This window comes from Bacillus sp. Nf3, from assembly GCF_003028545.1.
Classification (GTDB): Bacteria; Bacillota; Bacilli; order Bacillales; family Bacillaceae; genus Bacillus; species Bacillus safensis.
In genome coordinates, this window is the sequence record NZ_PYUA01000006.1 from 1 (window position 1) to 57093 (window position 57093).

Here is a 57093-nt window from a genome sequence, read left to right on the forward strand (position 1 = left end):
GGTGACACGTGGAGCTGACAGATACTAATAGATCGAGGACTTAACCTATATTCTAATGTGAAACATGAACATTGTTATCTAGTTTTGAGAGAACATTCTCTCCATCAGGTTTGGTGGCGATAGCGAAGAGGTCACACCCGTTCCCATACCGAACACGGAAGTTAAGCTCTTCAGCGCCGATGGTAGTTGGGGGTTTCCCCCTGTGAGAGTAGGACGCCGCCAAGCTTGTAATATTTATATCATCGCGGGGTGGAGCAGTTCGGTAGCTCGTCGGGCTCATAACCCGAAGGTCGCAGGTTCAAATCCTGCCCCCGCAACCAAAATGGTCCGGTAGTTCAGTTGGTTAGAATGCCTGCCTGTCACGCAGGAGGTCGCGGGTTCGAGTCCCGTCCGGACCGCCATTTTTATAACTTGTAAACGAAAACGTATAGTTTCGTTTTTTTTTATGTCTTTTTCTTTCTACAAGTACCCACGATGCAATGAAATGATTTGTGTTTGGCTACACTATATGAAAGAATAGATAGATTACTTCAACCCAGCCTGGTTTTTACACACCAGGCTTTCTTTATATCATTTTTAGTTGGAACTGAGACTTATATTCGCTACACTAATACTAACTGTGTTTGACATCATGTCTACTTAACCAATTGATTGCAAGAAGGGGCTGTCTTTTTATGGATGAATTTGATCTTATTCGCCGAATCACACCAAAAGATACATATCAGCGCTCTTTGATCATGGGCATCGGTGATGATGCAAGTGTTTATCAACCTCATTCACATTGTGAAGAGGTCGTTTGTGTTGATACAATGGTGGAACATGTTCATTTTCGTTTTGACTTTTCCACACCTTTTGAAGTTGGCTTTAAGGCACTGGCAGTCAATGTCAGTGATATCGCTGCAATGGGAGGCACCCCAAAGTATTATCTTGTTTCAATTGCAATCCCGCCTCATGGTGATGAAACAATCGTCACGGCTCTTTATGAGGGAATGAAAGCGTTGGCTGACACCTATCGTATGGATTTGATTGGTGGAGATACAGTAGCCACCCGCAGTGACTTTGTCATTACCGTGACGGTCATTGGTGAGGTGTCAAAGGGAGCAGCTTGTTATCGCCACAGTGCTCAAACTGGAGACGTCGTATTTGTCACAGGTGAACTCGGTTCGTCGGCCGCTGGGTTATCAATCTTAATGAACGAAGCAGTTCCTTCTAAGGCGGTCGACGCTGATTTCTTTCTTAAGCGTCATAAAATGCCTCAGCCTCATATTGCTGCTGGTCACATTTGTTCAAGTTTCCCGCGGGTCACCTTGAATGATGTGAGTGATGGATTAGCGAGTGAGTTGAATGAGATAGCCGAAGCGAGCGGTGTGAGGATCGAGATAGAAGCTGATAAGCTTCCAATTCATCCAGATTTACAGGTGCTGCGCAAAGACTGGCATGAATGGGTGTTATTTGGGGGAGAAGACTTTGTTTTAACTGGTACGATACCAGAATCTGATTGGGAAAGCTTTGAATCTCAATGTCAAAAAGAAGGCATTCAGATCACACGTATTGGACAAGTCAAGGATGATCAAGCAGCTAGTGTTATGTTAAAAGACAATGATCAACAAACAATGTTAATGAAAAAAGGATATAATCATTTTAAGAAATGAGGTGACATCAACGGTGAAATTAACATGGACAACAAAAGGTGCGGATGAGACGAAACGAATTGCCGCTGCTTTGGCCAAACTTGTGATGCCAGGCGATGTATTGACATTAGAAGGAGATTTAGGCGCAGGCAAAACCACTTTTTCAAAAGGTTTTGCGGAAGGCTTAGGAATTACCCGTATCGTCAACAGCCCCACCTTTACAATTATTAAAGAATATACCGATGGCAGACTGCCACTTTACCATATGGACGTGTACCGCATGGAAGATGCGGAAGAAGACATCGGACTCGAAGAATATTTTGAGGGTGAAGGTGTATGCTTGGTTGAATGGGCACATCTGATTGAACCTCAATTGCCTTCTTCCTATTTAAAAATTGAAATGCTGAGAACAGAACGTGAAGAAGAACGGCATCTCACGTTTGATGCAAAAGGGGAGCGTTATGAGTCCCTTTGTAAGGAGATGAAAGAATTTGACCATACTGGCCATTGATACATCAAACCATACACTAGGAATTGCTCTTGTAAGAGACCTCACTGTGATTGGCGAGAGCATTACGTATTTAAAAAAGAACCATTCCGTCCGAGCGATGCCCACTGTTGAAGCATTAATGAAAGAATGTGGTGTAGCACCAAGCGAACTAAGTAAAATCGTTGTGGCAAAAGGACCTGGTTCTTACACTGGCGTCAGAATAGGTGTTACCATAGCAAAAACACTTGCGTGGACGCTGTCTATCCCGATATCGGCTGTTTCGAGTTTAGAAGCGCTTGCGGCAAATGGCCAATATTTTGATGGGTATATCTCACCTCTATTTGATGCGAGAAGAGGACAAGTTTATACTGGGCTATATACGTTTGAAAAAGGTAAGATCAAAGAGGTCGAACCAGATCAAAATATCCTGCTGACGGATTGGCTTCATGAGCTAAAGCAGACAGGAAAACCTGTTCTATTTCTTGGACAAGATGTGCACCTTCATGAAGAGAGCATTCGCTCCATTTTAGGAGAAACGGCTGTACTGGCAGAGGGGACATTTCATAACCCAAGACCTTCAGTGCTTGCATTTTTAGGCGCAGATCGTCCTGCTGAAGATGTTCATCAGCTTGTTCCTAACTATATTCGTTTGGCAGAAGCGGAAGTGAAATGGCTTGAAGGACAAAAATAACCTTAACATAGCAGAAATACGGCAAATGACAGTAGCGGACATTCCAGAGGTGTATACGATTGAAGTGCATTCGTTTACAGCGCCTTGGAAAAAGGAATCGTTTGTCTATGAGATTCTTCATAACCAATACAGCCATTATTTCCTCATCGAAGAAGATCAGCAGCCTGTTGGATATTGCGGGGTCTGGATTGTCATGGACGATGCACAAATTACGAACATTGCGATTCTCCCTGAGCACAGAGGAAAAGGCTACGGGGAAGCATTGCTTCGATATGTCATGGAATTTTGCAAAGAAAAAAAGACAGATCATCTTTCTTTAGAGGTGCGAGTTTCAAATACACCAGCACAATCACTCTATGAAAAGCTCGGTTTCAGACCAGCTTCTATTCGAAAGAATTATTATACGGATAATGGAGAAGATGCATTAGTCATGTGGGTGAATATAAATGAGTGAACAAACAGATCGATTCATATTAGGAATAGAAACAAGCTGTGATGAAACAGCTGCGTCCATTGTGAAAAATGGAAAGGAAATCGTGGCAAATGTGGTCGCCTCGCAAATAGACAGTCATAAACGATTTGGCGGTGTTGTACCTGAAATTGCTTCGAGGCATCACGTGGAGCAAGTCACCATCGTATTAGAAGAAGTGATGACACAGGCGGGTATGAGCTTTAAGGATTTGGATGCGATTGCTGTTACGGAAGGACCCGGTCTCGTCGGTGCCCTGCTGATTGGCGTCAATGCAGCAAAGACACTGAGCTTTGCCCATCAAATTCCTCTTGTTGGTGTTCATCATATTGCAGGGCATATTTATGCCAACCAGCTTGTTGATGAATTGGAGTTTCCATGTTTAGCTCTTGTTGTCTCTGGCGGACATACTGAGCTTGTTTTAATGAAGGAGCACGGATCTTTTGAGGTCATCGGAGAAACATTAGATGATGCAGCTGGAGAAGCCTACGATAAAGTGGCCCGGACGATGGGTCTCCCGTACCCAGGCGGACCTCATATTGATCGGTTAGCACATGAAGGAGAGCCGACAATTAAGCTTCCTCGTGCATGGCTTGAAGAAGGGTCTTATCACTTTAGCTTCAGTGGTTTAAAATCAGCTGTGATCAACACCTTACACAATGCGTCACAAAAGGGAGAAACGATTGCCCCAGAGAATTTAGCCGCAAGTTTTCAAGCAAGTGTCATTGAGGTGCTTGTTGGGAAAACATTGAAAGCAGCAGAAGCCTATGGTGTGAAGCAGGTTGTTCTAGCTGGAGGAGTCGCTGCCAATAAAGGACTAAGAGAAGCTTTAACTTCAGCATTCACGAAACTGCCAGACGTGAAGGTTATTATTCCGCCATTATCACTTTGCACAGACAATGCAGCCATGATCGCTGCCGCCGGAACCGTTGCGTTTGAAAAAGGAAGCAGAGGCGATATGGCGATGAATGGCCAGCCAGGATTGCCGCTAGTCTCATATAAATAAAAACTCCTGTGGATTACAGGGGTTTTTATTTTTCTATGAAAGCGATTTATTCACATGTAAACGTTATATATCCACAATTATTAGAAAATTTTGTTTTAAAGTGAAGAGGATGTGTATAAATACGACATTTTTTGTGGATATGTGATTAAAACGCTGTGGATAAAGTGGATAAGTCTAAAGTGTTTAAGAATAATCAAGAAGTTATTGTGGGTATCGTTGTGGATAATAAATTTTCATTGAAAGAAAAAAGAGTACCCTTTAGGGCACTCTTTAAGAATCTGACAGCTCTTCCCACTCCGCAAAAAGTGATTCTAACTCTTGATTGAGCGTATCATTTTCTGTTTGAATGGCTTGAACCTTCTCGTGATCTTGAAAAATATCAGGATCACATAACAGCTCTTCATTTTCGCCGAGCTTGTCTTCAATGACAGCAATCCGTTTTTCAATTTCTTCAATCCTGCGCTGCTTTTGTCTTTCTTTCTTTTTCAGTTCTTTTTCTTCCGCATAAGAAAGCTTTGTTGTTTCTACTGGCTTTGCTGCTTGTTTTTTAAGCGGTTCATTTTCTTGAAGCGCCTCGAGCTCTAATTGTTCATTTTTCTTTTCAAGGTAGTAGTCATAATCACCGAGATATTCTTTTGTTTCTGCATGCGACAGTTCGAAAACTTTCGTTGCGAGACGGTTGATAAAATAACGATCATGCGAAACAAATAAGATGGTACCTGGATAATCGATCAGTGCATTCTCTAAAATTTCCTTACTATCTAAGTCCAGATGGTTTGTAGGTTCATCGAGAATAAGGAAATTGGCTTTTTGAAGCATCAGCTTTGCCAGCGCAAGGCGTGCTTTTTCCCCACCGCTTAATGCATGGACAGGCTTTAAAACGTCATCACCTGAAAAGAGGAAGTTTCCTAAACATGTCCGAATTTCTTTTTCATTCATATGAGGATAATCATCCCAAAGCTCATTTAGCACTTTTTTCGAGGATGTCAGTTTGGCTTGCTCTTGGTCATAGTAGCCGATCGTGACATGAGATCCAAAAGTGATGTCGCCTTTTACTGGTGTTAATGTGTTCGTTAACGTTTTTAAAAGGGTTGATTTCCCGATCCCGTTAGGACCAATGAGTGCCACACTATCCTCGCGTTTAATCTGAAAAGAAAGAGAGGATAGGAGCGGTGTTTTTTCATCATAACTAATATCGAGATCATGTACCTTCAGTACATCATTGCCGCTTTGTCTCGTAATATCAAAATGAAAGTTTGCAGATTTTTCATCACCTAAAGGCTTATCTAAACGATCCATCCGTTCGAGCTGTTTGCGTCTGCTTTGAGCGCGCTTTGTGGTGGAGGCTCTTGCCAGGTTACGGTCCACGAAATCCTGGAGCTTTGAGATCTCTTCTTGCTGCTTTTCGTATAGTTTCATATCCCGCTCGAGCTGCTCTGCTTTCAGATCCAGATACTTACTATAGTTCCCTGCAAACTTTTTCATCGAAGTTCTTGAGACTTCATAGACGTGGTTTACGACTTTGTCTAAGAAATAGCGGTCATGGGACACGATGAGAATGGCACCTGTATAATTTTGCAAATACTGCTCAAGCCATGATAAGGTATCAATATCTAAATGGTTGGTCGGCTCATCCAGAATTAAGAGTTCTGGTTTCATTAACAAGAGCTTTCCAAGTGCTAAACGGGTTTTCTGGCCGCCGCTTAAAGATTGGACGGTTGTCTCATCTTCAAAATGACTAAAGCCGAGTCCATGAAGAATGGAGCGGACATCTGCTTCATATTGATAGCCGCCTTGATCTTTAAATTCCTGCTGAAGCCTGTCATAGGTTTTCATAAGGGCTTCCAGCTCAGAACCTGTGGAAGAAGCCATTTTCTCCTCAATGGTTCTCATCTCTTGTTCCATCTCTTTTAAATGATCAAAAACCGATAATAATTCGTTTTTTAGCGTACGTGTAGACGTCACATCGGTATGCTGTGCTAAATAGCCGATCGATAGGTCTTTTGGTTTGATGATCTCACCTTGCTCGTAAGACATTTGACCGGCAATGATTTTCAAAAGCGTGGATTTGCCTGCGCCGTTACGACCTACAATGGCAATTCGATCCCTTGCTTTGACTTCCAATTTTATATTCGTTAAAACGGTATCAGCGCCAAACGATTTGGACAGCTGATTCACTTGTAGAATCATCATGTAACTTCACCTCTGCTATAATATGTTAAGTGTAGCTTATCAGCAGTAAACCGGCAAATGTTACATACAATCGCCATATTCAAATGAAAGACAGATAGGAAAAAATAGTGTATCATTTGAGTGAGGGAGCGTTGAAAGATGAGTCAATTTAGCCACTTTAACGAACAGGGAAGAGCAAAGATGGTCGACATTAGTGACAAATCGTCTACAGTGAGAACCGCCGTTGCTGTTTCAAGTGTTCGTATGATAAAAGAAGTGTTTCATAAAATACAACAGCGTGAAATTGGAAAAGGGGATGTGCTGTCTGTTGCACAGGTTGCTGGCATCATGGCAGCAAAGCAAACATCTACCATCATTCCAATGTGTCATCCGCTTGCACTAAAAGGCGTGGATATCTCCTTTGATTGGGAGGAAGATGGAAATGCGCACATCCTGAACATACAAGTACAGGTAAAAACAAAAGGAAGTACAGGTGTGGAGATGGAAGCGCTCACTTCTGCTTCAGTATGTGCACTGACCGTTTACGACATGTGCAAAGCGATTGATAAAGGTATGATCATCGGTCCTACCTATCTAATTGAAAAGACAGGCGGGAAAAATGGTGATTTCTACAGAGCATCTGATATTTAAGTTGGAGGACCTTATATGAATATAGATCAGTCAAAAATTCCACAAGCGACAGCCAAACGTTTGCCGCTTTACTACCGTTTTTTAAAAAATCTGCATGCATCAGGAAAACAAAGGGTGTCATCAGCTGAGCTTAGTGATGCAGTCAAAGTGGATTCTGCCACCATTCGCCGAGATTTTTCGTACTTTGGTGCACTTGGGAAGAAAGGATATGGCTATAATGTCGATTATCTCTTGACCTTCTTCAGAAAGACCCTTGACCAAGATGAAATGACCAATGTCATGCTCATCGGTGTCGGGAATTTAGGAACTGCTTTTTTACACTATAATTTCATAAAAAATAATAATACAAAAATTTCAATGGCTTTTGACGTCAATGAGAGTAAAATAGGAAGTGAGATAGGCGGCGTGCCTGTCTATGATTTGGATAAGCTTGAAGAGCATGTTCAAGAGGTAGGAGATATCCCTGTTGCAATTTTGACAGTACCTGCCGTAGCAGCTCAATCCATTACAGATCGTTTGATTGCCCTTGGCATCAAAGGAATCCTTAACTTTACGCCGGCTCGATTGAATGTGCCGGAACACATTCGAATTCATCATATAGATTTGGCGGTTGAACTTCAGTCTCTTGTGTATTTCTTAAAGCATTACTCTGTTACGCAGGAGGACTGACGAAAAGGGGTAAAGGGGGTGGAGCAAATGGGTCCGATCGGTCCTGGGAGTTTGATTCTGATTGCGATTGTAGCGCTCATTATTTTTGGGCCGAAAAAGCTTCCTGAATTAGGAAGAGCAGCAGGAGATACATTACGTGAATTCAAAAATGCCACAAAAGGCTTAGCTGATGATCAGGAAGAAAAAAAGAAAAAAGAAGATCAGTAGAATAGGATGAGCTTCATGAATGTCAAAGATATGCCGCTTATGGAGCATATTGTGGAACTGCGAAAACGCCTAGTGATCATTGCGATGTTTTTTGTTGCCTTTATGGTGGCTGGTTTTTTTCTCGCTAAGCCGGTCATTGTGTATTTACAAAATACCGATGAAGCGGCAACACTGACGCTGAATGCATTTAAGCTTACAGATCCACTGTACGTGTTTATGCAGTTCGCTTTTGTCATTGCTTTGGTTTTGACGTGTCCCGTTATTTTATATCAGCTGTGGGCGTTTGTGAGTCCAGGCTTATATGAAAAAGAAAGAAAGGTGACACTTGCTTACATTCCGATTGCACTGCTTTTATTTTTGAGCGGTGTGGCTTTCTCTTACTTTATTTTATTTCCGTTTGTCGTCGATTTTATGATGCGAATGTCGAATGATTTAAATGTAGAGCAAGTCATTGGGATTCATGAGTATTTTACATTTCTAATGCAGCTAACACTTCCATTTGGCTTTTTGTTTCAGATGCCCGTCGTGTTGATGTTTCTCACAAGACTTGGCATCATCACACCGATGTTTTTATCAAAAATACGGAAGTATGCCTATTTTGTCCTCCTTGTCATTGCCGCACTCATTACACCGCCAGAGCTTGTTTCTCACCTCATGGTCACCTTGCCAATGCTCGTTTTATACGAAGTGAGTATTATCATTTCAAGAGTGACCTACCGCAAAATGCAGCAAACAGAGGAGAAAGAAAAACATTATGTTTCATAAAAAAGCATCATGATCCAATGAGGATCACGATGCTTTTTCTATTGTGTAAGAAATTGATTGATCGTGTGAAAGAGGTGCTCATAATAGGCAGGCTCATGCGGGACAAAATTATGAATACCCACTTCGATGCTTTCCTCACGTCGTTCTCCGTTTGCATCAACTATAAAGCCCTCGATACGAATTCTTTCACATGATCCTGTTAAAAGCTGCTGTGCATCAACCAGTTTTGCTCTGTACAGACCAGCGACTTCTTCTTTCTGTAGATGAACTTCCATGTGCTTTTCTTCATTCATATAAAGATACACATGGCAGAACTCACGGTCGATGAAAGAAGGCAGGTGAATTTCATCTTTTATGATTCCTGTATAAGTAAGGTCCTCAAAAGGGATAGAAAGACCAAGTTCTTCTTCTACCTCTCTTAAGCCATCAGAAGGCTGTTCATCTTCGAGAAGGTGACCTGCTGCGGTGATATCAAACAGTGAAGGAAAATCCTTTTTTGCAGGACTCCTTAGCTGAAAATAGAGATACACGGTGCCATGCTCCTTTTTGAGAAGCCAGAAATGAAATGTTTCATGCCAAAGACCTTGGGCGTGGACATCTGAACGAGCGGCAGCTCCAATGGTTTCATGCTGATCATTGAAGAAACGAAGTTTTTCATGTTCCATGAAGTTACATCCTCCATAAAAAAACCATTTTCCAAACGCGGAAAATGGTTTTTGATTTATTTTTGCTGCTGTTTTTTGAGTTTGACAGAGAAGGCAAACATTTTAAGCGCGATATTGATATTATAGGCCGCAAACACCATCAGCAAAATGCTGTAAAATGACCACATGTCACCTGGATTTTGAATGGCCATATAGGTGAAAGCCACACCTACGGCAAAATAAATGATGCCCCATACGACTGGGTTTCTCATGAGAAAAAGCCTCCAATAATCATTTGCATGGTTTGAGATTGTTCTTCAATCATTTTTTTCACTGGCTCAATCTGCACAAGAACGACAAGTGAGTTCATCAGCATATGAGCGCCGATTGGGACAATGATTCGTTTTGTTTTCGCATATAAAAAGGCAAAGGTAAAGCCCATTGCGGTATAGAGCAAGATATGGGGAAAATCATAATGTACAGCAGCGAAAACCACTGAACTGGCAAGTGCTCCAATGAAGAAATTCGTTTTTTCATAAATCACACCAAAGATGATTTTACGGAAAATGATTTCCTCTAATATCGGTCCAATCAGGGCGATGACGATCACAAGCCAAGGAACGGCATCCATAATGGATAAAATGTTTTGGGTATTTTCAGATTCTCGTCCAATGCCAAATGCATATTGTTCAATCGCCCCCGCAATTGATTGTGCAAAGAGAGAAAGAAAGAAACCGCCAATGATCCATGCGATAGCAGAACCGATTGAAGCTGGTGCTTCATTTCGCAGTGAAGCTTTTGGGACGGTTCGAAGGATGAGCAGAATAATAATCAATCCGATACAGAAACTGATGATTGTCCACGTTCCTGATAATTTTGAAAGCTCTGTTTGAGTCATCGGTGATTGGATGAATCCCAGCCATTTCATCATGAGAAAATAAGGAAACGCAGATACCTGTACCAATATATACGTTAAGATGATGTACCAATATTGTTTTTTCAAGTAACGAAAACCCCTTTACTAAAAGAACTAAATTTATTGTAACACAAGTCTTCTTTTTCGATAAAAGGGAAAGAATCTGAGATTCAAAAAGATCGTGAAAGCGTAAAAATTTTTAAAGGTTTTCACTTGAAATTGCAGAAGAGATTCTTTATTATAATAAATGTGTTAGCACTCACTGGTGATGAGTGCTAAAAAAGACTACATATAAAAATTGAGGAGGTTGTTTCTTATGTTAAAGCCATTAGGCGATCGCGTAATCATTGAACTCGTTGAATCTGAGGAAAAAACCGCTAGCGGTATTGTTTTACCGGATTCTGCAAAAGAAAAACCGCAAGAAGGTAAAATTGTTGCAGCAGGTTCAGGGCGTGTACTTGAAAGTGGTGAGCGCGTTGCGTTAGAAGTAAGCACAGGCGACCGCATTATCTTCTCAAAATATGCAGGCACTGAAGTGAAATATGAAGGAAAAGAATACTTAATCCTTCGTGAGAGCGACATTTTAGCTGTTATTGGTTAATCATATAAAAAACATTGAGATAAATTTTTAAAAAGACTGAGGAGGTTTCGTTATTATGGCAAAAGATATTAAGTTCAGTGAAGAAGCACGTCGCGCAATGTTACGTGGTGTAGATGCACTTGCAGATGCTGTAAAAGTAACTTTAGGACCAAAAGGACGTAACGTGGTTCTTGAGAAAAAATTCGGTTCTCCACTTATCACAAATGATGGTGTAACGATTGCAAAAGAAATCGAATTAGAAGATGCATTTGAAAACATGGGTGCAAAACTTGTGGCTGAAGTTGCAAGCAAAACAAACGACGTAGCTGGTGACGGTACAACGACTGCAACAGTTCTAGCTCAAGCGATGATCCGTGAAGGTCTTAAAAACGTAACAGCTGGTGCAAACCCTGTTGGCGTTCGTAAAGGGATCGAAGAAGCAGTGAAAGTAGCACTTGAAGGCTTGCACGAGATTTCTAAACCAATCGAAGGTAAAGAATCAATTGCTCAAGTTGCGGCTATTTCTGCAGCAGATGAAGAAGTCGGCAGCCTAATCGCTGAAGCGATGGAGCGCGTTGGCAACGACGGAGTTATCACAATCGAAGAATCTAAAGGTTTCACAACTGAGCTAGAAGTGGTTGAAGGTATGCAGTTTGACCGCGGATATGCTTCACCATACATGGTGACTGATTCTGATAAGATGGAAGCAGTTCTTGAAAATCCTTACATCTTAATCACAGATAAAAAGATTACAAACATTCAAGAAATCCTTCCTGTACTTGAGCAAGTTGTACAACAAGGAAAACCATTATTGCTTATTGCTGAAGATGTAGAAGGCGAAGCACTTGCAACTCTTGTTGTGAACAAACTTCGTGGTACATTCAACGCAGTAGCAGTAAAAGCACCTGGATTCGGTGATCGTCGTAAAGCAATGCTTGAAGACATCTCTGTTCTAACTGGCGGAGAATTAATCACAGAAGATCTAGGACTTGACCTGAAATCAACTGAAATCGGTCAGCTTGGCCGCGCGTCTAAAGTCGTTGTGACAAAAGAAAACACAACAATCGTTGAAGGTTCAGGAGATTCTGCTCAAATCGCAGCACGTGTGAACCAAATCCGTGCACAAGTAGAAGAAACAACTTCTGAATTCGATAAAGAAAAATTACAAGAACGTCTTGCAAAACTAGCTGGCGGCGTCGCTGTCATCAAAGTTGGTGCTGCAACTGAAACAGAACTAAAAGAGCGTAAACTACGCATCGAGGATGCACTGAACTCAACTCGCGCAGCAGTTGAAGAAGGTATCGTATCCGGTGGTGGTACAGCACTTGTGAATGTATACAACAAAGTCGCTTCAATTGAAGCTGATGGTGACGTTCAAACAGGTGTAAACATCGTTCTACGTTCTCTTGAAGAGCCAATTCGTCAAATCGCTCACAACGCTGGTCTTGAAGGATCAGTCATCGTTGAGCGCTTGAAAAACGAAGAAATTGGTGTCGGCTTCAACGCAGCAACAAATGAATGGGTAAACATGATCGAAAAAGGAATCGTTGACCCAACAAAAGTAACTCGCTCTGCACTTCAAAACGCAGCTTCTGTAGCAGCAATGCTTCTAACAACTGAAGCAGTCGTAGCTGACAAACCAGAAGAAGGCGGCTCAGGCGGCGGAATGCCAGATATGGGCGGCATGGGTGGAATGGGCGGAATGATGTAACACCCCTCGAAAACCCCTTGAAATATAGGGGTTTTTGTTATGTCTATTTTTATTGATTACGAACGCAAATGAATTGAAACCTTCACCGTTTCTCAACCGTTTACATATGAGACAGTAATTTAATGAATTTTTATCTAAAATGAAGAAATGAGATGACTTTAAAAAGAAAAGCGGTGATCATATGGGCTTTACTACTTGGGTGGCAATTATTGTTGTACTAGCCGTCGTGTTTGGATTGTTTGGATCGAAGAAGCGTGATAAATAATGAAAGAGTTAACCCCCACTTTCAAATAGGAGTAGGGGTTTTTTATTGTTAAGTGGAAAGCATTTCAGAGTTTTAAAAGGCGATCGTGATTTTTGAAGGACCGTATGCATAAAGCATACCCTCTTCACAGAAGCTGCTCTAAAATAAAAAAAGCCCTCATCATTCAAGGGCATTAATGAAAGTTTATTTTACTTTTACTGTGAATGTCACGTCTTTTCTATTCATGTAATCGTCAGTTGTGACATTTCCAAATTTCAGCTTTAATTCTTTGATGTTTTTAATGTTGATCTCTTTGCCTTCAGGAGCTAAGAATTGAATAACACCATCTTGTTTAACGCCACCTTCAACTTCGCCACCAATATCACCATCAGTCATAAACATATTCGCATCTAGTTGCATGCTTCCTGCTACAGCTTTACCTTGATCTGGATAGAAGTTTAGAACTTTATCTGTCGTATTTTCAATATTCATTCCAACATTGATTCTATCCTTCATAATTTTAATTTCGCCAAGGTTTACTTTCATTCCTTGAGCAGTTGTTTTGTGTTTGCTCGCATTTATTTTCTTTGAACCATCATCTTTTTTGTTTTTTGATTGTGTTTTTGTGCTTGTAGACTCTTTTTCTTTAGACGCACCTGTAGACACATCTTCTGTTGAGCCGCAAGCAGCAAGTGTAAATGTTAGCCCTAAAGCTAAAAATAAAGCATAGAATTTCTTCAAAATGAAAATCCCCTTTTGTTTAATTTATATAAGCGTCTTTTGCTTATACATTGACTATGACTATTATAATAGGATAAAAGAACCTACAAATCAACAAAAAATGATAAAAATAGAAAATAATTGTTTTTAAGTGTTTTTTGATAAACCAGTTAGCTTAAAATTACTTAAAATCCACTTCTGATGACTTAAAACGAACTTGAATTTCCTTATAATAGAATTATTATAAGGGATTGGGAGTGATTGGAATGGATGGTTCGTCAATCAAGACGGTTAATAGAGAGGATCAACATGAATTCTTGTTTCTGAATATATCTTCAAATACAATTGGGGCTCTTTCAAAGGAATCAGCTGAGAGGATTCTAAAGGTAAGGAACATCGATGAAATTCACCAATTGATGTATGTTCCTATTGAAAATCATGAAGACCTCAAATGGCTGATCCACTCTTTGCATAAAGCCATCATGGATGAAAAAGATGTACGTGTCGCTCTTGAATTGGCTGATCTACTCTATTTCTTTGTTGTCCCTGCTTACAAAGAAGAATTGATGAGCCGGGAAGATTTGTCACAGATGATGAATGACATTCTATTTATGTTGGATCTTTGGACAGATGAAAACATAATAGAGTTAGTTGTTGCCATACAATATGAATTACAAAAAGTAGAGAGAAAAGGCTTGTAGAGCAATCTCTACAAGCTTTATTCTCTCTACTTATACAGTTGTGTTATTGACGACAGGCTCTTTTCTAAACACGCCCATGCAGCCTGCAATGATGATTAATACAGCTGGAAGGATGAAGAACATAGAAATAGAAATAATGCCACCAACAGCAGATACTAATAATAAAATTCCACCAAGCTTTGCTTTTTTCTTTACAATGACAGATGAGACAATGGCAAGAATAGAGAAAAGCATTGCTGCCCAGCCTAATCCTGTAATTTCACTGGTGCCTGAATCGCTAAATGCCGCATCGATTCCTCCGAAAGCAAGAGCGAACATTGCGCCGAAAAATCCAAAAATACCTCCAATTAAACCTAAAACAAATTCTGTCGTTCTTTTCATAATACTTTCCCCCGATATGTACATAAGAATTATTGGTACTTAAGAACCAACACAATCTTACTAATCGGCATTTCTTTCATAATGTTAATAGTTTTGTTAAAAAAAAGAAGAAAATCCATAAAGGATTTTCTTGTCCAGTTATTGGGCTCTTTCCCAAGTAATTTTTGTTTCATTTGTTTTTTTCGTTCCCTTTGCCAGCACCTTGCCGTTTTCTTGTTTCACGGTGATGTTTAGGTCATAAAAGGAATAGAGAGCGCCGAGGCTGTCGTTTTCTGGTTTATGAAGGTTGTTTTCTTTTTCGGTTGATGCTCCAATGGCGAGCGTCTTGGCAAAGTTTAAACCGATGACTTCAGCGTAATCACTATTGGTATCAGAGGAAGCTGTTACGTTTAAAGAAATGATTTTTTTCTTTTGATCCACGGTGATGTCAGTGTCTTTGATGAGTTTAGACTGCTCCATCACTTCTTTCGTTTCCTTTTGAATGCGTTCATTAATTGTTGGAAGTGCCTTCGTTTCTATTTTTTGTTCTTTCGTCGTATTTGAGCAAGCTGCTAGAATGCAGAGACTTGCAACTAGACTCATGAAAACAAGTAGACTTTTTTTCACGTTCGATCTCCTTTTTTCTTCGAAGTATGTATGCTTATGTTACCACGAATCCTTGTTTTGATTAAAAGAGAAGTGTTGATAAGCTGTGAACAATAAAAAGCACCCTCTACCGGGTGCTTTATTTCTTATTGTGCTGAAAGGCTTGTACTTAATGGGATAGAAGAAATGACGGTGAATTTAGGAGTGGCAGCACCGGATTCTAAATTTTTACGTAAAAGCGATGATTTGATTGACCCATCCCAATTTTTATAAACACTTCCTGATGTATTTGCACGAAGCTGTACATTTGAGAAGCTTGCTTGTGAATAGCTGTTTGTTCCATTATCCTGTACGCCGTGTACCATTTTGACAACATCAAGGTTTTTCAGACGGCTAGGGTTGTATACAGGCTGCTTATAGCGCAATTTCCCATTGACATATAGTGACACCGTACCATCACCATTGTTAATAAGCTTTAAGTTGACGCGTGCGCCATCTTTAATACTTGAATCGTATTCGCTGTTCCAGTATTTACTGCCGCCTTGTGAGCCGCTGCCCAGAAAGACCTTATAGCCAGAAGACGTTTTTGAAATACCGCTCTCTACAACGGCAGAGCCGAGACCGAGATACCAGTCCGCATAGCCGTTTTTAATGGTGGCTGTTTTCGGCAGGACAATATCGGCAGAGATACCTGACCATTTGGCTTCATCCGTTTGTGTCACAATGGCGCCGTGACGAGGACTAGCCGCTGAGGCAGGAAGGCTTGAAAACATCAAAACGAAGGCCAAACTTACAATTAAAACAGTGAACCACTTTTTCATGAAAATTCCCCCTTAAATTTAATTCACCTTCATTATATAAAATGAAAGAGGGGAGCTGCTTACAATGTTCTAGCTGATTTTGGCAGTATTTATGAACTTAATCGGTCATAAAGTGGTCAACTTGTATTTGAATTGTAATGTGTCTGTAAAATAACTGGGTTCATCTTCATGTATAATAAGTGCAGAAACCAAAAACGGAGGATTTCTTAATGAATAAAAAGCTTATCACGACAATCGTAACAGTAGCTAGTTTATTTTTAGCATTCAGTTTCTCACATGGAGCAAGTGCAAAAAAAGTAAGCGGCAATATTACTTGGTATAATGGTGTCGGCAAAAAAGGCGCAGATGGAAAAAAACTCGGTCATTGGGATGCAGCAACTAAAATGGGCTTTGACGTACCGAAAAAAGGTACAAAACTAAGAGTGACAACAAAAGCGAAACCACATAAAGTGATTACAGTATATAAATATGATGTAGGCAGAATGCCAAATGCTGTACTAGACGTAAGTCCAAAAGCATTCAAAGCACTTGGGTATAAAACAAGTAAAGGTGTCGTAAAAGGGCATTACACTTATTAATACATAGGCATGCAAAGAAGCGGGAAAAGTTCATTTTCTGGCTTCTTTTCTTGTAGAGAGGGTCTGAAAGGCAATGAAAAAATCAACATGGTGGATCATCACAGTCATTGGCGTCGCAGTGATTGCGGCAGTTCTTTTCTTCATGATGAAGCCGGGGCAAGAGGCAAAACATGCAGGGAAAGTTAAAACAAACCAAGATGCAAAAGACGAATTGCTCGTTTCATTTACAGATCAAAAGTTAAACAATACTTATTACTTGCATGATCGGGCACTTCATACGGAGAAACTGACAGCATATCCTTCGATTGCTTATGATTCTACGAAACAGGTTTTATATTACACGTATACAGATGAAGATACGCAAAAGGTGAGTATTCGGGAATTAAAGGTGAAATCTGAAGAAGAAAAAACACTGTTTACGAGTGATGATTCCATCGACAGTATGAGGCTGTCTGGTGATGGGAAGAAGTTATTTCTTAGGTATAACAAGGATTCTGGAGAGCAATTTTATGTCGCATCTTTTGATTTGAAAACACACAAAATGAAGGAGCTGTATCCAGAAAAAAGCAAGGACGATACGGTGAGTTCTTTTGCATATGATCCGACTTCAAATGATTTGGCGATCCAGCATTATTCTTTAAAAGAAGATTATCAAAAAACCGATGAAGCGAATGAAAAGGGCAGAGATCCTGAACCAACAACCATGAAGATCACCCTTCAGACAGGTGAGAAGGGGAAACGCATTGCACGCATCTCACAAACGATCAATGATATCTCATTCTCTCCAGATCATAAGAAATTGATTTATACGGAAGTAAAGGTTCGTAAAGAAAAAGAAATATCCTCTATAAAAATGCTTGATGTAGAAACAGGAAAAACGACGACACTCGTTAAAAACAGTCAGGATGTTCATATTTTAAGTGCTGCACAGCCACAATTTTCTACGGACGGGTCGTCAGTTTATTTCTTAGGTGTTGCAAAGAACGCAAAAGAATTAAAGGATGACACTGGACGAAAGGCTAAGGTAAGAACGATTTTTGAATACAATATGAAGAAGAAAGCAGTGGAAGCCGCTTGGGAGAAGGATGGCGGAATCATTAACAATTTCACTGTCAATCGATAAAGGAAACGTTCAGTTATCTATATAACTGGGCGTTTTTTTATTTTTCACTTGAAATGCTTGAGAAATGGGGGAATTTATAGGAAGAAAATCAGTTTTTAAGCAGTGATACGAGTGCTATTTTCATATTTTGCTTATGTGACAGAGGAAAAGAAAAAGGGTAATATGAGTGAACATAAAAAAACGAGAGGACTGATGACATCTCGTTTTCTCTGTTTTATTTGTTTTCATCTAATAAGTTTTGAAAGATAAACAGGGCATTAATGGAGTGAGGGAAGCCAGCAACCTTTGTACAGTGTTTAATAATCTCCATAATCTCTATGACAGAAAGTCCAATATGTAATGCTTGTTCAAAATGAGTCTTTAAGTCTTCATCACAATCGCCTTTTGTGATGAGGGAAGATAATGTGCTGATGGCCTTTTGTTTTTCATCTAATATGAAGTGATTGAATTCTTTTTGTTCACTGAGTTCAATGGTTAGTTGTTCAATGTTTGACCGAATGCTTTCGTTCTCATGAATTGAAAGCTTCTCTCTGTTACCTGCCGCTGTTTCTTGTTTGACCTGGCAAGTTTCTTTTTCTTCATTCAAATTGAACTCCTCCGTTTGTTATCGCAATTTTCCATTTGTTCGTTCATTATGGCTTATGTGCCTTTTGATAGATGTAATGGGTATATAGTAGTATTATCGGTTTGCTGCGTCAACTTTTTAAGTGTGTAATGCTCTTCAAAGGAATGATTCATGCGATTTATTTTTCCATTTTGAAATGGATCATAAAAGGGCTAATGAATAGATGTCCGTTAGCCCCTTTGTAATCAGTAGTTTCATAAAAGTTCTACGCATTTAGCGGAAGAGTGGTTTCATTTTTAATGAATGATATCCATCGGCCTCATCATGTCATAATCTTCATGCTCTAAAATATGACAATGCCACACATATCGGCCGGTATATGGAACAAATCGAGCAACGATCCGAATGACTTCACCTGCATGCGCCTGAATGGTGTCCTTGTAGCCTTGTTCATGTAGAGGAGGCGCTTCGTTTGGTCCTGTATACACGATTTCTCCTGTCGATTGATAGACTTCTGTATCAAACGGCCTTCTGTCTAAAACCCTAAATTGAACAAGGTGCAAATGAATAGGGTGTGTACCCCTAGTTGGATTGACGATAGACCAAACCTCTAGACTGCCAAGACGAGGATTTTCCGTGACAGGGTCATTCCAAAATTGGTTATCGAGCAATAGGATAGGGCGGCCGTATTTATCCTGTGTGCCGGTAAGTGTGAGTGTACGCTCTCTATCAGCTCGACTTGGCCGAAGCGGTGGCAGCGGTTTGAAAATCGGACGTAATGTCTTAGGTACCCTTCCTTTTAGCGGACGTGTGACTTTGAATTGCATAATGTTCGCATCTGTTTCAGGATTCACATCCTGTCCGCAGCCGGCTGTATTTTTGAGAGTGATCGTTTTGTTTTCGTAAGCTGAAAAGTCGATGATGACATCGAAACGTTCAGCAGGTGCGATGCTAAATGATTGATGGCGAACGGGTCTTGGCAAAAATCCCCCATCGGAACCAATTTGCATGATTGTAGCATCGTTATCTAGATGCAGCTCGTAAGTTCTAGTATTGGACGCATTTAAAATACGAAAACGGTATTTTCGCGGCTCTACTTCTAAATACGGCCATACTTTTCCATTGACTAAGATTGTTTCTCCACAAAAAAAGGGCACGATGGATGGATCTGGTATGTCACTGTCTTCTGGTGTGTTGTTTGGTCTGCTAGGATAAAACAGTGAGCCATCCTCCTGAAATGTACGGTCCATAATCATTAAAGGAATGTCATAGTCATCTTTCGGAAGCTCTAAAGACTTTTCAAATGCATCTGAGATCAAATAAAACCCAGCTAAACCGGCGTACACATTTAGTCGTGTCAATGCCATCGCATGATCGTGATACCACAATGTGCAGGCTTGTTGATGATTGGGGTATACGTAAGTCTCTCTTTCAAAGAAGGGGCCGGTTGCTTCAAAGTCCCGTGAAAACCAGGCTTCTGGATAGCCGTCACTGCTTGCTGGTGTGACACCGCCATGTAGATGAACGACTGTTTTGACCTCTGGTTCATCGTGATGCCCAGGATGAATGGTGTGATCGACAGGGAGGAAATGTTTCAATGGCAATTTGTTCTTCCATTTCACTTTGACCTTTTCATTTCGATTGGCTTTAATGGTTGGACCAGGCAAGCTGCCATTATAGGTCCATAGCTTGGTTGGGGGCAGGTCTCTATGAACTTTTAAGAATACCTCCTCCATAGCAATTTCATAATACGTTTGTCTTGGGTTCTTTTTGACGGGCTCCGCGACTTCTGGAATTGGAAGCTCGTCAACAAATTTTTCTAGGTTCATGTTGACTAATCCTCACTTAAATACAATTTGATACAGTATAAGTGCGGACATCTAAATAGGTGAATAAAATAAAAAACCCGCTTTTCAGCGGGATAAATTAAGGGTGTTTATTTTCGAGCGCCGCATTTGCAGGCACTTTTTTATTCGGTTTAAAGATAAAATAAGCAGCCAGTACGCTAAAGGTAATGATACTCGTCAAAATGAGCTGTGGCCGCATGGATTCGATAAACAGCATCGATGCCAAGATGGCGCAAATAACCAAAATAGTAAAGTACGTGAGGTATGGGAACAGCCACATTTTGATTTTGAGCTGTTCTGGATTTTCTTTTTCGATTTTACGGCGCATTCTTAATTGTGAAACGGCGATGACCAAGTAGACAAGAAGGGCAATGGCGCCAGATGCATTGACTAAGAACAAGAAGATGGTTTCAGGATAAAAATAGTTCATCATGACAGCAATGTAGGAAAAGAAGGTACCTGCGACTGTAGCTGCTACAGGAACACCACGTTTGCTGATTTTCATAAAGCGTTTCGGTGCTTCGCCTCTTTCTGCTAATGAATATAGCATTCTGGACGTTGTGTACAATCCGGAGTTTAAACAAGATAGAACAGCTGTTAAGACAATGACGTTCATGACTTGAGCGGCTGATGGAACACCGATGTATTCTAATACCGCAACGAAAGGGCTTGTTAAAATACTTGCGGAATTCCACGGAAGCAAGGTGACAACGACAGCAATTGATCCGACATAGAATACGATAATACGCCATACAACAGAGCGTGTGGCTGTCGTCACAGATTTGACTGGGTCTGCTGATTCACCGGCCGCTATGGCCACAATCTCCGTTCCCATGAAGGAAAAGATGACGACGACGATTCCGAGTAACACAGAGCTGAATCCATTTGGAAGGAAACCGCCGTTCCCTGTTAGATTGGCAAGACCTGAAGTATGATGACCGCCAAAACCAAAGATAAATGCAAAACCAATGAGTAGAAAGAGAATGATGCTGACGACTTTAATCAATGAAAACCAATATTCAAATTCGCCAAAAGATTTAACAGAAAAGATATTTGTTAATGTTAAGAGGATTGTGAGGATAAGACTTGTGAGCCAAACAGGTGCATCTCCATACCAATATTGAATAATGGCAGCACCAGCAATGGCTTCGATGGCAATGACGATCACCCAGAAGAACCAGTAAAGCCAGCCGATTGTAAAACCGGCCCATGGACCGATAGCATCGCTCGCATATTGTGAGAAAGAACCGCTTGTCGGATAGGCACATGCCATTTCTCCGAGCATTCTCATAATAAAGATCACCAGAAGTCCGGCAAAAGAATAGGAAAGAATGGATCCAGGCCCTGCAGAATGAATGACAGCGCCGCTACCAACAAATAGCCCTGCCCCAATGACCCCAGCAATGGAGATCATCGAAATATGTCTTGTTTTAAGGTTTTTTTGAAGACCGTTTGTCATGTTGGACATTTCTTTACCTCCAAACATTTCTCATGAATAGAGAATTTGTTTTTAGAATATTTTAAATTTTATCACACTGAATTGTCATTCAGCATTGGACAGGTTATCAAACTGACATTTCAAACCTCTTAACATGATGTTAAAAAGTATAAAGGATTTGAGAGATTATGTTCCCTCTTTTCCTTCGGATGATTCTTAAAATAACATAAAAAAGGGGGTGGGGAAGTTGTGTCACAAAATAAAATTATTCTGATAATTTCCCTAAGGAGAGAGATTTGACGATATGTCCATTTCGAAGAGAATTGGAAAAAGGTTGATAGGAGTAGGTCTTGAGGTCATTTGACCTTGTAAAAATAAGTTTACTTAGGTCAACACATTTCTATTTATCCTATTTTGCTGACATAAGCGAATCATGTTGCTGTAGACCCACACGGGCTTTGCTTTGTAAGATAAATAATAGAAAAGTGATGTGTGAGGAGGCGCGGTTCGACATGGAGCGCTATAACGAATTAAGACAAGGTGAAACGGGTGCTTGGGTTAGCATCATTGCCTATGTGATCTTATCTGCGGTCAAACTCATTATTGGGTACGTGTTTCATTCAGAGGCCCTTTCGGCAGATGGATTGAATAACACGACGGATATTATTGCATCCCTTGCTGTGTTGATTGGGCTGCGTATTTCTCAAAAGCCGCCTGATGAAGATCATCCATACGGTCATTTTAGAGCGGAAAATATTGCGTCTCTTGTGGCTTCCTTTATCATGATGCTTGTTGGGCTTCAGGTTTTGCTGAGTGCAGGGAAGTCGCTCTTCTCATCTGAGCATCAAACGCCGGATATGATCGCGGCTTGGACGGCAGCAGGAAGTGCTGTTGTGATGTACGGTGTGTATATTTATAACCGCAATCTGTCCAAACGGATCAATAGCCAGGCACTTCATGCGGCAGCTGCTGATAATAAATCAGATGCGTATGTGAGTATTGGAACATTTGTAGGAATTATGGCTTCTCAATTTCAGCTGGCATGGATTGATACGCTTGCAGCGTTTGTCATTGGCTTAATTATTTGTAAAACTGCATGGGAAATTTTCAGAGATGCTTCTCATTCGTTAACAGACGGTTTTCATATCAAAGATATGTCTAAATATAAAGAGACCATTGAAGCAACACCAGGAGTGGGCGATTTAAAGGATATTAAAGCGCGTTATCTTGGAAGTACAGTCCATGTGGATGTAGTGGTTGAGGTCGAGCCCAACTTGAACATTGCAGAAAGCCATGATATTGCAGATGAAATTGAACGCAGAATGAAACAGGAGCATGATATTTTACACTCTCATGTTCATATGGAGCCAGCAAGTGAGCCGAAAGAAGAGAAGAAGTCTTTTCCATCGTGAGAAGGCTTCTTTTTTATACGTGCTGATGTTATATGCAAATGCGTGTTGTATGGTAAAGTTAGACTATATGAAATTTGACAGAAACGTGATAGGAGGATCAGGATGGCATTTGAAGAACCGATGCATTCAGATTTACAAAAAATCGTAGATAACATCAATAAAGTCATGGTTGGGAAAAAAGACATTGCGATATTAAGCCTTGTTGCGATTTTGGCGAAGGGGCATGTGCTGCTAGAGGATGTGCCTGGTGTAGGGAAGACGATGATGGTTCGTGCTTTGGCAAAATCCATTGGTTGTGAGTTTAAGAGAATCCAATTCACTCCTGACCTTTTGCCTTCAGATGTAACAGGCGTGTCGATTTACAATAAAAAGACGAATGAATTTGAATTTAGGCAAGGACCGATCATGGGGCAGATTATTTTAGCTGATGAGATCAACCGGACCTCTCCTAAAACACAATCAGCTTTACTTGAAGCGATGGAGGAAGGCAGTGTCACTGTGGACGGGGAAACGATGCCGCTTGCGGATCCATTTTTCGTTATGGCGACGCAAAATCCAGTTGAATATGAAGGAACTTATCCGTTGCCAGAAGCGCAAATGGACCGGTTTTTATTCAAGCTGCAGATGGGATATCCGACTATGCTCGAGGAGCTGGAGGTGCTCAACTTGCAGGAGAAGCAATCCCCGATTGATACGCTCCAAGCTGTCATGACAAAGGAACATATCCATGCGTTGCAACAGGCTGTTCAAACCATTCATGTGGATGCATCCATTAAAGAATATATTGTTGAAATTGCTCAAGCGACGCGTAAACACCCATCTGTTTATCTAGGTGTGAGTCCAAGGGGATCGATCGCCTTGATGAAAGCGGCACAGGCGTATGCGCTTTTGAATCAGCGCGATTATGTGATTCCTGATGATGTACAGTATTTGGTGCCTTATACATTACCGCATCGTATGATTTTAACATCAGAAGCGACATATGAAGGGAAGAAGGCGGAGACACTGCTGCGACAAATGCTAGAGCAAATTGGCGTGCCAGTTCAAAAGTCGATGACTCAATGAAGTCACGTCATCGTTTAGCAGTTTCATTATGGTTACGGGTGATGATGCTCATCATTCTCACTGCGGCAGCCTTTTGTTATGCCATGTTTCAGGGAGGGTTTGTGAGCTGGTTCCTTTTTTATGCATTTTTACCATATGCTTTGTATGCATTGCTGTTTGCGCTCGTACCGCTTCGCGCGACAGCCAAGAGGGCATTACAGCAAACCCGTTTGAAGGCGGGGGATGTGCTGTCCATTGACCTTGAAATCAAGCGGACACATCCATTTCCGTACGTTTACGTCATGATAGAGGATGCTCCGCCAGATACCTTTCATTTACAGGAACAGATTGAAATGAAGCAAATGCTGTTTCCTTGGTTTCGGAAAACATGGCGATTTTCTTATCAATTGAACGATATTCCGCGGGGAGAGCATCATTTGACAGCGATTAGAATCAAAACGGGTGATATGTTTGGGTTTGTTGAAAAAGAAATCATCATTCCGCTAGAGAAAAAGCTGCTTGTCTACCCAAAAGTGCTGGATATCCTTGTAGAGCCTGCTGAGTCAGTGAATGAAAATGGAGGCAAAGCGGTTCACTCGTGGTTAAATGAACCGACCCATGTGACAACAGGCGTACGGGAATACCAGCAAGGAGACCGGTTTGCTTGGGTGGATTGGAAGACGACGGCCAGAAGAGGCCAGCTGATGACGAAGGAATTTGAACAAAATCAAGCACAGGACCTTGTCGTGTTTGCTGATTTTACTGATCAAGCTGTTTATGAAACAGTTGTATCTATTACAGCATCTGTTCTTCAAACGGCTGTGAAAAAAGGAGTGCCGTCAGGTCTTGTCCCACTAGGAGATCAGCATGCCTTTCGAGTCGATCAAGGAGAACTTCATTTACAGGACATGCTTTATTATTTAACAAGGGTACAGCATCAGCCTTCCCGCGCACTAGAATATAAACCGTTAGCAGCGAGTGAGTATCAGCATTCAGGAAAATATGTCGTCACAGGTCAGCTGCAGGAGGAATTTGCGGCAAGTCTCTTTGGAAATCGAAATAGAAAGAACATCACCGTGCTTTTAGTGAAGAAAGCCGTTGACCGTTTGACGACAAAAGAAAAACAGCTTGCAGACCGGCTCAAGGCCTCTGGAATACGCATCACCCTTTTATTTGAAGACCGGCTGCACGAAAGAACTGTGAGGTGACAAACATTTATGCTGCATACGCATCTGCGGCAAAGCCGTTTTGAATTGTTCATCTATTATGCTGTAGCTTTTCTGCTGCTATGGGAGTGGCTTCGTCCACTTCAAGATTTTACAGAGACGAGCCATACGTCTTATTTCATCATTTTTATCGGGCTTACGTGTTTGTTTACGTTCTTTCGTCTGAAGTGGTATGTGACCTTTCCTATTTGTGCTGGACTGATTTTACTCGCCTTATATTTGATCTTTTATCAATCAGCGCCAGGCTATCCGTCTGCTTTGTTTGCTGATATTAAGGATAATATCACATTAATGAGCATGGGTATGTGGAGTGATATGTATCCGTCTTTCCGTACATTGTTGTTTTATATTTTGCTGTGGCTGCTTGTCTACTTGCTTCATTATTGGGTGGTTTATCAGCAGCGTATCTTTTTCTTTTTACTGATGACGATTGTGTATGTCACGATTCTTGATACGTTTACGCCATATGATGCGACCTTTGCGATCGTTCGTATTATGGTATTTGGCTTTTGTTTGCTTGGATTGCTGTATTTCGATCGACTGCGTTCAGCTGAGGGCGTTCGAGTGTCTCAGAAAGCGCGTCTAAAGTGGTTTTTCCCCATGCTGGCGCTCGTCCTTCTATCAGCGTCACTCGGTGCTTCTTTGCCAAAGTCTGATCCGAAATGGCCCGATCCTGTCCCGTTTTTTAAGGCGGTCACGAATCAAGATGGGACAGCCGGGCAGAATAGAGTGGGATATAGTGCAGATGATTCAGCGCTAGGTGGACCGTTTAGTGAGGACCGCACACCTGTCTTTAAATGGAGCGGAAAGGAGCCGTCTTATTTTCGTGTAGAAACAAAAAGTATTTACACAGGAAAGGGCTGGGAGGATGCATCAAATGATACGAAGCCTACTCGGCTAAAGGACGAATCTGTGCCGAATCGGTGGTTTACCGAGCGTGTGAAAACAGAGGAACATGAAACAAGAGTTGATATAGAATCGGACTATCGATTTAATCATGCTGTGTATCCTATTGGAACGATCATGCTGACGCCAATGGAAAACATTCCGTTGCAAATCATGGGCAAAACGGAGAAAATTGTCCCGTCTATGCAAAACCCACCCAAAAATTTAGGGAACTATCAAGTCAGCTTTTTATCCCCTACATTTATCCTAGAGGATTTACAGAGAATCAAAGTACCGACAAAGAAGCAGGTGAATGAGCAGGTTGGCCGTGAATACTTGCAGCTTCCATCCTCACTCCCAGAGCGTGTGAAAACTTTGGCAAACAGCTTAACGGAAACGAAGGATAATATGTATGATAAAGCGAAAGCGATCGAGGATTATTTAGGATCTGCGAAGTTTTCATATGAAACGCAAAATGTCGCTGTGCCTGGTCGTAATGAAGATTATGTGGATCAATTTTTATTTGATACGATGATTGGCTACTGTGATAATTTTTCAACCTCTATGATTGTGATGCTTCGTTCGATCGGGATTCCGGCGAGATGGGTGAAAGGGTATACGTCTGGCCAGTTATATGAAACACAAATGGATGGAAACAATGTGTATGAAGTAACCAATAACAATGCGCATTCATGGGTAGAGGTTTATTTTCCAAACAGAGGCTGGGTCACCTTTGAACCGACAAAAGGATTTACAAACCCAGAGACATTTACGAATGAAGCCGTTTCAAGCGATCAAACGGATGATCAAAAGGAAGAAGAAAATCAGTCTAGTTCTGATGCAAGTGAAGAAAAGCAGCAAGACCAGCCGCAGCAGCAGGAGACAGAGCAGCCGGCACAACCAAAGGAACAAACAGCGAAGGCAAAGCCAAATATGGTACATGCTGGTTCAATTGCAGGATATGCGGCAGGAGCTATTGTCCTGCTTGGATTCATCAGCTGGATGCTTTATCGATTCAGAATAAGATGGCTGCCATTCTTTATTGTAAGAAAGGTGAAACGTCTGCCAGAGGATGAAGCATTCTTCTACGCATATGCTGCTCTATTAAAACAGCTAAGGCGCAGAGGGATCGATAAAAAGCCAGGCATGACGCTAAGAGAATTTGCTTCTTTGATCGATGACAAGGAAGGGAATCATCACATGTCTGAACTAACGCAGTTCTATGAGCGGGCGCTCTATCGACAAGAAGATGCCTCGGCGCTTTGGCGGCAGTCGGTGAAGTTATGGGAAAATTTAATAAACAGGAGATAGTCTTGACCCCGTACCTTCCTGTTGTTAGAATAGGTGAATATTAAAACCTTCTAAAATACATGAAATTGAAGCGTTCGGATGTGAGTCTGGGCGCTTCAAAAGCGTGATTCACACTGAGAGCAGGTTTTCTCCTCTCATTTTTTCTGTGCGTTTATAAAAAACTATATTGGACATAGAGGTGACACCATGACAAATTTAGTAAATGAAATGATTTTGGTTCTCGATTTCGGCAGTCAGTACAATCAGCTGATCACTCGCCGTATTCGTGAATTTGGTGTGTACAGTGAGCTTCATCCGCACACTTTAACTGCTGAAGAAATTAAAGAAATGGCCCCTAAAGGAATCATCCTTTCTGGTGGACCAAACAGTGTTTATGATGAAGGATCTTTCCGCTGTGACGAAAAGATTTTTGATCTAGGCATTCCGGTTCTAGGCATTTGCTACGGCATGCAGCTGATGACTCACTATTTAGGTGGGAAAGTAGAAGCGGCAAGCCAGCGTGAATATGGAAAAGCAGACATTCATATTAACGGAACACCTGCTCTATTCAAAGACCTTCCAACGGATCAAGTCGTTTGGATGAGCCATGGTGACCTTGTCGTTGAAGTACCAGAAGGCTTTACAGTTGATGCAACAAGTGCACATTGTCCAAACTCAGCGATGAGCTTAGCTGAGAAGAATTTCTATGGCGTTCAGTTCCACCCAGAGGTACGTCACTCTGAGTACGGAAATGATCTATTGAAGAACTTTGTCTTCGGCGTATGTGAGTGCGATGGCAAATGGTCAATGGAGAACTTCATTGAAATCGAAATGCAGAAAATCCGTGAAACAGTAGGCGACAAACAAGTATTGTGCGCACTAAGCGGCGGTGTAGATTCATCTGTTGTGGCGGTATTGATCCACAAAGCCATCGGCGATCAGCTGACATGTATTTTCGTTGACCACGGTCTTCTTCGCAAAGGCGAAGCAGAAGGGGTAATGAAAACATTTAGCGAAGGTTTCAACATGAACGTGATTAAAGTAGATGCGAAAGATCGCTTCTTAAACAAGCTAAAAGGTGTGTCTGATCCTGAGCAAAAACGTAAAATCATCGGTAACGAATTCATCTATGTATTCGATGACGAGGCGGACAAGCTAAAAGGAATCGACTACTTAGCACAAGGAACGCTTTACACTGACATCATTGAGAGTGGTACAGCAACGGCACAAACAATCAAATCTCACCACAACGTTGGCGGTCTTCCAGAAGACATGCAGTTTGAATTGATTGAGCCACTTAATACGCTATTCAAGGATGAAGTCCGTGCTCTAGGGTCAGAGCTAGGTATTCCAGACGACATCGTATGGAGACAGCCATTCCCAGGTCCAGGACTAGGAATCCGTGTACTAGGTGAAATTTCTGAAGAAAAACTAGAAATCGTCCGTGAATCGGATGCGATTCTACGCGAAGAAATTGCCAACTTCGGCCTTGAGCGCGACATCTGGCAATACTTCACGGTTCTCCCAGACATCCGCAGCGTAGGTGTCATGGGTGACGCAAGAACATACGACTACACAATCGGTATCCGTGCTGTTACGTCTATTGACGGTATGACGAGTGATTGGGCAAGAATCCCTTGGGATGTACTTGAAAAGATCTCGACTCGTATCGTGAATGAAGTGAAGCATATTAACCGCGTGGTGTATGATATTACGAGTAAGCCGCCTGCTACGATTGAGTGGGAGTAATAAAAAGAAGCTTAGAATTCTTGATTTAAAAGGGTTCTAAGCTCTTTTTTGTTATTGTTGCAAACAATTTGCAAACAAAAGCTATTAGTTTATGTATTTTTATCGATTTTATTATTTTGTTTTCTGAGCTCTTTTCTTTTATCGTGAGTTAGTTTTGTAGTAATTAAAATCAAAAGACTAAGAACAATTGTAAATGTACCAAAAGCAATCATTAAAATTTGGTAATCATCAGTTGACGAAATTGGCAAACTGAATTTTTTAGCATCTAATAAAGTAAGGATAAGAAACATATATGCGGAAACTGTTACTCCTAAGATGTATAGATATTTAAAACGGATTGAACGATACCTAAGATATTTTTCATCTTCATTGATATTCTTATTTTCATCTAAAATAATCGTTTGATTTAAAGATTCTTTTGTATCGATTAATTCATTCGCTAAAGTCTGCTTCTTTTCAACCGGAATAAAATTTGTTTCAAATAATTCAGTGACTAAATCGTTATAAGTTTCCTCTACAGTATTAATATCTTTTAAAAGAATATTGTTTCTTTTCGCTAATGAAGATAGTAATGCACTGACAACTTGAGGGTTCGGTATTTTACCTTCAGAAATAGACATTATTAGCATTTTTGACACTTTAAAGTTAACTTCTTTTACTGAATTATAGTAATCTTTTTTGCTAATTTTATTCGAAATAGCAGTAGTTATAAAAAAAACTATAACACCACTTACAATACCACCAGCAATACCTACAAACCATGGGTTACTTATAAAATCCATATTATAAAAATCTCCTTATCAATTTATAAATATAATTAATTATATCAATAAAATTCAAAAAAATGGATGTTTTTTAAAAATAAAGAGAGCCATTCAGCTCTCTTTTAAATTTCGTTTCTCAAATTAGAGAAGAACGATTTGCAAACATTTTGCAAACAACAGTTATAAATTCATGTTCCATGAAGTATATTTAAATGATTTAAAAGCTTTTAAGACGGAAAATTAACTTTAAATGAATTTGCAAAATCATCGAGTGGGAGTAGTTATAATAGAGCTAGAAACCTTTGTGTATCAAGGGTTTCTAGCTCTTTTTTATGTTTGATTGCACTTTTTTCTTCCGTTTTATTGTGTGAATTCATCATTCCATCCCTTACACACATCAATCCATTGTGTATAACCAGAGTGTTTTTCTAATTGTTTGATTGTGAGTTCAATAGCACTGTTACTGCTCCCGCAGGCTGGATAGACTGTCTCAAAACGTTTTAGTGAAATATCTAAATAAACAGAAACGCCATTCTTTGTAGCGAAAGGACATACTCCGCCAATTTCATGACCGACCAAGTCAACAACCTCATGAGGAGAAAGCATTTTAGCTTTTGTTTTAAAATATTCCTTGAATTTTTTGTTATCAACTTTTGCATCGCCAGAGGTCACAATTAAAATAGCTTGTCCATTTACTAGAAAGGAGAGTGTTTTTGCGATTCTTTCAGGTTCACAGCCCAGTGCAGAAGCAGCCAAGTCTACGGTTGCACTAGATACTGAAAATTCTTGAATTCGTGTATCCATATCATATTGTTTAAAATAGTCTTTTACTTTTTTGATGGACATGATCATTTCTCCTTTTTATTAGTATTGATTTGACATGATCTATTATTTAAACGATATTGATGTGGTGTCAGGTGATACTTTTTCTTAAATAAACGAATGAAATGCTCTGCATTTTGATAACCAACGGCTGCCGCAATATGATCTACTTGTAAATGGCTACAAGTGAGCATTTCGCAGGCTTTTTCCAATCTTATTTCTTGTCGAATCTCACGAAATGATTTGCCAAGCTTACGAGCTATATATTTTGACAGATAAGATTGTGAAAGGTTAAATTCCTCTGCCATCTCCTGGATGGTGATATGCTCACAACATTGCTGAATATATTGTAGCATTTGAATCATACGTATATCACTAGATTGTTTGACCTGATTGACGTTCATATGGCTTGGTTTGAATCTTAATAAGAGACATAATAATATCTCAAACACATTATTCATAATCAACTGGTAACTAGGGAACCGATTATAATTTTCTGCAAATAGTTGAAGAGAGCAGTCTAGCAAATGTTTATCCAAGTGACTATGGAAAATAAGAATATTTTTATTTTCTTTTATATACAATGCATTCAAAAAGAACTCTGAAATGACATGATTTCCTTTTAACATTTTAAAAAACACTTTTTGAAAAGTACTCTTACGAATCATGATTTGCATTGCGATTGTATTCTCCATTACAATAGGCTTGTGAATTGTGTTAGGTGGAATAAAGGCAATATCTCCTGATTTTAAAGCCATTTTTTTGCCTTCCACTTCTACATACATCTCATTTTCCAGAACATAGATCATCTCAAAGAAATCATGGATAGCCGACAATTGGGGCATAAAGCGGCTATACTTTCTCACTTCGATATCTTTCTCCTGATCTAACCACATGGTATCTTCCTTTTCAAATTCATTCTGCCCTTTTAGCAAAAATTCTTCTATATATATTTGTTTATGCATTAGACTGTGTTTATCATAATCCTTCAAAAATAATTGCAATGATGTGTTGTCATGCTTTTTCAGTTGGTATTGTTGATAAAAGATTTCTTGTTCGTTATATTCTCTTAAATATTGCATCACTTCATGTTTTTCAAGTTTATCTTTTTCCATCTACATCCAAACCTCTAGTTTATTTACTGCCACCACCAGGGCCTTTACTGTTGCTTCTATAATATCTTTATCAATTCCCGCACCCCAATGCATTTTTCCTTGAGATGAAATTCCAATCTGTGCACAGGCTTTTGCTTCGGAATCCTTGCCCAAAGAATTCTGTTCATAGACTTCCAAAACATACTCGAGATGAAAATATGCTTTTAACGCATTACTGATGGCATCTAAACTTCCAGTGCCAGTTCCTTGTATGTCAATTTGTTGCTGATCTCTCAGCAAAGTTAAGGTGACTTCCTGCTTATTTCCCTTATTAAATTGATAATCAAGCAGCTGGAAATGAGGGTGAAAATTAACATACTGCTTTTCAAAAACATGATATATTTCTTCGATAGACAATTCCCTATTTGTCTGATCAGATACTTTTTTCGCTGCATATCCCATGGCTTCATTCATTTGATAAGGAAGTTTAATGCCATAATTTGTTTCTAGTATATAGCCTATGCCGCCTTTTCCAGACTGGCTATTGATTCGAATCACATCCGTTTGATAATTCCTACCCAAGTCAACTGGATCTACTGGGATATACGGAACGTCCCATTTATCAACATTATTTTCTTTTCTATATTTCATCCCTTTAGATATCGCATCTTGATGTGACCCAGAGAATGCGGTGAAAACCATCTCCCCAGAATAGGGCTGTCTCTCAGGAACAGTGATTTTTGTTAGTTTTTCATATTTTTTACGAATAGCTTCTAGGTTATTGAAATTCAATTTTGGATCATAACCTTGTGAATACATATTCATCGCCAAGGTAATCAAGTCAACGTTCCCTGTACGTTCACCGATACCAAATAATGTACCTTCGACTCTTTCTGCGCCAGCCAGAACACCAAATTCTGCATCACTCACCCCAGAGCCACGGTCATTATGAGGATGAACAGATAATGTCACACTGTCTCGGTAAGACAGATTTTTGTGTATATACTCAATCTGACTTGCAAAGATATGAGGCATTGAATATTCAACTGTTGTCGGAATATTGATGATTGCTTTATGAGTTGGTGTCGGTTTCCAAATATCTAAAACACTATTACAAATATCTAACGCATAATCAACTTCTGTTCCTGGAAAGCTTTCTGGACTATATTGAAAATAAATATCACTTGTTGTTTTTTCGGCAAGTTCTTTTACTAAAATAGCTCCATCAATGGCAATTTGTTTAATTTCATCTTTTGTTTTCTTAAATACTTGTCTGCGCTGCGCTTCTGAAGTCGAATTATATAAATGAACAATCGCTTTCGGTACCCCCTTAATGGCTTCGAACGTTCGGCGGATAATATGCTCTCTCGCTTGCGTGATCACCATAATCGTGACATCGTCTGGAATCATATGATGATCAATCAGTGTCCGCAAAAACCTAAACTCTGTATCAGAAGCAGCTGGAAATGCGATTTCAATTTCTTTAAAACCGATCTCTACTAGTAACTGAAACATTTCTAATTTTTCTTCTAAGTTCATAGGAATAGGTAATGCTTGATTACCATCCCGTAAGTCCACACTGCACCATATCGGAGCACTTTCTAATGTTTCTTTCTTCACCCAATCATAAGTAAGCTTCGGTGGCAAAAAGTATTTCTTTTCGTATTTTTTGTGATTAAACATCATCGATTCCTCCTAGAAAATAGAATATAAAAAAAGCCTTTCACCCCCAAGATTTAACTTGGAGACGAAAGACTTCTTCTTACGCGGTACCACCCCTGTTTCATGATAAACAAACATTATCATGCCCTTATTCGGATACAGATTGTTTGATCTTATATCCTTCCCATATAACGGTGGGGTGCCGACCTTAACTACATCAATCCTTTTCATTTCACTAAGGCTACTCTAAGGTGAGTTCCCTGCCTTTTTGTTATTGCTTCTCATCAGCCAGCAACTTTCTGAAAACAATTCGGCAAGTACTATTCCTTATCATCGCATTCTCATTTTTCTGATTTTTTCTATTATACCAAGTCTATAAAAAAGAGATAGTGACAGGGATATCTTTTTCAATTGATTTTTTTTGTCCTATGGATGTCTTATCTTCATTTTTAATCCTCTTCACCAAATAAAAATCCAAGGCCACAAATAAAGGTGAGTGAATTCATAGCGAACAATAAAATCGCACCAATTTTTTTCATGGCAATGAACCTCCTCTTAAATTCAGTCTGCTAGCCTTCAAAATTTAAATTCACTGGTTCATCCTCTAAATGATCCACAGTATTTTGTTCTGTCACTGGCACACTTTCATCTACAGTTTTAAAACTAAGTTCGTCCATCCAAATGTGACCTTGACCATGTAGTAATATGCCAAACGCAATGACTTCACTTTTTATTGGAACATCTAGAACTACACTAAAATGATTCCAGCCGTTTGACCCTGTAATGGGACGATTCATCATATTGTCAAACGCAAGAACTTCACCTGAAGAATGATCAATTCTCATCCATAAACCAGCTGAACCTTTCACATCTTCGCTTTTGACAAAAGCAGAAAATTGAAGGCGTTCTCCTCGGTAACGATCAGACTTAATTTGCTGCATCAATGTCGCGAATCCTCGTGCTTTTTCATCCTTTGATTTCAGGTAAGCGGAGTACGTACCACTGTGTACAATTCTGTTATCTAAACCTGTTTCATAGTCAGATGGGGTATCCCCCGTCATAATCCAGCCAGTAGGTGTGTTCTGATTATCAGCCATATTTGTTTCCTCCTCATCAATGACATTCCTTAATAACTTCCGATAACGTGCGGGTGACATGTCATATATCTTCTTAAAGGCTCTAGTGAAGGATTCCTGTGAACCAAAACGATACTGCAATGCGATATCTATCGCCCTTTGGTCCGTATGAATTAAATCCTTCGCCGCTTGGGTCATCCGTCGTTCTCTTATATAATCCACAACTGATTTCTTAATCACTCTTTTGAAGATACGGTGAAAGTGAAACCTAGAATAACCAGAGTGTTTCGCTAGAGTTTGAAGCGGTAAATCATCTTTCAGATGCTGTTCAATATAATTTAATGTTTCTTGAATCGATTTCTCATGTTCTTGATAGGACAACCGAGCACCTCCTTGCCTTACGAGTTTAGTATAGCGGAAATGCTCTTTAGGAAACTTGACTTTTTGTGCTAAGTTTTGATAGTAGAATGGGTATTCTTGTCCTAAGTCCCGAACGGGTATATCTATAGTGATTTTAACTCAACATGAAGTGACAACAGTGTAAAAATGGCTATTCCACAGATTTAAAATTGGTAAAGAAAGATATTCTAATTCTCTTTATAAAAACAAATAAAATTATAGAATATAAGCTTTAAAAAATTTGGAATCCTTGTATGACAGGCTTCTGAGCTTTTTTATTATTTTGAAGTTTCTTTTCTTGACTGAATCATTATTATGAACTGTATAGTAATTGAGTCGAACGATTGGATTTTCAAACATATGATTAGTTTTTAAATAGTTATTAATAATAAAGATACACCTAGATATGACTATGAGAAACCTTATATCAGAACCAAAGTTTGATTTTTTTGGAATCTTTTATTGACTTTTAAATGGAAAATGTGGGAGTATATACATAATAACAATTTAACCCATTAATTATAATAATTTGAAATAATCCCGATCAATACAAATTATTTAGTAAATGTATAACATACTCCCACACCTAAAGAAGACCTAACTCGATATTCACTAAATAAAGAATATAAAAGGTGATAAATATGGAATACAAAGAAACCAAGTGGAAGGTATTTTTTTCTTTAATTAGGAAAACGAGAATCAGCATAAATTTGTTTATCATTGCAATGATTTTAACTGCAATAAGTGCAACTGCTTCGACTTTAGTACCACATTTTTTGAAGAAAATAATAGATTCATATAATTCCAAAAACACTATTCACTCTTTGGATTTAACCGCGCTAATCGGAATATTTTTATCTAGTGCTATTTTAGGAGCGATTGGTAGTTATATGTTGAGTGTTGAAGGACTGAAAGTAGTGGCCAATCTCAGAATGTTATTGTGGAGGAAAATGGTAAAATTACCGATTGGTTTTTACGACAAAAACCGTTCAGCAGATATAGCCAGTAGATTTGTAAATGATACTTCTGTAATTTATAACTTGGTTAGTAATTCATTTTCACAATTTGTAAACGCAGTCTTAATGATTTTATTTTGTGGATTTTGGTTATTTTATTATGATTGGCAATTAACATTGATCATTATTGTTGCAATTCCACTCTATTTAATATTCTTTATCCCATTAGGAAAAATATTAGCAAAACTCTCAAAATTAACTCAGACTTTAACAGGAAATTTAAATGTAAGAGCTGTTGAAACAATCTCAGCTATTAAATTGGTGAAATCTTCAACAGCAGAGGAATTTCAAATTCAAAAAGGAAGTCAAGATATTGAAAGGTTACAGAATATTAGTTTAAAACAAGCGAAATGGATGGTCTTAGTTAATCCAGTAATTAATTTAATTATGATGATTATCATAGTCACCATTATTATGGTGGGCGGTGTTAAATTAGCTAATGGAGATTTAAGTCCAGGGACATTTATTGCATTTTTAACACTTATATTTTATGTCATAGGTCCGATCACAAACTTTGGTTTATTTTTCACTCAATTACAAAAAACTATTGGAGCAACTGAAAGGGTTTCTCAATTATTATCTGAAAGTGAAGAATTGCAAAGTGAAGGTGAAGATTTAACTATAACCAATAATGATTTAGTCATTAGAGATTTAAGATTTTATTACAGTGAGAATGACACATTTTCACTAAAAAATATAAATTTAACTATCAAGGGTGGAACTACAAATGCATTAGTGGGTCCTAGTGGTAGTGGTAAAACAACTCTAATTTCTCTATTGGAACGATATTATAAACCAACTAGTGGAACAATTTTTATGGATGGGAAAGATATAGAAACATTTTCCCTAAAGTCTTGGCGCAATCAAATCGGATATGTATCACAAGAACATAGTTTAATAAGTGGAACAATAAGAGAGAATCTTCTCTTTGGTTTAAATGAAATTCCAGACGAAGAAAAAATAATCGATGCTTGTAAATCGGCATATGCATGGGAGTTTGTGGGGAAATTTACAAATGGATTAGATACTGATATTGGAGAAAAAGGTTTGAATTTATCTGGTGGACAAAAGCAAAGAATTGCTATTGCAAGGATGTTTCTAAAAGATCCAAAAATTATTTTTTTAGATGAAGCTACTTCAAATTTAGATAGTCAATCAGAGAAATTCGTAAATGAAGCGATGATGAAAATCATAAAAGGTAGAACATCTATTGTAATAGCACATAGATTATCAACTATTATTAACGCCGATAACATTATTTTTATGGAGAATGGTGAGGTAACAGGGAATGGGAAGCATCACGAATTAAAAAATAATCATCAACTTTATCGTCAATTTTGTGAGCAACAGTTTAAAGAAACAAAAAATGATCTGCAAGAAAGCAGTTAATAAAAAAATGACTTAATTGAGTAAGGAGAACATTAAGATGGATAAGAAATTTGTTTATTTTCAGCATATGAGTGATGATTCTAATTATTATGTAGAGAAAAAATCTTTAATTCCAAGCAGACCTTACGAGATTGAAAACTTACCTAAAGGTTACAAGATAACAATAGAAGAGAATTCACCATGGATTTATTATTCTAACCCTAGCATCAATATAAAAGAACAAGGATGGAAAATACATATAAGTGCGACAATAAATGATGCACAAGATATTTTAAAAGTGGTAAGCAAATTATTGTTTAAGCGAAAAGTTGCTTTTAAGCATATTAAGGACAAGCAGACGTTATTCAATTTAAATTCAAAGCATGGAAATAGAATTTCTTCGGGGAAGTTTATAGCGATATACCCTCCAACAGATAATGAGTTTTTACAATTGCTCAACGATTTGTATGAAGAGTTACGAGGTTACGAGAATGGCCCATATATTCTTAATGATAAATCATGGAAAGATAGCAACATATATTATAGATATGGAGCTTTCAAAAATATTTATAACGAAAAAGGTGAACTTTGCATAAAGGATGAACAGGGAAATCTCATTCTAGATAACAGACAACCATATTATAAAGTTCCCGAATTTGTAAAGGAGTTAGATCAATATTTAGATTCAATAAATATTTCCCATGAAAATGAAGAAAATGAGAAATTTAATGGTTATGACTTTCAAGGCGTTCTTAGATTTAATAATGGAGGTGGGATATACACAGGTATAAGGAAATTGGATCAAAAAAGTGTGGTCATTAAAGAAGGTAGACCGAAAGTAGGTCTGGATGGAGAATATAATGATGCTATTGATCGTTTGAACATTGAACATGATGCTCTGACTAAGCTTGCAGATATTAGTGGAGTAGTAAATATTGTTGATTATTTCAAAACGTGGAAGCATGTGTTTCTTGTGGAAGAATTTATAGAGGGTTTAACTTTACAATCTTGGTGTGCAGTAAACTATCCATTCAACTTGGAAAATGATAAAGATGCATATATCAGGAAAGTAAAAATCATTTTAAATAAGTTAATCACCACAGTTAAAAAAATGCATGAAAGAGATATTGGCATGGGAGACTTACAGCCGTTAAATATAATGATTACACCTGATTTGGATGTGAAAATTATTGACTTTGAGTCAGCAGCTAGTGCAAAACTTGAAGAAAAAAGTACTTTGCAAACAATCGGTTTTACTCATGTGAAAAATAAAAATCATAAAGAACGAGATTGGTATGCTATCAAGAAAATTTTGCACTTTTGCATTTTACCTATTGGCCCTGTTACTGACCTAGAGCCGAGTATTAAAAATACACATAGAAATTGGATAGAACGTGAATTTGGAAAAGAGGTTTATGAATTTGTTTTGAATATAGAAAAAGAATGTGATGAAGAACTATCAGAAACTAAAGAGCAAACATTTCAACAGAATATTCGCGCGGAAATGACAAAAAGGAATGATATTTCAACAATTATTAGTGGTCTGAGAAATGGAATAGAAAATAATCTTTTGCCTGATAGTTCTTTGGTTCATGGGGATGTTAGACAGTTTGTTAACACAGATGGAAAATTTAATATACTTACCGGTGGAACAGGATCAATTTTAGCTTTATCTAGATCTGGAAGTTTAAACAGACAAGTGATTGAATGGGTTTCCAATGTTTTAATTAAAAACTTGGATCATTTTGAAGAGGATGGATTGTTTACAGGAAAAGCAGGTATTGGAGTCATTTTATATGAACTAGGTTACAAAGAGGAGGCAAAAAAGTTATTCAGAAAAATTGAATACTCTAGTATGAATGATATGTCATTAAGATCAGGTTTGCCTGGAATAGGATTATCATTAATCAGTTTGTATTTAGAAGAAAATAAATCAGTATACTTAGCTATTTGTGAAGAGATAGCAAATATTATTGAAAACAAAGTAAGGGAAGAAATTAAATTGACATCGACAGATTGGACGGGAGTTCCTATTGGATTAATTGATGGGTGGTCAGGAATATCTTTATTTTATACAGCTTTGTTCTCAATTACTAAGAAAAGAGATTACTATTTAAAATCGATCGAATATATAAATAGAGACCTGAAAAGGTGTAAAGTGGATTCTAGTACAAACACTTTGCAAACATTTGATGATAATCATCGATTGCTACCTTATTTATCAGGAGGTTCCATAGGAATTGGAGTTGCTATTTGGTACTTAAACTATATAAATTCAAGCAATCTATTTGAATTAGAGATGGAGAAAATCATTAATTTAAATAAAGTTAGATGTGCATTTAGTGGAGGACTTTTCGATGGAGTGGGCAGTTTTCTTTTAATTCCATCAATGATTAAAAATAAACAAATATTATCAGATGAAATAGATCTGGTAAAGAGAAAATTAGAATTATTTCTTATATATAAAGATGATCAAATTTTGTTTCCAGGAAATTTTTGTTATCGCTTATCAGATGATTTTTATTCTGGAAGTGCAGGAATCATATTAGGCTTAAAGTCACTTCAATATTCAAACCCTATGTATTGGTTGCCGATTATTCATATTGATCAATTTTTAGAGAAAACTAGAGGGAATTTATTGAAAGTGATGTGAAAAACTCATTTGATTTATTTTAAGTGACTTTGAGATTTAAACTAAAATTTGTGGAGGCGTGAAAATATGAAAGATGTTTTAAAACTTCAACAATTAACAGAGAATTCTGAAACAAAAAAGGAGGAAGTGTGGTTTACTATTACAACCATTTCAGTCACATTATCAACGATTAGTAATCACTGTTAATTGATAATATCTAGTTGAACTATAAAGTCTATATTTTCCTTGAAAGGAGGTGAGAAAGGATGGAAGATGTTTTAAAACTTCAACAATTAACAGAAGGTTCTGAAGTAGAACCAGAGAGATGGTATACGATTTTCACAACATTAGTGGGAAGTTCAACGGTTAGCAATAACTGCAAATAATATCGGTGAAAAAATTTCTGAATGTGGGGGATAGTTATGAATGAAGTTTTAAAACTCCAGCAATTAAATGAAGATTCTGAAGTAAGTCCAGAGGCGTGGTATACGATTTTTACCACATTAGTGGGGAGCTCAACCATAAGTAATAACTGCTAAAAAATTTACTCATATTGAAAAGAGGGATAATAATGAAAGATGTATTGAAATTACAACAATTAACTGAGAATTCTGAAGTAGAGCCTGAAAGATGGTATACGATTTTTACCACATTAGTGGGGAGCTCAACAGTTAGTAACAATTGCTAAAAAAAGCAAAAAAATAAGTTCGAATTTCACATGTAAAATATTTGAAATATCAATTATAATTGAAGTCAATCTGAAAAACTAGGAAAAGGATAGTAAATCCTTTTCCTGTTTATTAAGAAAGGTGAATAGAGTGGAATACGTATTAGAAGTGCAAAAGGTTTCAAAAAAGTACTCTCATTCCGATTTTCAATTAAGAGATATATCATTTAAGATTCCTAAGTCTTCAATTGTTGGCTTTATTGGGGAAAATGGTGCCGGCAAAACCTCAACTTTCGGGACGATATTAAACTCATTAAAAAAACAAAATGGAACGATTAAAATCTTTGATAGAGTAGAACCCCATAATGATATTTCGATAAAAGAGAACATAGGTGTTGTTTTTGATAATAATAATTTTTCAGAAAACATAAGTATTAAGCAATTATCACGGGTGTTATCAAATATCTATCGTCAATGGGATAATGAAAAGTTTTTTAAGTATATAGATTTATTTTCATTACCTAAGAATGGGTTAGTAGGTAAACTCTCGCGAGGAATGTCTATGAAGTTGTCTATTTCTGTAGCACTTTCTCATAATGCAAAGTTGTTATTACTAGATGAAGCAACCTCCGGACTAGATCCTGTTAGTAGAGATGAAGTTTTGACTATCTTAAAGGATTACGTAAAGAATAATGAATGTTCAATTTTGCTATCTTCGCACATTATTAGTGATATAGAGTTAATCGCTGATCATCTTTTATTTATAAAGTCCGGTGAAATTCTATTAGATATTAGTAAAAGCAAACTTCTTGATGACTATTCTATTTTAGAATGTAAATCAAAGGACTTAGAAATGGTTAAAGAGATAGCACTTGCCTATACTTATAAAAATAAAGATTTGATAGAAGTACTTGTATCAAATGATAAAGTAATTCCTGTTCGCTTTTTTCGGAAAAATTCCTCACTTAATGAAATAACATTAATGTTATTAAGAGGAAAAAGAATATGAAGGGGTTAATTTTAAACGATATTTACATTATACAAAAAGGAATTAAAACCGCTATCATCCTCTCTGTATTAAGTATGCTATTCCTTTTATTAACAAAAAGTGAAATTGTATTTAAAGTAGCTGTCTTGTTACCCTTTTTAATTATTCCTGTAAAATCATTTGAAATATTAAAATATGATGTGAAATCTGGTTGGGACAAATTTTCATTTACGTTACCGGTTAAAAGAACAAATTTAGTTAAGGCTAAGTACATTACATTTTTAATTTTAATAACTTTAAGTTTTCTTTTAAGTTTTGGTTTATTTTTTTTAATTGATCTTTTATTATTTCCTTCTTTAACCTTTGAATATTACAACCAGCTATTGAGAGGATTAGGATTAATTATATGTGTGGGTGCTATGCTATATCCTTTGACATATAAATTAGGAATTGAAAAATCTGATTCGATAACCATATATAGTTTGGGTTTTTCTTTTGGTGTGTTTTTCTCGTTAGCTTTTGTGGCTAAGCTTGTACTAGAATCGAATAGAATTGCTGACATGATATTTTCAGTCGTGTTTTTCGGCTTATCAGTTTTCTTTTTAATCATTTCATATCTAATCTCGTGTTCGCTTGTTAAACGCAAAGAATTTTAAAATAATCATGAATAAAAACTGGTGAATTTATTCATCAATAAAATTTGGAGGAATAATAATGAAAAAGGTATTAGAATTACAACAACTTAACAATGAAGAGCAACCAGAAATAGGACCAACAATAACAACAATTACAGTAATACCCACTACTTTTATTTCACTCCTGAGTAACCATTGTGATAATCATGCATCGTAATGTAATCTAATTTCTTTGTGAGAATTTTTGAAAAAATTTAGCCCATTATGATGTTTTGTCCAAATGTAAGAAATTTTATTGTAAGTAAAAAAGTGAGCTAAAAGAAAGATTAAAGATACATTCTTACTAGGCAGTAATTCAGAAGGGAGTGTGAAGATGTGGACAAAAAAAACAGCCAGCGTTCTTTAATCAAACGCAGTTGGTTTCACACCTTTTTAGCTTTTATTGCATCACAGCTATACATTATGTTTGTAGAGAGAACCGGAATTGGTCCTAACATGAGGGGGATCAATGGTACGTTTATTGAAAATATTATAGATTTGGATTTATATCAAAGGTATTTTACCTTTTATGAAACTCCTTGGTATAATCTGTTCACCATTTTTTTTGGGGCAATTACAATTATACATATGACAACAGGTATTATGAAAGATATTCGAAATGGATAAATATTTATTAAGAAAACAAGAAACACGTTAATTTGACTCTGAATCCCTCTAATAGTTTTTTAATAGAGGGATTTTGCCTTATTCTTCATCTCGTATAATCTGTGGAATTCCATTTTTAGAATAGAATACATAAACACATTATCAAATCCCTTTTGACCTGACTCGTACTCTCTTAATAACCCCTCTTTTACAAAATAGAGCATTTCAACTAATTTAATAGAAGATGTATTTTCAGGATCAATAATGGCTTCAATCCGGTTCAGGTTCATCTCCTGAAACCCATATCGTAACACCGCAGCGATTGCCTCACTCATGATACCTTTTCTCCAATGATCGTGGTGTAATTCATAGCCAATTTCGGTGCGGCAGTGCTGTTTTTCTAGGTTGAGAAAGCCGCAGCTGCCGATGATGGCTGGGTTGTCTTTTAGAGAAATGCCCCAGCGGATGCCTGTTTGTTCTTTGAAGATGTTGTCATACCACTTGATTTCTCCTTTTGTGTCCTCGATGGATTCATGAGCATCAATGCCCATGTAGCGGCACACGGTTTCATTGGATAAATAGATGTGCATATCCTCAGCGTCTTCGATCGTCGCTTGTTTTAAGATTAGTCTTTCGGTATGTATGGTTGGAAATGTTTGTGGAAAGTTGATTTTGTTCATTTGGTTATCCTCCATGCAATGTCTTTTGTTCTGTACATGCCTTACAATAAAAAACCCCTTCATTCCTCAGCCAAGCCTTTACCTCTGTCATTCCGCGTCTCTTTGGATAGACGAGCTTGACGTACACTTCTTCGTTACCTTCTATCTTCTTCTGACAGCTAGCACATACGGGTTCTTCAAATAGAAACAATCGGCATACTCCTTCTTGTAGATATTTCTTCCATTATATCAAATATGCAACATAATCTTTGCGGCCTGTTCTTCACTTTTTCTATTTTTGTCCGACATATGGTAAGGAAAAGAAATTTTAGTTTGTTGAAACCGTTTGAGAGAAACCTTGCTCTAACAGGTGTAGGAGGTGTGGATGAGATGAAGCAAGTGCGTCTAATTAAAAAAGCACAAAAAGGGAATGTCTCGGCATTTGAGAAATTAATGCTGATGTATCAAGAGCGTTTATATAAAACGGCTTTTCTCTATACAAGAAATAAAGAGGATTCGTTAGATGCTGTTCAAGAGACGGTCATTAAAGCGTTTAAGCATCTATCTGGCTTAAAAGAACCGGCTTATTTTTCTACCTGGCTGACGCGGATTTTGATTCATACGATTTTTGCGATGAAGAAAAAGCAGCAAGATGTTGTTCCGTTTGAACAGCATCATGAGAGCGTTGAGCGACATGATTTTTTGGAAGACAAGCTTGATTTAAAAAATGCACTTGAAGTGTTAGATGAGCAATATCAGCTCGTGATTCAGCTATTTTATTTTCAAGATTATTCGATTTCAATGATTTCTGAACAGATGGGTGTGCCTGAAGGTACGGTCAAAACTCATTTGTATCGAGCAAGAAAGCTATTAAAGCAAACATTGGAGAAGGAGGAGAGTGTCGATGGAACAAAAAGAAATGAAAAAGCTCTATGATGAGATTGATGTACCAACGGTTGAAGTAACCTCTGCGATTCGTCAAGCAATAGGAGATGTAAAAGCGGAACAGAAAAGACATTGGTTCAAATGGAACTGGAGAACGCCAATATACTCAGTCATCGCCCTTGTTGTTCTTTATTTTTCATCTGGTTTCCTTTTCCCGTCTCTTAATACAGCGATGGCACGTGTGCCGATTATTGGACAGTTTTATATGATGTTTCACGATAAAGTAGGAATGTCTCTTTTTCAGAGTGATTTGGTAAAGCATGTCAATGAGGGGGCTGAATCAAGAGGGGTTACTGTGAAAGTAAACAGTGTGTATTATGATGCTGGGCGGCTTGTTTATACGTTTACTGTGGAGAATTTCCATACAAAAGAAGACTTTATACCGATCAACATTGATTCAGATCAGATCAATGAAAATTTTCAACCCAATATAGATAGTCCGGAGTTGAAAAAATTAAAAGATGGTCGATATGCTGGACGAATGGAATTCTATACAAATGGACAGATGATTAAGCAAGGCCAAAAAGCACAACTCGTGATTTCGAAAATTGGAGATATTGTAGGGAATTGGCGCTTTGAGTTGCCTGTAGTTAAGCAAAAAACCACTTTATTTGCAGGTCAAAAAGAAGTATCTATTTTAAATGGACGTTATCAGTTGAAAGATATAAAGGTTGAAAATGGAGTGAATTCCTCTGTAATTCAATATGCGATTGATTACAATGGTGTCGCAAAAGATGATGATATCTCTATAGATATAATGAAAGATAATTTGGGAAGTAAGTACAGGCTTAAGAATGCAGCAACATTAAAGGGAAAAAAACTTTCAACTGAAAAAACTAGACAAAATGCTTTGACCATTTTGAATAAGCCAATTTCTCCAAACACTACTGAACTGACATTTTACCTAAATGGGATATATGAACATGAAGAAAGCAAAATCATTTCACTCCAGAATCAGCTGCCTGTTCAGTTCAGAACAAAGCACCATGGAATTGGGATTAAGATCAATAAAATAAAGCAAAAAGGGCGTTCTGTAACAGTTGATTATCAATTTACTGGAGTAGATAAGGAAAAATTAGATGAGGCTGATATGAAGAATGTCGGTGAATCAATTGGATTAGGCGATGTTAAAAAAATGAAATCATGGTCCGATCCTGAAGCAAATTACGAAAACGGATATTACTTGAAGGGGAACCATGCGAAGGTGACGAATTTGAAGACAGCTTCTATGCAATCCACCTTTGATTTTGATGTGAAGGAGTTAGACAAATTATCATTAAACCATTTTTCATTTAAGGATTATGGGCTTTATCTTAATTTGTCAGATCTGAATCTGTTGGCACCGAAAAAAGAGATAAAGGTAACCATTCCAGTCAAAAAAGAAACTTCAAAAGCTAGTCAATAAATAAAAGAGCGAACATGATTACACATGTTCGCTTTTTGTCTGTTGTTCTACCAGTCGATGACGATTGAACGAATACCGAATCAACATCAACGCCACAAAACTAGCTATCCCACCAATCCAACTTAAATTCGTTACATTTGTATACTGAATAATCACGCCGCCCATAGACGATCCGAGCATCATGCCGATGTTCATAATCGCTGTATTAAAGCTCAGCACGGTTTCTGATGCTTGTGGTTTAAGGGAGATCAGATAAAACTGCTTCGCTGGTGTTGTTGTCCATGTAGCGATGCCCCAAATGGCAAGCGTGATCAAGACGCTAATTGTAGAGAATTGCGTAAAGAATAAGGTAAAGAGAGCGAACATCTGAATCGTGATGCTGATTGAGATCGTTCGGTTTGGTCCCCATTGATCGACGGCAAAGCCGCCAAAGCGTGAGCCAATAAAAGCAGAAATTCCTAAAACGAGCAAGGCCATGCTTGTCATTTCAAGTGAAAAGCCGGCGGTCTGTCGCAATAAAGGAGAGATATAAGCAAAGACCATCGTGTAGCCTAAGATCCAAAAGACGGTTGTGGCTAAACCGCTGATTACCCTGCGGTCTTGAAGGATGTGTAATTGCTGCTTCAATGGCAGATGAGAATGTCCCTCTATGCGTGGCAGCAATTGATAAAGAAGCAAGAAGAGACAAGCAGAACCTAGTGCAATGATGAGAAAAATATAGTGCCAATCCACATGACCTGATAGAAATGTTCCAATCGGCACACCAAGTACGAGTGAAATGGTGAATCCAGTGATGACCGTCGCCATTGCACTCCCCTTTTTTTCTGGCGGGGCGATCTGCGCTGCATAATTCGTGGCAACGACAATATATAAGCCGCCGCTCATGGCCATAATGACACGAGATAGCAGGAGCAGCACAAAATGATGGCTGAAAAAGGCGAGCATATTGCCTAAAATAAACACAAAAATAGCTGATAACAAAACCTTTTTTCGGTTCAGTTTCGACGTTACCATGACTAAAAAGAGAGCGCCTACTGCATAAAAAAGAGAATAGACGGTGATGAGCTGACCGGCAGCAGGAATGGAGATGTGTAAATCGACAGCAATGATATCTAGAATCCCTGACACGACGAATTCTGACGTGCCTGTGACAAATGAACCGACAGCTAAAAGAACAATCAATAGCTGATGAGATGTGTTTTTCATTTTGAACCCTTCCTTCATGTTGATACGTTGTCTTTAGTTTAAATTCCGTGCTAACATAAGTAAAATTGATGTTTTTCATGAAGGAGATGAGTAAATACTCATGAGCTTTGTTCGTTTTGATATTATCGCAAAAGTGGTGGAGCTTGGCAGTTTTACAGCAGCAGCTGAAGCATTAAATATGACGCAGTCAGCTGTGAGTCATGCAGTGGCGAATTTAGAGTCAGAGTGGGGCGTGTCTTTATTCATTCGTGACCGAAAGAAGGGCATTATGCTGACGGACATTGGTCAAACGCTTCTCCCGCATATTAGAGAAGTGTTAAATAGAGTGGAGAAAATCCAGCAAGAAATTGCATTAACGAAAAATATTGAAACAGGTTTGATTCGTATTGGCACATTTGCCAGTGCCTCTGCTTGTTTATTACCTAAACTGCTTGTGAGCTATCAGAAAAAACATCCAAAAATCGAATTTAAATTCTATGAGGGAACGTATGAAGAAATATTGGAGTGGCTGGATTCTGGCATCATTGATGTTGGATTTGTTGTGAAAGGCCATGCGGATGAAGCCTTTGATTTACTGCCGCTTATGAAAGATGAGATGGTCGTCGCCTATCACCCAAATCATCGATATGAACAGCAGCCCATTGTAGATATAACAGATTTGGCGGGTGAACCATTTATTATGCCGACTGGCATGTATCAATCACATGTAGAGGATATTTTTTCGGAGGCGCAAATGAAGCCAGCTGTTTTATTTGAAGTTCATGATTGTACGACCATTGCTCGTATGGTAGGGGAAGGACTCGGCGTCACAATTGGTCCGGAGTTGTTTTTAAAAACGCAGCAGCTTGTGCATATTCGTCAGCTGAATGTCTCTCATCATCGTGAGGTTGCGCTCGCTTGTCCCTCTCTCTCCCAAGCTTCTCCAGCAGTGAAAGAGTTTTTCCATGTAGCCGAAACGGTTTTTGCAAAAGAGAAGGATTTGGAGAAGGGTGTATAAAGAACTAGATGTGAATTTCCAAATTCGTGTAATAAGACGAATGAAGCGGACATTTCTTTGAAAAATGTTCGCTTTTCATATTGTATTTTAAAAATGAAGTTGGTACAATAGACACAGAAATCAAATAGATAGAAGTCGTATAATCGCGGGGATATGGCCCGCAAGTTTCTACCAAGCTACCGTAAATGGCTTGACTACGTCAATTCACACTCGTTTGATATAAATCATGCATTGTTCTTGTTTTATGTCACAGTCTGAATTCACATATGTAGTCAAGCGTCCCAAAATTGTTGGGGCGTTTTTTATTTGACTAGTGAATGGGACAGACTAAAACAAAAGGACATGAAGGGAGTCAGTTGGCTTGAAACAGTATTTTCAGTTTGATGAGTTAGGAACGAATTACCGCAGAGAAATCATCGGTGGTTTAACCACATTTTTGTCGATGGCTTACATTCTGTTTGTTAATCCGATCACACTTGCATTAGTGTCGGTACCGGATTTTCCAGATAAATTACGTATTGATCAGGGCGCTGTCTTTACAGCAACGGCGTTAGCTTCTGCTGCAGGGTGTTTCCTGATGGGATTGATCGCCAGGTATCCGATTGCAATTGCACCAGGTATGGGTCTGAATGCGTTCTTCGCCTTTTCGGTTGTGCTTGGCATGGGCATTAAATGGGAAGCAGCACTTTCAGGTGTGTTTGTTTCAGGATTGATTTTCGTTGCCCTTTCTTTAACAGGTTTCCGTGAAAAAATCATCAATGCCATTCCAGCTGAGCTGAAGCTGGCAGTTGGTGCAGGTATTGGTTTGTTCATTACGTTTGTTGGTCTACAAGGCTCTGGCATTATCGCCAATAATGATAATACACTCGTTTCGATTGGAAATATTCATAGTGGTCCAGTTCTGTTAACGGTGTTTGGTATCGTAGTGACTGTTATATTAATGGTTCTTCGTGTGAATTCAGGTGTCTTCATTGGGATGCTTGTGACTGCTATTGCCGGGATGCTTTTTGGTCTTATACCAGTACCGTCTCAGATTGTGGGAAGTATTCCAAGTTTGTCTCCAACCTTTGGTCAAGCCTTGATTCACTTACCAGAAATATTCTCGATTCAAATGCTTATTGTGATCTTAACGTTCCTTTTCGTTGGATTCTTTGATACAGCTGGTACGCTTGTAGCTGTGGCAACACAGGCTGGTTTAATGAAAAATAATGAGCTTCCTCGTGCAGGAAGAGCACTGCTGGCGGATTCTTCTTCTATTGTTGTAGGTTCTGTTCTTGGTACATCTACAACAACATCTTATGTTGAATCTAGCTCAGGCGTTGCTGCTGGTGCGCGTTCTGGTTTTGCAGCTGTCGTCACAGGGATTTTCTTCTTGCTGGCGATGTTCTTCTCACCGCTTTTATCCATTGTTACACCTAATGTGACAGCACCTGCTTTGATTATTGTTGGTGCACTGATGGTCGCTCCGCTTGCAAAGATTGCATGGGATCGCTTTGAAATTGCGGTACCAGCGTTCTTAACGATGATTATGATGCCACTGACATACAGTATTGCAACAGGGATTGCGGTTGGCTTTATTTTCTACCCGATTACGATGATCTTTAAAGGGAAAGCCAAAGAAGTGCATCCAATCATGTACGGATTGTTTGTCATCTTTATTCTATATTTCGCTTTCTTAAATCATTAATTGAACATCTGAAACAGCAGCTCATGGGGCTGCTGTTTTTTGTTAAAAAAATCAAAACATAGTTGACTTATAGGAATTATGTGTTTATGATAAAAAGACATAATTCGCTGATTGGATCACCAAAGGCGCTTTGATTTCCTTTTTTAATAGAAGGTTTCAGGGTGCCTTTTTTTCTTGCAGACATTCAAAAGGGGAGGAGATGTCTTTTGTCACGCTGGCTTAGACAGGTGATTGAACGAAAAAAGCAGGTGCTGATTCAAAAGCTCCTTTTATGGGGGCATGAAGAAAAGCAGGAAGCGCTCATGCATTATACAATTCATGAGCTGGAAAATGAGGTTCTCTATTTAAAAGAGCGAAAACAAAAATAGGGGGATGAGCGATGGATGAACAAAAGCTGAATTATATTTTATCTGCCTTAAAAGGGATCGACTATGGATCAGTGGTCATCACCATTCATAATGGACATATTACACAGGTCGATACGACCAAAAAGACTCGGTTCCCCGCTCATCAGGAGAATCTCCGAGTTCAGCAAGGAAAGCGGAGTCACTATCGTTGACCATGAATTTCAACATTGATAAAAAGCTGATGGAGGCCGTCAGCTTTTTTGTTTTGTCTTATTTTCTCTCCATTTTAAAACCTCTGCTGCCTTTTATCCGTCTATTCGTATGAACGTCAAGGAATCTTGACTGAATAGAGAGACTCCGCTACTTTAAGAGGAGTCATCCGAACAGTTCATTCACTTGAACCTGTAAGGATTGGATAGGAGTTGATATAGATGTTAGAGAAAGATCAAGATCAGAGGACATCTGAAAAGAAAAATGAAGAGTCATCAATAGATCAAGAAACAAGGCAATCCCGCCTCAGCCGCAGCGCTGCAAAACGTGGAAGAATCTCAAAATCAGCAGAGGATGAGCTTTCAACCATCCAGCGTATGCTGCAAGGTGTAGGAGGCGCGTTTAAGCGCTATGGTTCATATGGACTGGCGATGTTAAAATCACCGAGCCAGGCCATCAATCAAGCGGAAACATTGCGTATGAAGTACGCCTGGATCTCGATTGTGTTATTCAGTGTGTTTTTTGCTTTAGGCAACTATGTTCAATTAAAGGCGTCAAAAACCCGTTTATTAGGCTTTGGCATTCATTATTCTTTTGGTGACGCCTTTTTGAGGGTTGCAGTCTTTACACTCATTGTGTTGACATTGATGATGCTCACCGTCTGGCTGCTCGGAAAATACATGCTAAAAGGAAACATATCACTGAAAGAAGTGATCATGAAGTTTGGTGCTGCGCTTGTGCCGGTGTTGGTTTTATCCATCCTTTGGCTTGTATTTGCCATGCTGAATATTCCATATGTGACCGTCATATTATCCGTGATGATGTTTGTCGGCCTTCAGTTGATTGCGGTCGTGCTCTTTCGCTCGATTCAATCGGAGCATGATGCCGTACGTGGAGATTTGATGTATGCAGGCTGGATCTTTTTATTGGTTGAGCTTGTCATCATTGCGCTGCTCTGGGGCATAGTCGGGGAGTATTTGATTCCATCACTTGTTCCTGTTCGATTCGGATAAAACACACTGAAAACCTCCTTTTTTGAAAAAGGGGGTTTTCATGTTGAGAAGAGAAAAAAACGGGTAAACTCTTGGTAACAAAGACCACCCTTGTTGTCGAAAGATATATGTGTTTTGATCGCGTAAATTTGATTGTATCAAGGTATGTTCTCTAGTAGAATATGGGGTGCTTTATTTGATTTTTTAGTGCAGGGGGTTCGAATCGTGCTTCAACAACTTTTATCCAATGCGTTCACCATGGTTTTAATCATTTTAGTGATTAATATTGTCTATGTTTCTTTTTCCACCATGCGTTTGATTTTAACAATGAAAGGCAGAAGGTACGCAGCTGCTTTTGCGGGTACGATCGAAATGCTCATTTATGTCATTGGGTTAAGTATCGTTCTAGATAACTTAGATCAAATACAAAATGTCATTGCGTATGCGCTAGGTTATGGAATGGGAATCATTGTCGGGATGAAAATTGAAGAGAAGCTGGCACTTGGCTACACAACTGTTAACGTGATCACAAAAGAATTGGATGTCGATCTCCCAAGACAATTGAGAGAAAAAGGATATGGTGTCACGAGCTGGGTAGCAGGCGGTCTTGAAGGAGACCGGACAGCATTGCAAATTTTAACACCGAGAAAATATGAACTGCAATTATATGAAACGATTAAGACGCTGGATTCAAAGGCGTTTATCATTTCATATGAGCCCAAATCGATTCACGGCGGCTTCTGGGTGAAGGCTGTGAAGAAAAGGAGAATTAAAGAATGACCGCAAAACCAAAGAAGAAAAAATTCTATGTGGAAGACAACATGACGATTGATCAAGTGTTGTCCCAGATGGCAGCGGAAGGCTACTCGCCTGTCCGACGAATGGAGGAACCGATTTTTCAGGAAAAGAAGGAAAATGGGTCGATTCAGATCATTCCGATTGGGAAAAAAATCGTATTTGAAGGAAAAATAGTCTAAATCCGAACATTAAAACGACGACTTCATAGATTGTTCGATAAATCCGTTGACATCATGAACATCCGTTGTTAAGATAAACATGAAATCAAAACACGAGCCTCATATAATCTTGGGAATATGGCCCATAAGTTTCTACCCAGTTACCGTAAATGACTGGACTATGCAGGATAGTGAACAAAACTGACATGGCAATTCAAAAGCGAACAGCGCTTACCATGGCCCGGTTTGTGTTGCTTCCTAACAATGCAATGCAAATCGGGCCTTTTTGTTCGGCGTTTGACAAGCTGCTTAGGTTTGGGAAGCGTGTCAAACGATACAAAATCGAATATCAGCTTAAAGGTGGGGACAAAATGAAGCCGCTTGTAGGTGTCATCATGGGAAGTACATCTGATTGGGAAACAATGAAAAATGCGTGCGACATCTTAGAGGAATTAAACATTCCGTATGAAAAACAGGTAGTATCCGCACACCGGACACCTGACTTGATGTTTGAATATGCGACTGAAGCAAGAGGTAAAGGACTAAAGGTCATCATTGCCGGTGCTGGAGGCGCAGCACATTTACCGGGAATGGTCGCAGCAAAAACGACACTGCCGGTCATTGGTGTGCCTGTACAATCAAAAGCACTAAACGGGCTGGATTCCTTATTATCCATCGTTCAAATGCCAGGCGGTGTACCAGTTGCTACAGTAGCAATTGGCAAAGCAGGTGCAACAAATGCAGGCCTTCTTGCCGCACAAATGATTTCAGCATTTGATGAAACAATCGCAGCTCGCCTTGAAGAAAGAAGAGAGCAGACAAAACAGACTGTACTAGAAAGCAGTGATCAGCTTGGCTAAGCAGACCATTTTTCCAAACGCAACCATCGGCATCATCGGCGGCGGACAGCTTGGCAGATATATGGCTGTCAGCGCAAAGCAAATGGGGTACCGGGCAGCAGTTCTAGACCCGGTCACACAATCTCCTTGCGGACAGGTTGCCGATACAGAAATCACAGCCGCATATAGTGATCTTGAAGCGATTCGAAAGCTGGCAGAAATCAGCGATGTGGTGACTTATGAGTTTGAAAATATCGATTATGATGCACTGAATCAGCTGAAGGAAGAAGCCTATTTACCACAAGGAAGCGACCTTCTTCTTTTAACTCAAAATCGTGAGACCGAGAAAAAAGGGATTGTAGACGCAGGCTGTGAAGTAGCACCTTACCGCATCATTCATGATGAGAAAGAGCTGGAAGATGCAGTGGACGCGCTCGGTTTGCCAGCCGTGCTGAAAACATGCAGAGGCGGCTACGACGGAAAAGGACAGTACGTCATCAAAGAAAAAGGACAGCTTCCAGAAGCAGCTGCACTTCTCACACATGGAACTTGTATTTTAGAAAGCTGGGTTCCATTCCAAATGGAGCTTTCGGTGATCGTCACTCGTTCTGTTCATGGAGAGATCGCAGTATTCCCAGTCGCTGAGAACATTCATAAGCATAATATTTTGTTCCAAAGCATTTTACCTGCAAGGGTAGAGAACCGCATTCAGGAGAAGGCGAAAGAACTGGCAACAACACTGGCTGAAAAGCTAGGGCTGGTTGGTACCCTTGCTGTAGAACTGTTCCTGACAAATGACGGAAAGCTGCTCGTCAATGAACTGGCACCACGCCCGCATAATTCTGGTCATTATACGCTCGATTTATGTGAGACAAGTCAGTTTGAACAGCACGTCCGCGCTATATGTGGTCTGCCACTTGGCGGTACAGCCCTTTTATCAGAGGGAATGATGGTGAATTTATTAGGCGATGAAGTGGACATTCCAAAAGAGCATCCTGAGCTTCTCAAAGAAGCGAAGCTTTATCTATATGGAAAGCATGAAGTAAAAGCCGGCCGCAAAATGGGGCATATGACGTTTATGAAACAGCTCGATGATGAATGGATGACAAACATCACAAAGATATGGACTGAAAGAGATGGAGGAAACGGGAAATGATCGAACGTTACGCACGACCAGAAATGTCAGCAATCTGGACAGAGGAAAACAAATTTAATGCATGGCTTGAAGTAGAAATTCTCGCTTGTGAAGCTTGGGCAGAGCTTGGCGTCATTCCGAAAGAAGACGTTGTGACAATGCGTAAAAATGCAAGCTTTGATATTGGACGTATTCTGGAGATTGAACAAGACACGCGCCACGACGTGGTTGCCTTTACGCGTGCTGTATCTGAATCTCTAGGAGAGGAAAGAAAGTGGGTTCATTACGGATTAACATCGACAGACGTAGTGGATACGGCGCTTTCATATCTATTAAAACAGGCGAATGATATCTTGCTCAAGGACATTGAGAGATTTGTTGACATACTAAAAGAAAAAGCAAAAGAGCACAAATATACCGTCATGATGGGCCGTACACACGGTGTACACGCTGAACCGACAACATTTGGCCTGAAGCTTGGACTTTGGTACGAAGAAATGAAGCGTAACCTAGAACGTTTTAAACAAGCAAAAGCTGGCATTGAATACGGCAAAATCTCTGGAGCTGTTGGCACATATGCGAACATCGACCCGTTTGTTGAGCAATATGTATGTGAGAAACTTGGCATCAAAGCTGCACCAATTTCAACCCAAACCTTGCAGCGTGACCGCCATGCAGATTACATGGCTACTCTTGCTTTAGTGGCAACGAGCATTGAGAAATTTGCTGTTGAAATTCGTGGTCTACAAAAGAGTGAAACACGTGAAGTAGAAGAGTTCTTTGCAAAAGGACAAAAAGGATCATCAGCGATGCCGCATAAGCGTAACCCAATCGGTTCTGAGAATATGACTGGGATTGCCCGTGTGATCCGTGGATATATGCTGACAGCTTATGAAAATGTGCCGCTTTGGCATGAGCGTGATATTTCTCATTCATCTGCTGAGCGCATCATTTTACCAGATGCTACGATTGCACTGAACTATATGCTCAACCGTTTCTCAAACATCGTGAAAAACTTGACGGTCTTCCCTGAGAACATGAAACGCAACATGGACCGCACACTTGGCTTAATTTACTCACAGCGCGTTCTTCTTGCACTAATCGATACAGGCATGGCACGTGAAGAGGCATATGACACGGTTCAGCCAAAGGCAATGGAAGCGTGGGAGAAGCAAGTGCCGTTCCGTTCATTAGTAGAAGCAGAAGAAAAAATCACGTCACGTTTAACACCTGAACAAATCGCTGACTGCTTCGATTACAATTATCATTTGAAAAATGTCGATATGATTTTCGAACGTCTAGGTCTTGCGTAAGAAACGGGCCGCCTGCTCGCCAGGCGCCCAATCCTGAAAATTGCCAACATTCAAATTAGGAGGCCAACCTGAATGACTGTGAAACAAGAACTTCTCTACGAAGGCAAAGCGAAAAGAATCTATCAGACCGATGACGAGCATATTTTATATGTTGAATATAAAGACTCAGCTACAGCATTTAACGGCGAAAAGAAAGCCGAAATCGAAGGCAAAGGCAGATTGAACAACGAAATTTCGAGCTTAATCTTTCAAATGCTGCATGAGAAAGGAGTCAACAATCACTTTGTGAAACGCCTTTCTGAAACAGAGCAGCTCATTCAAAAGGTGCAGATTGTTCCGCTTGAAGTGGTTGTACGAAATGTAGTGGCAGGCAGTATGTCAAAACGCCTCGGCATTCCAGAGGGAACGAAACTGGACACACCTTTGATTGAGTTTTACTACAAAGATGATGCACTCGGCGATCCGCTCATTACAGAAGATCATATTCGCATTTTACATGCAGCGACACCTGAACAGGTAGAGGAAATGAAACAGATCACAAGACAAGTGAATGAAGAATTAAAGCAAATCTTCTCAGACTGTCATGTGAATTTAATTGATTTCAAGCTTGAATTCGGAATAGATCACGAGAATCGTATTTTGCTAGCTGATGAGATTTCACCTGATACGTGCAGGCTTTGGGACAAAGATACAAACGAAAAGCTTGATAAAGACGTGTTCAGACGAAACCTGGGCGGCTTAACGAATGCATACGAAGAAATTTTCAAAAGACTTGGAGGCCATAAACATGTATAAAGTGAAAATTTTTGTCAGCTTAAAAGAGAGCGTTCTTGATCCACAAGGCAGTGCCGTTCAGCATGCTTTGCACAGCATGTCTTATCAGGAAGTAAAGGATGTCCGTATCGGGAAATACATGGAGCTTGTCATTGAAAAATCAGATCGTGATTTAGACACAGTCGTCAAAGAAATGTGCGAAAAATTACTTGCCAACACGGTGATTGAAGATTACCGCTATGAGGTGGAGGAGGTTGTCGCACAGTGAAGTTTGCAGTGATCGTCTTGCCTGGCTCTAACTGTGATATCGATATGTACCATGCGATTCAAGATGAGCTGGGTGAACAAGTTGAATATGTATGGCACGACGAAACGAGTCTTGACGGTTTTGACGGTGTACTCGTACCAGGCGGTTTCTCCTATGGGGATTACTTAAGATGTGGTGCGATCGCTCGCTTCTCAAACATCATGCCGGCGGTGAAGAAAGCAGCTGAGGAAGGAAAACCTGTTCTTGGTGTTTGCAACGGGTTCCAAATTCTTCAGGAGCTTGGCATTCTTCCGGGTGCGATGAGACGAAATAAAGACTTGAAGTTTATCTGTCGGCCAGTTGAACTCATTGTAGAAAACAACGAAACGCAATTTACAAGCG

General features: G+C 39.1%; 63 protein-coding genes, 2 tRNA genes, 1 rRNA gene, 2 riboswitches and 1 other annotated feature (1 of these 69 only partly in view). Of the genes, 47 read left to right on the forward strand and 19 right to left on the reverse strand.

Going from position 1 to position 57093, the window contains the following annotated elements; translation table 11 throughout:
• Window positions 1-109: 109 nt before the first annotated feature.
• The 8 genes from rrf (at window position 110) to tsaD (ending at window position 4287) form a co-directional block, all read left to right on the forward strand.
• Window positions 110-225 (forward strand): 5S ribosomal RNA (gene rrf, locus C9414_RS15380).
• Between the two features lie 18 nt (window positions 226-243).
• Window positions 244-320: transfer RNA gene (locus C9414_RS15385), tRNA-Met, on the forward strand.
• 4 nt (window positions 321-324) lie between these two features.
• Window positions 325-401, forward strand: a tRNA-Asp gene (locus C9414_RS15390).
• A gap of 273 nt (window positions 402-674) precedes the next feature.
• Window positions 675-1652, forward strand: coding sequence for a thiamine-phosphate kinase (gene thiL / locus C9414_RS15395; RefSeq protein WP_073979363.1), 978 nt, complete (start codon window positions 675-677; stop codon window positions 1650-1652).
• Between the two features lie 13 nt (window positions 1653-1665).
• Entirely contained in the window at window positions 1666-2142 is a 477-nt protein-coding gene (gene tsaE, locus C9414_RS15400; protein ID WP_059376127.1) for a tRNA (adenosine(37)-N6)-threonylcarbamoyltransferase complex ATPase subunit type 1 TsaE, read from the forward strand.
• Window positions 2123-2812, forward strand: a complete 690-nt coding sequence (gene tsaB / locus C9414_RS15405) for a tRNA (adenosine(37)-N6)-threonylcarbamoyltransferase complex dimerization subunit type 1 TsaB (RefSeq protein WP_073979365.1) — start codon at window positions 2123-2125, stop codon at window positions 2810-2812. Before tsaE ends, tsaB begins: the two co-directional genes overlap by 20 nt.
• A gap of 25 nt (window positions 2813-2837) precedes the next feature.
• Complete coding sequence (gene rimI / locus C9414_RS15410) at window positions 2838-3266, forward strand: ribosomal protein S18-alanine N-acetyltransferase (protein WP_047202836.1); 429 nt, start codon at window positions 2838-2840, stop codon at window positions 3264-3266.
• Entirely contained in the window at window positions 3259-4287 is a 1029-nt protein-coding gene (gene tsaD / locus C9414_RS15415) for a tRNA (adenosine(37)-N6)-threonylcarbamoyltransferase complex transferase subunit TsaD (protein ID WP_107163983.1), read from the forward strand. Before rimI ends, tsaD begins: the two co-directional genes overlap by 8 nt.
• 270 nt (window positions 4288-4557) lie before the next feature.
• Here the strand turns inward: tsaD and C9414_RS15420 are convergent, their stop codons facing one another.
• Window positions 4558-6480 (reverse strand): ABC-F family ATP-binding cassette domain-containing protein, encoded by a 1923-nt coding sequence (locus C9414_RS15420; protein ID WP_107163984.1) that lies wholly within the window; start codon window positions 6478-6480, stop codon window positions 4558-4560.
• Between the two features lie 138 nt (window positions 6481-6618).
• Here C9414_RS15420 and moaC point away from each other — a divergent pair, with 138 nt between their 5' ends.
• The 4 genes from moaC to tatC are packed head-to-tail and all read left to right on the forward strand — an operon-like array spanning window position 6619 to window position 8751.
• Window positions 6619-7110: a cyclic pyranopterin monophosphate synthase MoaC gene (moaC, locus tag C9414_RS15425; RefSeq protein ID WP_107163985.1), complete on the forward strand. Its 492-nt coding sequence runs from the start codon at window positions 6619-6621 to the stop codon at window positions 7108-7110.
• Window positions 7111-7125: 15 nt separating this feature from the next.
• Window positions 7126-7779, forward strand: a complete 654-nt coding sequence (locus C9414_RS15430) for a redox-sensing transcriptional repressor Rex (protein ID WP_008355687.1) — start codon at window positions 7126-7128, stop codon at window positions 7777-7779.
• Between the two features lie 27 nt (window positions 7780-7806).
• Window positions 7807-7986 carry a twin-arginine translocase TatA/TatE family subunit gene (locus C9414_RS15435; RefSeq protein WP_008355689.1) on the forward strand — a complete coding sequence of 60 codons (180 nt, stop codon included), beginning with the start codon at window positions 7807-7809 and terminating at the stop codon, window positions 7984-7986.
• 6 nt (window positions 7987-7992) lie between these two features.
• Window positions 7993-8751: a twin-arginine translocase subunit TatC gene (tatC, locus tag C9414_RS15440; RefSeq protein WP_098676753.1), complete on the forward strand. Its 759-nt coding sequence runs from the start codon at window positions 7993-7995 to the stop codon at window positions 8749-8751.
• Window positions 8752-8789: 38 nt separating this feature from the next.
• Here tatC and C9414_RS15445 read toward each other — a convergent pair whose 3' ends face one another.
• The 3 genes from C9414_RS15445 to C9414_RS15455 are packed head-to-tail and all read right to left on the reverse strand — an operon-like array spanning window position 8790 to window position 10398.
• Entirely contained in the window at window positions 8790-9416 is a 627-nt protein-coding gene (locus C9414_RS15445; RefSeq protein WP_107163986.1) for an NUDIX hydrolase, read from the reverse strand.
• A gap of 56 nt (window positions 9417-9472) precedes the next feature.
• Window positions 9473-9667, reverse strand: coding sequence for a YdiK family protein (locus C9414_RS15450; protein ID WP_003213897.1), 195 nt, complete (start codon window positions 9665-9667; stop codon window positions 9473-9475).
• The gene (locus C9414_RS15455; RefSeq protein ID WP_107163987.1) at window positions 9664-10398 is read right to left on the reverse strand and encodes a CPBP family intramembrane glutamic endopeptidase; all 735 of its coding nucleotides are present in this window, start codon (window positions 10396-10398) and stop codon (window positions 9664-9666) included. Before C9414_RS15455 ends, C9414_RS15450 begins: the two co-directional genes overlap by 4 nt.
• 229 nt (window positions 10399-10627) lie before the next feature.
• Between C9414_RS15455 and groES the strand changes: the two genes are divergently transcribed.
• Together groES and groL are read left to right on the forward strand one after the other, a co-directional pair.
• The gene (gene groES / locus C9414_RS15460) at window positions 10628-10912 is read left to right on the forward strand and encodes a co-chaperone GroES (RefSeq protein ID WP_024426730.1); all 285 of its coding nucleotides are present in this window, start codon (window positions 10628-10630) and stop codon (window positions 10910-10912) included.
• Between the two features lie 55 nt (window positions 10913-10967).
• Window positions 10968-12602: a chaperonin GroEL gene (gene groL / locus C9414_RS15465; protein ID WP_024424467.1), complete on the forward strand. Its 1635-nt coding sequence runs from the start codon at window positions 10968-10970 to the stop codon at window positions 12600-12602.
• Window positions 12603-13050: 448 nt separating this feature from the next.
• On the opposite strand, the gene C9414_RS15470 is transcribed toward groL, so the two are convergent.
• Complete coding sequence (locus C9414_RS15470; protein ID WP_107163988.1) at window positions 13051-13587, reverse strand: LptM family lipoprotein; 537 nt, start codon at window positions 13585-13587, stop codon at window positions 13051-13053.
• 245 nt (window positions 13588-13832) lie between these two features.
• Between C9414_RS15470 and C9414_RS15475 the strand changes: the two genes are divergently transcribed.
• Window positions 13833-14267, forward strand: a complete 435-nt coding sequence (locus C9414_RS15475) for a hypothetical protein (RefSeq protein ID WP_107163989.1) — start codon at window positions 13833-13835, stop codon at window positions 14265-14267.
• A gap of 30 nt (window positions 14268-14297) precedes the next feature.
• Here C9414_RS15475 and C9414_RS15480 read toward each other — a convergent pair whose 3' ends face one another.
• From C9414_RS15480 to C9414_RS15490, 3 genes are all read right to left on the reverse strand, one after another.
• A complete protein-coding gene (locus tag C9414_RS15480) occupies window positions 14298-14648 on the reverse strand; it encodes a DUF4064 domain-containing protein (RefSeq protein ID WP_107163990.1) in 351 nt (116 codons plus the stop codon).
• A 138-nt stretch (window positions 14649-14786) separates the two neighbouring features.
• A complete protein-coding gene (locus tag C9414_RS15485; protein ID WP_107163991.1) occupies window positions 14787-15254 on the reverse strand; it encodes a hypothetical protein in 468 nt (155 codons plus the stop codon).
• Window positions 15255-15379: 125 nt separating this feature from the next.
• The gene (locus C9414_RS15490; protein ID WP_041087018.1) at window positions 15380-16054 is read right to left on the reverse strand and encodes a hypothetical protein; all 675 of its coding nucleotides are present in this window, start codon (window positions 16052-16054) and stop codon (window positions 15380-15382) included.
• A 209-nt stretch (window positions 16055-16263) separates the two neighbouring features.
• On the opposite strand from C9414_RS15490, the gene C9414_RS15495 reads away from it, so the two are divergent.
• Both C9414_RS15495 and C9414_RS15500 read left to right on the forward strand, forming a co-directional pair.
• Window positions 16264-16632: an RlpA-like double-psi beta-barrel domain-containing protein gene (locus C9414_RS15495; RefSeq protein WP_024424478.1), complete on the forward strand. Its 369-nt coding sequence runs from the start codon at window positions 16264-16266 to the stop codon at window positions 16630-16632.
• 73 nt (window positions 16633-16705) lie between these two features.
• On the forward strand, window positions 16706-17755 hold the full coding sequence (locus C9414_RS15500; RefSeq protein ID WP_047202825.1) for a hypothetical protein: 1050 nt from the start codon (window positions 16706-16708) through the stop codon (window positions 17753-17755).
• A 214-nt stretch (window positions 17756-17969) separates the two neighbouring features.
• On the opposite strand, the gene C9414_RS15505 is transcribed toward C9414_RS15500, so the two are convergent.
• From C9414_RS15505 to gabP, 3 genes are all read right to left on the reverse strand, one after another.
• Entirely contained in the window at window positions 17970-18341 is a 372-nt protein-coding gene (locus tag C9414_RS15505; RefSeq protein ID WP_039176890.1) for a carboxymuconolactone decarboxylase family protein, read from the reverse strand.
• Between the two features lie 275 nt (window positions 18342-18616).
• Entirely contained in the window at window positions 18617-20149 is a 1533-nt protein-coding gene (locus tag C9414_RS15510; RefSeq protein WP_107163992.1) for a multicopper oxidase family protein, read from the reverse strand.
• Window positions 20150-20246: 97 nt separating this feature from the next.
• Window positions 20247-21635, reverse strand: a complete 1389-nt coding sequence (gene gabP / locus C9414_RS15515; RefSeq protein ID WP_039176895.1) for a GABA permease — start codon at window positions 21633-21635, stop codon at window positions 20247-20249.
• A gap of 482 nt (window positions 21636-22117) precedes the next feature.
• Here gabP and C9414_RS15520 point away from each other — a divergent pair, with 482 nt between their 5' ends.
• The 5 genes from C9414_RS15520 to guaA all read left to right on the forward strand — a co-directional run bounded on the left by C9414_RS15520 (window position 22118) and on the right by guaA (window position 29211).
• The gene (locus C9414_RS15520) at window positions 22118-23017 is read left to right on the forward strand and encodes a cation diffusion facilitator family transporter (RefSeq protein ID WP_034282879.1); all 900 of its coding nucleotides are present in this window, start codon (window positions 22118-22120) and stop codon (window positions 23015-23017) included.
• Window positions 23018-23119: 102 nt separating this feature from the next.
• Window positions 23120-24082, forward strand: coding sequence for an AAA family ATPase (locus C9414_RS15525; RefSeq protein ID WP_039176899.1), 963 nt, complete (start codon window positions 23120-23122; stop codon window positions 24080-24082).
• Window positions 24083-24183: 101 nt separating this feature from the next.
• On the forward strand, window positions 24184-25269 hold the full coding sequence (locus tag C9414_RS15530; RefSeq protein ID WP_258182640.1) for a DUF58 domain-containing protein: 1086 nt from the start codon (window positions 24184-24186) through the stop codon (window positions 25267-25269).
• A gap of 9 nt (window positions 25270-25278) precedes the next feature.
• Window positions 25279-27483, forward strand: coding sequence for a DUF4129 domain-containing transglutaminase family protein (locus C9414_RS15535; RefSeq protein WP_107163994.1), 2205 nt, complete (start codon window positions 25279-25281; stop codon window positions 27481-27483).
• A gap of 186 nt (window positions 27484-27669) precedes the next feature.
• Window positions 27670-29211, forward strand: coding sequence for a glutamine-hydrolyzing GMP synthase (guaA, locus tag C9414_RS15540; RefSeq protein WP_017359841.1), 1542 nt, complete (start codon window positions 27670-27672; stop codon window positions 29209-29211).
• Window positions 29212-29300: 89 nt separating this feature from the next.
• Here guaA and C9414_RS15545 read toward each other — a convergent pair whose 3' ends face one another.
• The 5 genes from C9414_RS15545 to C9414_RS15565 form a co-directional block, all read right to left on the reverse strand.
• Window positions 29301-29993, reverse strand: a complete 693-nt coding sequence (locus C9414_RS15545) for a hypothetical protein (RefSeq protein ID WP_046342833.1) — start codon at window positions 29991-29993, stop codon at window positions 29301-29303.
• Window positions 29994-30335: 342 nt separating this feature from the next.
• A complete protein-coding gene (locus C9414_RS15550; RefSeq protein WP_107163995.1) occupies window positions 30336-30821 on the reverse strand; it encodes a YbaK/EbsC family protein in 486 nt (161 codons plus the stop codon).
• A gap of 2 nt (window positions 30822-30823) precedes the next feature.
• On the reverse strand, window positions 30824-31912 hold the full coding sequence (locus tag C9414_RS15555) for a helix-turn-helix domain-containing protein (protein ID WP_107163996.1): 1089 nt from the start codon (window positions 31910-31912) through the stop codon (window positions 30824-30826).
• On the reverse strand, window positions 31913-33574 hold the full coding sequence (locus C9414_RS15560; protein ID WP_107163997.1) for a 2-isopropylmalate synthase: 1662 nt from the start codon (window positions 33572-33574) through the stop codon (window positions 31913-31915).
• Window positions 33575-33631: 57 nt separating this feature from the next.
• Window positions 33632-33896, reverse strand: a binding site (T-box leader).
• A 226-nt stretch (window positions 33897-34122) separates the two neighbouring features.
• Window positions 34123-35010 (reverse strand): helix-turn-helix domain-containing protein, encoded by an 888-nt coding sequence (locus C9414_RS15565; protein ID WP_107163998.1) that lies wholly within the window; start codon window positions 35008-35010, stop codon window positions 34123-34125.
• 659 nt (window positions 35011-35669) lie between these two features.
• Between C9414_RS15565 and C9414_RS15570 the strand changes: the two genes are divergently transcribed.
• The 10 genes from C9414_RS15570 to C9414_RS15590 all read left to right on the forward strand — a co-directional run bounded on the left by C9414_RS15570 (window position 35670) and on the right by C9414_RS15590 (window position 43000).
• Window positions 35670-37433, forward strand: a complete 1764-nt coding sequence (locus C9414_RS15570; protein WP_107163999.1) for an ABC transporter ATP-binding protein — start codon at window positions 35670-35672, stop codon at window positions 37431-37433.
• 37 nt (window positions 37434-37470) lie between these two features.
• Window positions 37471-40065, forward strand: a complete 2595-nt coding sequence (lanKC, locus tag C9414_RS15575) for a class III lanthionine synthetase LanKC (RefSeq protein ID WP_107164000.1) — start codon at window positions 37471-37473, stop codon at window positions 40063-40065.
• Between the two features lie 66 nt (window positions 40066-40131).
• On the forward strand, window positions 40132-40251 hold the full coding sequence (locus tag C9414_RS20630; protein WP_219909118.1) for a class III lanthipeptide: 120 nt from the start codon (window positions 40132-40134) through the stop codon (window positions 40249-40251).
• 59 nt (window positions 40252-40310) lie between these two features.
• On the forward strand, window positions 40311-40430 hold the full coding sequence (locus tag C9414_RS20385) for a class III lanthipeptide (protein ID WP_219909119.1): 120 nt from the start codon (window positions 40311-40313) through the stop codon (window positions 40428-40430).
• Between the two features lie 36 nt (window positions 40431-40466).
• On the forward strand, window positions 40467-40583 hold the full coding sequence (locus C9414_RS20390; RefSeq protein ID WP_189282668.1) for a class III lanthipeptide: 117 nt from the start codon (window positions 40467-40469) through the stop codon (window positions 40581-40583).
• Between the two features lie 32 nt (window positions 40584-40615).
• On the forward strand, window positions 40616-40732 hold the full coding sequence (locus C9414_RS20395; protein ID WP_189282667.1) for a class III lanthipeptide: 117 nt from the start codon (window positions 40616-40618) through the stop codon (window positions 40730-40732).
• Between the two features lie 130 nt (window positions 40733-40862).
• Window positions 40863-41720 (forward strand): ABC transporter ATP-binding protein, encoded by an 858-nt coding sequence (locus tag C9414_RS15580; protein ID WP_107164001.1) that lies wholly within the window; start codon window positions 40863-40865, stop codon window positions 41718-41720.
• A complete protein-coding gene (locus C9414_RS15585; protein ID WP_107164002.1) occupies window positions 41717-42355 on the forward strand; it encodes an ABC-2 transporter permease in 639 nt (212 codons plus the stop codon). Before C9414_RS15580 ends, C9414_RS15585 begins: the two co-directional genes overlap by 4 nt.
• A gap of 58 nt (window positions 42356-42413) precedes the next feature.
• Window positions 42414-42551 carry a class III lanthipeptide gene (locus tag C9414_RS20275; RefSeq protein ID WP_181286159.1) on the forward strand — a complete coding sequence of 46 codons (138 nt, stop codon included), beginning with the start codon at window positions 42414-42416 and terminating at the stop codon, window positions 42549-42551.
• Window positions 42552-42709: 158 nt separating this feature from the next.
• The gene (locus C9414_RS15590; protein ID WP_107164003.1) at window positions 42710-43000 is read left to right on the forward strand and encodes a YfzA family protein; all 291 of its coding nucleotides are present in this window, start codon (window positions 42710-42712) and stop codon (window positions 42998-43000) included.
• Between the two features lie 59 nt (window positions 43001-43059).
• Here the strand turns inward: C9414_RS15590 and C9414_RS15595 are convergent, their stop codons facing one another.
• Window positions 43060-43659, reverse strand: a complete 600-nt coding sequence (locus C9414_RS15595; RefSeq protein ID WP_107164004.1) for a GNAT family N-acetyltransferase — start codon at window positions 43657-43659, stop codon at window positions 43060-43062.
• 4 nt (window positions 43660-43663) lie between these two features.
• Window positions 43664-43849: a hypothetical protein gene (locus tag C9414_RS15600; RefSeq protein ID WP_047202812.1), complete on the reverse strand. Its 186-nt coding sequence runs from the start codon at window positions 43847-43849 to the stop codon at window positions 43664-43666.
• Window positions 43850-44028: 179 nt separating this feature from the next.
• On the opposite strand from C9414_RS15600, the gene C9414_RS15605 reads away from it, so the two are divergent.
• Together C9414_RS15605 and C9414_RS15610 are read left to right on the forward strand one after the other, a co-directional pair.
• On the forward strand, window positions 44029-44574 hold the full coding sequence (locus C9414_RS15605) for a sigma-70 family RNA polymerase sigma factor (RefSeq protein ID WP_107164005.1): 546 nt from the start codon (window positions 44029-44031) through the stop codon (window positions 44572-44574).
• The gene (locus C9414_RS15610) at window positions 44543-45988 is read left to right on the forward strand and encodes a DUF4179 domain-containing protein (RefSeq protein ID WP_107164006.1); all 1446 of its coding nucleotides are present in this window, start codon (window positions 44543-44545) and stop codon (window positions 45986-45988) included. The genes C9414_RS15605 and C9414_RS15610 overlap by 32 nt, the downstream gene beginning before the upstream one ends.
• Before the next feature lie 18 nt (window positions 45989-46006).
• On the opposite strand, the gene C9414_RS15615 is transcribed toward C9414_RS15610, so the two are convergent.
• Window positions 46007-47194, reverse strand: coding sequence for an MFS transporter (locus C9414_RS15615; RefSeq protein WP_107164007.1), 1188 nt, complete (start codon window positions 47192-47194; stop codon window positions 46007-46009).
• 100 nt (window positions 47195-47294) lie between these two features.
• Here C9414_RS15615 and C9414_RS15620 point away from each other — a divergent pair, with 100 nt between their 5' ends.
• The 13 genes from C9414_RS15620 to purQ form a co-directional block, all read left to right on the forward strand.
• Window positions 47295-48191, forward strand: a complete 897-nt coding sequence (locus C9414_RS15620; protein WP_107164008.1) for a LysR family transcriptional regulator — start codon at window positions 47295-47297, stop codon at window positions 48189-48191.
• A gap of 115 nt (window positions 48192-48306) precedes the next feature.
• Window positions 48307-48408: riboswitch (purine riboswitch) on the forward strand.
• Between the two features lie 144 nt (window positions 48409-48552).
• The gene (locus tag C9414_RS15625; RefSeq protein WP_041087063.1) at window positions 48553-49878 is read left to right on the forward strand and encodes an NCS2 family permease; all 1326 of its coding nucleotides are present in this window, start codon (window positions 48553-48555) and stop codon (window positions 49876-49878) included.
• 206 nt (window positions 49879-50084) lie between these two features.
• Window positions 50085-50246 (forward strand): hypothetical protein, encoded by a 162-nt coding sequence (locus C9414_RS20280; RefSeq protein WP_166644707.1) that lies wholly within the window; start codon window positions 50085-50087, stop codon window positions 50244-50246.
• Between the two features lie 11 nt (window positions 50247-50257).
• A complete protein-coding gene (locus tag C9414_RS15630; protein ID WP_047202807.1) occupies window positions 50258-50437 on the forward strand; it encodes a YezD family protein in 180 nt (59 codons plus the stop codon).
• A gap of 219 nt (window positions 50438-50656) precedes the next feature.
• Window positions 50657-51448, forward strand: coding sequence for a hypothetical protein (locus C9414_RS15635; protein ID WP_107164009.1), 792 nt, complete (start codon window positions 50657-50659; stop codon window positions 51446-51448).
• A 204-nt stretch (window positions 51449-51652) separates the two neighbouring features.
• A complete protein-coding gene (locus tag C9414_RS15640) occupies window positions 51653-52207 on the forward strand; it encodes a DUF2179 domain-containing protein (protein WP_024424505.1) in 555 nt (184 codons plus the stop codon).
• On the forward strand, window positions 52204-52404 hold the full coding sequence (locus C9414_RS15645; RefSeq protein ID WP_012009137.1) for an NETI motif-containing protein: 201 nt from the start codon (window positions 52204-52206) through the stop codon (window positions 52402-52404). Before C9414_RS15640 ends, C9414_RS15645 begins: the two co-directional genes overlap by 4 nt.
• Window positions 52405-52483: 79 nt before the next feature.
• A riboswitch (purine riboswitch) is annotated at window positions 52484-52585 on the forward strand.
• Between the two features lie 169 nt (window positions 52586-52754).
• Complete coding sequence (gene purE, locus C9414_RS15650) at window positions 52755-53243, forward strand: 5-(carboxyamino)imidazole ribonucleotide mutase (protein WP_039183007.1); 489 nt, start codon at window positions 52755-52757, stop codon at window positions 53241-53243.
• Window positions 53236-54378 carry a 5-(carboxyamino)imidazole ribonucleotide synthase gene (gene purK, locus C9414_RS15655; RefSeq protein WP_107164010.1) on the forward strand — a complete coding sequence of 381 codons (1143 nt, stop codon included), beginning with the start codon at window positions 53236-53238 and terminating at the stop codon, window positions 54376-54378. The genes purE and purK overlap by 8 nt, the downstream gene beginning before the upstream one ends.
• On the forward strand, window positions 54375-55670 hold the full coding sequence (purB, locus tag C9414_RS15660) for an adenylosuccinate lyase (RefSeq protein WP_024426701.1): 1296 nt from the start codon (window positions 54375-54377) through the stop codon (window positions 55668-55670). The genes purK and purB overlap by 4 nt, the downstream gene beginning before the upstream one ends.
• Before the next feature lie 72 nt (window positions 55671-55742).
• Window positions 55743-56465, forward strand: a complete 723-nt coding sequence (gene purC / locus C9414_RS15665) for a phosphoribosylaminoimidazolesuccinocarboxamide synthase (protein ID WP_039176936.1) — start codon at window positions 55743-55745, stop codon at window positions 56463-56465.
• Window positions 56458-56712, forward strand: a complete 255-nt coding sequence (gene purS / locus C9414_RS15670) for a phosphoribosylformylglycinamidine synthase subunit PurS (RefSeq protein WP_003214349.1) — start codon at window positions 56458-56460, stop codon at window positions 56710-56712. The genes purC and purS overlap by 8 nt, the downstream gene beginning before the upstream one ends.
• On the forward strand, window positions 56709-57093 hold the 5' portion of the coding sequence (gene purQ, locus C9414_RS15675) for a phosphoribosylformylglycinamidine synthase subunit PurQ (protein ID WP_024424510.1). The gene runs 299 nt beyond the window's last position; the window shows 385 of its 684 coding nt (coding positions 1-385); the start codon lies at window positions 56709-56711; its stop codon lies beyond the right edge, outside the window. Before purS ends, purQ begins: the two co-directional genes overlap by 4 nt.

What these genes read in the sequence shown, in the direction of transcription:
- thiL (WP_073979363.1), top strand. Translation starts at nt 675, where the DNA reads ATGGATGAATTTGATCTTATTCGCCGAATCACACCAAAAGATACATAT.
- rimI (WP_047202836.1), top strand. Translation starts at nt 2,838, where the DNA reads ATGACAGTAGCGGACATTCCAGAGGTGTATACGATTGAAGTGCATTCG.
- tsaD (WP_107163983.1), top strand. Translation starts at nt 3,259, where the DNA reads ATGAGTGAACAAACAGATCGATTCATATTAGGAATAGAAACAAGCTGT.
- C9414_RS15420 (WP_107163984.1), bottom strand. Translation starts at nt 6,480, where the DNA reads ATGATGATTCTACAAGTGAATCAGCTGTCCAAATCGTTTGGCGCTGAT.
- moaC (WP_107163985.1), top strand. Translation starts at nt 6,619, where the DNA reads ATGAGTCAATTTAGCCACTTTAACGAACAGGGAAGAGCAAAGATGGTC.
- C9414_RS15430 (WP_008355687.1), top strand. Translation starts at nt 7,126, where the DNA reads ATGAATATAGATCAGTCAAAAATTCCACAAGCGACAGCCAAACGTTTG.
- C9414_RS15435 (WP_008355689.1), top strand. Translation starts at nt 7,807, where the DNA reads ATGGGTCCGATCGGTCCTGGGAGTTTGATTCTGATTGCGATTGTAGCG.
- tatC (WP_098676753.1), top strand. Translation starts at nt 7,993, where the DNA reads ATGAGCTTCATGAATGTCAAAGATATGCCGCTTATGGAGCATATTGTG.
- C9414_RS15445 (WP_107163986.1), bottom strand. Translation starts at nt 9,416, where the DNA reads ATGGAACATGAAAAACTTCGTTTCTTCAATGATCAGCATGAAACCATT.
- C9414_RS15450 (WP_003213897.1), bottom strand. Translation starts at nt 9,667, where the DNA reads ATGAGAAACCCAGTCGTATGGGGCATCATTTATTTTGCCGTAGGTGTG.
- groES (WP_024426730.1), top strand. Translation starts at nt 10,628, where the DNA reads ATGTTAAAGCCATTAGGCGATCGCGTAATCATTGAACTCGTTGAATCT.
- groL (WP_024424467.1), top strand. Translation starts at nt 10,968, where the DNA reads ATGGCAAAAGATATTAAGTTCAGTGAAGAAGCACGTCGCGCAATGTTA.
- C9414_RS15475 (WP_107163989.1), top strand. Translation starts at nt 13,833, where the DNA reads ATGGATGGTTCGTCAATCAAGACGGTTAATAGAGAGGATCAACATGAA.
- C9414_RS15480 (WP_107163990.1), bottom strand. Translation starts at nt 14,648, where the DNA reads ATGAAAAGAACGACAGAATTTGTTTTAGGTTTAATTGGAGGTATTTTT.
- C9414_RS15490 (WP_041087018.1), bottom strand. Translation starts at nt 16,054, where the DNA reads ATGAAAAAGTGGTTCACTGTTTTAATTGTAAGTTTGGCCTTCGTTTTG.
- C9414_RS15495 (WP_024424478.1), top strand. Translation starts at nt 16,264, where the DNA reads ATGAATAAAAAGCTTATCACGACAATCGTAACAGTAGCTAGTTTATTT.
- C9414_RS15500 (WP_047202825.1), top strand. Translation starts at nt 16,706, where the DNA reads ATGAAAAAATCAACATGGTGGATCATCACAGTCATTGGCGTCGCAGTG.
- C9414_RS15510 (WP_107163992.1), bottom strand. Translation starts at nt 20,149, where the DNA reads ATGAACCTAGAAAAATTTGTTGACGAGCTTCCAATTCCAGAAGTCGCG.
- gabP (WP_039176895.1), bottom strand. Translation starts at nt 21,635, where the DNA reads ATGTCCAACATGACAAACGGTCTTCAAAAAAACCTTAAAACAAGACAT.
- C9414_RS15520 (WP_034282879.1), top strand. Translation starts at nt 22,118, where the DNA reads ATGGAGCGCTATAACGAATTAAGACAAGGTGAAACGGGTGCTTGGGTT.
- C9414_RS15525 (WP_039176899.1), top strand. Translation starts at nt 23,120, where the DNA reads ATGGCATTTGAAGAACCGATGCATTCAGATTTACAAAAAATCGTAGAT.
- C9414_RS15535 (WP_107163994.1), top strand. Translation starts at nt 25,279, where the DNA reads ATGCTGCATACGCATCTGCGGCAAAGCCGTTTTGAATTGTTCATCTAT.
- guaA (WP_017359841.1), top strand. Translation starts at nt 27,670, where the DNA reads ATGACAAATTTAGTAAATGAAATGATTTTGGTTCTCGATTTCGGCAGT.
- C9414_RS15545 (WP_046342833.1), bottom strand. Translation starts at nt 29,993, where the DNA reads ATGGATTTTATAAGTAACCCATGGTTTGTAGGTATTGCTGGTGGTATT.
- C9414_RS15550 (WP_107163995.1), bottom strand. Translation starts at nt 30,821, where the DNA reads ATGTCCATCAAAAAAGTAAAAGACTATTTTAAACAATATGATATGGAT.
- C9414_RS15555 (WP_107163996.1), bottom strand. Translation starts at nt 31,912, where the DNA reads ATGGAAAAAGATAAACTTGAAAAACATGAAGTGATGCAATATTTAAGA.
- C9414_RS15560 (WP_107163997.1), bottom strand. Translation starts at nt 33,574, where the DNA reads ATGTTTAATCACAAAAAATACGAAAAGAAATACTTTTTGCCACCGAAG.
- C9414_RS15570 (WP_107163999.1), top strand. Translation starts at nt 35,670, where the DNA reads ATGGAATACAAAGAAACCAAGTGGAAGGTATTTTTTTCTTTAATTAGG.
- lanKC (WP_107164000.1), top strand. Translation starts at nt 37,471, where the DNA reads ATGGATAAGAAATTTGTTTATTTTCAGCATATGAGTGATGATTCTAAT.
- C9414_RS20630 (WP_219909118.1), top strand. Translation starts at nt 40,132, where the DNA reads ATGAAAGATGTTTTAAAACTTCAACAATTAACAGAGAATTCTGAAACA.
- C9414_RS20385 (WP_219909119.1), top strand. Translation starts at nt 40,311, where the DNA reads ATGGAAGATGTTTTAAAACTTCAACAATTAACAGAAGGTTCTGAAGTA.
- C9414_RS20390 (WP_189282668.1), top strand. Translation starts at nt 40,467, where the DNA reads ATGAATGAAGTTTTAAAACTCCAGCAATTAAATGAAGATTCTGAAGTA.
- C9414_RS20395 (WP_189282667.1), top strand. Translation starts at nt 40,616, where the DNA reads ATGAAAGATGTATTGAAATTACAACAATTAACTGAGAATTCTGAAGTA.
- C9414_RS15585 (WP_107164002.1), top strand. Translation starts at nt 41,717, where the DNA reads ATGAAGGGGTTAATTTTAAACGATATTTACATTATACAAAAAGGAATT.
- C9414_RS20275 (WP_181286159.1), top strand. Translation starts at nt 42,414, where the DNA reads ATGAAAAAGGTATTAGAATTACAACAACTTAACAATGAAGAGCAACCA.
- C9414_RS15595 (WP_107164004.1), bottom strand. Translation starts at nt 43,659, where the DNA reads ATGAACAAAATCAACTTTCCACAAACATTTCCAACCATACATACCGAA.
- C9414_RS15605 (WP_107164005.1), top strand. Translation starts at nt 44,029, where the DNA reads ATGAAGCAAGTGCGTCTAATTAAAAAAGCACAAAAAGGGAATGTCTCG.
- C9414_RS15610 (WP_107164006.1), top strand. Translation starts at nt 44,543, where the DNA reads ATGGAACAAAAAGAAATGAAAAAGCTCTATGATGAGATTGATGTACCA.
- C9414_RS15615 (WP_107164007.1), bottom strand. Translation starts at nt 47,194, where the DNA reads ATGAAAAACACATCTCATCAGCTATTGATTGTTCTTTTAGCTGTCGGT.
- C9414_RS15620 (WP_107164008.1), top strand. Translation starts at nt 47,295, where the DNA reads ATGAGCTTTGTTCGTTTTGATATTATCGCAAAAGTGGTGGAGCTTGGC.
- C9414_RS15630 (WP_047202807.1), top strand. Translation starts at nt 50,258, where the DNA reads ATGGATGAACAAAAGCTGAATTATATTTTATCTGCCTTAAAAGGGATC.
- C9414_RS15635 (WP_107164009.1), top strand. Translation starts at nt 50,657, where the DNA reads ATGTTAGAGAAAGATCAAGATCAGAGGACATCTGAAAAGAAAAATGAA.
- C9414_RS15645 (WP_012009137.1), top strand. Translation starts at nt 52,204, where the DNA reads ATGACCGCAAAACCAAAGAAGAAAAAATTCTATGTGGAAGACAACATG.
- purE (WP_039183007.1), top strand. Translation starts at nt 52,755, where the DNA reads ATGAAGCCGCTTGTAGGTGTCATCATGGGAAGTACATCTGATTGGGAA.
- purB (WP_024426701.1), top strand. Translation starts at nt 54,375, where the DNA reads ATGATCGAACGTTACGCACGACCAGAAATGTCAGCAATCTGGACAGAG.
- purC (WP_039176936.1), top strand. Translation starts at nt 55,743, where the DNA reads ATGACTGTGAAACAAGAACTTCTCTACGAAGGCAAAGCGAAAAGAATC.
- purS (WP_003214349.1), top strand. Translation starts at nt 56,458, where the DNA reads ATGTATAAAGTGAAAATTTTTGTCAGCTTAAAAGAGAGCGTTCTTGAT.